The 54,994-nt window shown below is 44.0% G+C and carries 43 protein-coding genes, 1 tRNA gene and 2 pseudogenes; 20 read left to right on the top strand and 26 right to left on the bottom strand.

The annotated features are described in order from the left end of the window. Positions 1 to 226: 226 nt before the first annotated feature. From argH to nudE, 4 genes are all read right to left on the bottom strand, one after another. Positions 227 to 1,603: an argininosuccinate lyase gene (gene argH / locus H524_RS0104445; protein WP_027939354.1), complete on the bottom strand. Its 1,377-nt coding sequence runs from the start codon at positions 1,601 to 1,603 to the stop codon at positions 227 to 229. 280 nt (positions 1,604 to 1,883) lie between these two features. After that, a complete protein-coding gene (locus H524_RS0104440; RefSeq protein WP_027939353.1) occupies positions 1,884 to 3,122 on the bottom strand; it encodes an argininosuccinate synthase in 1,239 nt (412 codons plus the stop codon). A 4-nt stretch (positions 3,123 to 3,126) separates the two neighbouring features. Further along, on the bottom strand, positions 3,127 to 4,044 hold the full coding sequence (locus tag H524_RS0104435; RefSeq protein ID WP_027939352.1) for an ornithine carbamoyltransferase: 918 nt from the start codon (positions 4,042 to 4,044) through the stop codon (positions 3,127 to 3,129). A gap of 699 nt (positions 4,045 to 4,743) precedes the next feature. Further along, a complete protein-coding gene (nudE, locus tag H524_RS0104430) occupies positions 4,744 to 5,316 on the bottom strand; it encodes an ADP compounds hydrolase NudE (RefSeq protein ID WP_027939351.1) in 573 nt (190 codons plus the stop codon). Positions 5,317 to 5,869: 553 nt separating this feature from the next. Here nudE and hslR point away from each other — a divergent pair. From hslR to H524_RS0104400, 6 genes are all read left to right on the top strand, one after another. Further along, entirely contained in the window at positions 5,870 to 6,283 is a 414-nt protein-coding gene (hslR, locus tag H524_RS0104425) for a ribosome-associated heat shock protein Hsp15 (protein ID WP_027939350.1), read from the top strand. Positions 6,284 to 6,450: 167 nt separating this feature from the next. Further along, a complete protein-coding gene (hslO, locus tag H524_RS14265; protein WP_052338911.1) occupies positions 6,451 to 7,410 on the top strand; it encodes an Hsp33 family molecular chaperone HslO in 960 nt (319 codons plus the stop codon). A gap of 287 nt (positions 7,411 to 7,697) precedes the next feature. Beyond that, the gene (gene pdxJ, locus H524_RS0104415) at positions 7,698 to 8,453 is read left to right on the top strand and encodes a pyridoxine 5'-phosphate synthase (RefSeq protein ID WP_027939349.1); all 756 of its coding nucleotides are present in this window, start codon (positions 7,698 to 7,700) and stop codon (positions 8,451 to 8,453) included. 363 nt (positions 8,454 to 8,816) lie between these two features. After that, positions 8,817 to 9,464 (top strand): 3,4-dihydroxy-2-butanone-4-phosphate synthase, encoded by a 648-nt coding sequence (gene ribB / locus H524_RS0104410; protein WP_027939348.1) that lies wholly within the window; start codon positions 8,817 to 8,819, stop codon positions 9,462 to 9,464. A 423-nt stretch (positions 9,465 to 9,887) separates the two neighbouring features. Further along, entirely contained in the window at positions 9,888 to 11,021 is a 1,134-nt protein-coding gene (locus tag H524_RS0104405; protein ID WP_084281659.1) for an alpha/beta fold hydrolase, read from the top strand. Between the two features lie 342 nt (positions 11,022 to 11,363). Beyond that, positions 11,364 to 11,990 (top strand): hypothetical protein, encoded by a 627-nt coding sequence (locus tag H524_RS0104400; protein ID WP_027939346.1) that lies wholly within the window; start codon positions 11,364 to 11,366, stop codon positions 11,988 to 11,990. A gap of 373 nt (positions 11,991 to 12,363) precedes the next feature. Here H524_RS0104400 and greB read toward each other — a convergent pair. After that, positions 12,364 to 12,834, bottom strand: a pseudogene (greB, locus tag H524_RS14260) (transcription elongation factor GreB); the annotation flags it as partial. Positions 12,835 to 12,948: 114 nt separating this feature from the next. Then, positions 12,949 to 14,571, bottom strand: a complete 1,623-nt coding sequence (gene pckA, locus H524_RS0104390; RefSeq protein WP_425387374.1) for a phosphoenolpyruvate carboxykinase (ATP) — start codon at positions 14,569 to 14,571, stop codon at positions 12,949 to 12,951. A 731-nt stretch (positions 14,572 to 15,302) separates the two neighbouring features. On the opposite strand from pckA, the gene H524_RS0104385 reads away from it, so the two are divergent. Continuing rightward, on the top strand, positions 15,303 to 15,890 hold the full coding sequence (locus H524_RS0104385; protein WP_027939344.1) for a NifU family protein: 588 nt from the start codon (positions 15,303 to 15,305) through the stop codon (positions 15,888 to 15,890). A 91-nt stretch (positions 15,891 to 15,981) separates the two neighbouring features. On the opposite strand, the gene H524_RS0104380 is transcribed toward H524_RS0104385, so the two are convergent. The 3 genes from H524_RS0104380 to H524_RS0104370 all read right to left on the bottom strand — a co-directional run bounded on the left by H524_RS0104380 (position 15,982) and on the right by H524_RS0104370 (position 18,583). Continuing rightward, on the bottom strand, positions 15,982 to 16,992 hold the full coding sequence (locus H524_RS0104380; RefSeq protein ID WP_027939343.1) for an NAD(P)H-dependent glycerol-3-phosphate dehydrogenase: 1,011 nt from the start codon (positions 16,990 to 16,992) through the stop codon (positions 15,982 to 15,984). Positions 16,993 to 17,577: 585 nt separating this feature from the next. Then, positions 17,578 to 18,078, bottom strand: coding sequence for a protein-export chaperone SecB (secB, locus tag H524_RS0104375; RefSeq protein ID WP_027939342.1), 501 nt, complete (start codon positions 18,076 to 18,078; stop codon positions 17,578 to 17,580). A 43-nt stretch (positions 18,079 to 18,121) separates the two neighbouring features. After that, a complete protein-coding gene (locus tag H524_RS0104370; RefSeq protein WP_052338910.1) occupies positions 18,122 to 18,583 on the bottom strand; it encodes a rhodanese-like domain-containing protein in 462 nt (153 codons plus the stop codon). Positions 18,584 to 19,437: 854 nt separating this feature from the next. Between H524_RS0104370 and gpmM the strand changes: the two genes are divergently transcribed. Together gpmM and H524_RS0104360 are read left to right on the top strand one after the other, a co-directional pair. Continuing rightward, a complete protein-coding gene (gene gpmM, locus H524_RS0104365) occupies positions 19,438 to 20,973 on the top strand; it encodes a 2,3-bisphosphoglycerate-independent phosphoglycerate mutase (RefSeq protein WP_156907537.1) in 1,536 nt (511 codons plus the stop codon). A 403-nt stretch (positions 20,974 to 21,376) separates the two neighbouring features. Continuing rightward, a complete protein-coding gene (locus H524_RS0104360) occupies positions 21,377 to 23,254 on the top strand; it encodes a hypothetical protein (RefSeq protein ID WP_156907536.1) in 1,878 nt (625 codons plus the stop codon). Here H524_RS0104360 and H524_RS0104355 read toward each other — a convergent pair. Beyond that, positions 23,232 to 23,429 carry a hypothetical protein gene (locus H524_RS0104355; RefSeq protein WP_027939338.1) on the bottom strand — a complete coding sequence of 66 codons (198 nt, stop codon included), beginning with the start codon at positions 23,427 to 23,429 and terminating at the stop codon, positions 23,232 to 23,234. The genes H524_RS0104360 and H524_RS0104355 overlap by 23 nt on opposite strands. Positions 23,430 to 23,887: 458 nt before the next feature. Between H524_RS0104355 and H524_RS17275 the strand changes: the two genes are divergently transcribed. Continuing rightward, the gene (locus tag H524_RS17275; protein WP_156907535.1) at positions 23,888 to 24,052 is read left to right on the top strand and encodes a hypothetical protein; all 165 of its coding nucleotides are present in this window, start codon (positions 23,888 to 23,890) and stop codon (positions 24,050 to 24,052) included. A gap of 315 nt (positions 24,053 to 24,367) precedes the next feature. Here H524_RS17275 and H524_RS0104345 read toward each other — a convergent pair whose 3' ends face one another. From H524_RS0104345 to H524_RS16395, 9 genes are all read right to left on the bottom strand, one after another. Continuing rightward, a complete protein-coding gene (locus H524_RS0104345) occupies positions 24,368 to 25,735 on the bottom strand; it encodes a metallopeptidase TldD-related protein (protein ID WP_027939337.1) in 1,368 nt (455 codons plus the stop codon). A 249-nt stretch (positions 25,736 to 25,984) separates the two neighbouring features. Further along, positions 25,985 to 26,560 carry a ribosome biogenesis factor YjgA gene (gene yjgA / locus H524_RS0104340; RefSeq protein ID WP_027939336.1) on the bottom strand — a complete coding sequence of 192 codons (576 nt, stop codon included), beginning with the start codon at positions 26,558 to 26,560 and terminating at the stop codon, positions 25,985 to 25,987. 240 nt (positions 26,561 to 26,800) lie between these two features. Continuing rightward, positions 26,801 to 28,264, bottom strand: a complete 1,464-nt coding sequence (tldD, locus tag H524_RS0104335; RefSeq protein WP_027939335.1) for a metalloprotease TldD — start codon at positions 28,262 to 28,264, stop codon at positions 26,801 to 26,803. Between the two features lie 147 nt (positions 28,265 to 28,411). Further along, a complete protein-coding gene (locus H524_RS0104330; RefSeq protein WP_027939334.1) occupies positions 28,412 to 29,005 on the bottom strand; it encodes a Maf family protein in 594 nt (197 codons plus the stop codon). 44 nt (positions 29,006 to 29,049) lie between these two features. Then, positions 29,050 to 29,580, bottom strand: coding sequence for a rod shape-determining protein MreD (gene mreD, locus H524_RS0104325; RefSeq protein ID WP_027939333.1), 531 nt, complete (start codon positions 29,578 to 29,580; stop codon positions 29,050 to 29,052). Next, the gene (mreC, locus tag H524_RS14255; RefSeq protein WP_084281657.1) at positions 29,573 to 30,628 is read right to left on the bottom strand and encodes a rod shape-determining protein MreC; all 1,056 of its coding nucleotides are present in this window, start codon (positions 30,626 to 30,628) and stop codon (positions 29,573 to 29,575) included. Before mreC ends, mreD begins: the two co-directional genes overlap by 8 nt. A gap of 313 nt (positions 30,629 to 30,941) precedes the next feature. Continuing rightward, complete coding sequence (locus tag H524_RS0104315; RefSeq protein WP_027939332.1) at positions 30,942 to 31,991, bottom strand: rod shape-determining protein; 1,050 nt, start codon at positions 31,989 to 31,991, stop codon at positions 30,942 to 30,944. Between the two features lie 1,000 nt (positions 31,992 to 32,991). Continuing rightward, complete coding sequence (locus H524_RS16400; protein ID WP_052338908.1) at positions 32,992 to 33,873, bottom strand: single-stranded DNA-binding protein; 882 nt, start codon at positions 33,871 to 33,873, stop codon at positions 32,992 to 32,994. Between the two features lie 293 nt (positions 33,874 to 34,166). After that, positions 34,167 to 34,838, bottom strand: a complete 672-nt coding sequence (locus tag H524_RS16395) for a single-stranded DNA-binding protein (protein WP_052338907.1) — start codon at positions 34,836 to 34,838, stop codon at positions 34,167 to 34,169. Between the two features lie 628 nt (positions 34,839 to 35,466). Here H524_RS16395 and uvrA point away from each other — a divergent pair. Then, complete coding sequence (gene uvrA, locus H524_RS14240; RefSeq protein WP_084281656.1) at positions 35,467 to 38,577, top strand: excinuclease ABC subunit UvrA; 3,111 nt, start codon at positions 35,467 to 35,469, stop codon at positions 38,575 to 38,577. Between the two features lie 228 nt (positions 38,578 to 38,805). Beyond that, positions 38,806 to 39,282, top strand: coding sequence for a DUF2750 domain-containing protein (locus H524_RS0104295; RefSeq protein ID WP_027939331.1), 477 nt, complete (start codon positions 38,806 to 38,808; stop codon positions 39,280 to 39,282). A 99-nt stretch (positions 39,283 to 39,381) separates the two neighbouring features. Here H524_RS0104295 and H524_RS0104290 read toward each other — a convergent pair whose 3' ends face one another. From H524_RS0104290 to H524_RS0104265, 6 genes and pseudogenes are all read right to left on the bottom strand, one after another. After that, complete coding sequence (locus H524_RS0104290) at positions 39,382 to 40,461, bottom strand: bile acid:sodium symporter family protein (RefSeq protein ID WP_052338906.1); 1,080 nt, start codon at positions 40,459 to 40,461, stop codon at positions 39,382 to 39,384. A 437-nt stretch (positions 40,462 to 40,898) separates the two neighbouring features. After that, a complete protein-coding gene (locus H524_RS14235) occupies positions 40,899 to 41,153 on the bottom strand; it encodes an STAS domain-containing protein (RefSeq protein WP_044121479.1) in 255 nt (84 codons plus the stop codon). 21 nt (positions 41,154 to 41,174) lie between these two features. Next, positions 41,175 to 41,816, bottom strand: a complete 642-nt coding sequence (locus H524_RS0104280; protein ID WP_027939329.1) for an ABC transporter substrate-binding protein — start codon at positions 41,814 to 41,816, stop codon at positions 41,175 to 41,177. Positions 41,817 to 42,300: 484 nt separating this feature from the next. Continuing rightward, positions 42,301 to 42,765: pseudogene (gene mlaD / locus H524_RS14230) on the bottom strand (outer membrane lipid asymmetry maintenance protein MlaD); the annotation flags it as partial. Positions 42,766 to 42,858: 93 nt separating this feature from the next. After that, positions 42,859 to 43,632, bottom strand: a complete 774-nt coding sequence (gene mlaE, locus H524_RS0104270; RefSeq protein WP_027939328.1) for a lipid asymmetry maintenance ABC transporter permease subunit MlaE — start codon at positions 43,630 to 43,632, stop codon at positions 42,859 to 42,861. Beyond that, a complete protein-coding gene (locus tag H524_RS0104265; protein ID WP_245580440.1) occupies positions 43,632 to 44,501 on the bottom strand; it encodes an ATP-binding cassette domain-containing protein in 870 nt (289 codons plus the stop codon). The genes mlaE and H524_RS0104265 overlap by 1 nt, the downstream gene beginning before the upstream one ends. 687 nt (positions 44,502 to 45,188) lie before the next feature. Here H524_RS0104265 and H524_RS0104260 point away from each other — a divergent pair. The 8 genes from H524_RS0104260 (at position 45,189) to H524_RS0104220 (ending at position 54,540) form a co-directional block, all read left to right on the top strand. After that, a complete protein-coding gene (locus H524_RS0104260) occupies positions 45,189 to 46,157 on the top strand; it encodes a KpsF/GutQ family sugar-phosphate isomerase (protein ID WP_027939326.1) in 969 nt (322 codons plus the stop codon). Positions 46,158 to 46,182: 25 nt separating this feature from the next. Then, the gene (locus H524_RS14225; protein ID WP_044121476.1) at positions 46,183 to 46,785 is read left to right on the top strand and encodes a KdsC family phosphatase; all 603 of its coding nucleotides are present in this window, start codon (positions 46,183 to 46,185) and stop codon (positions 46,783 to 46,785) included. A 609-nt stretch (positions 46,786 to 47,394) separates the two neighbouring features. After that, positions 47,395 to 47,967, top strand: coding sequence for an LPS export ABC transporter periplasmic protein LptC (gene lptC / locus H524_RS0104250; RefSeq protein ID WP_027939325.1), 573 nt, complete (start codon positions 47,395 to 47,397; stop codon positions 47,965 to 47,967). Then, entirely contained in the window at positions 47,948 to 48,463 is a 516-nt protein-coding gene (lptA, locus tag H524_RS0104245; RefSeq protein ID WP_027939324.1) for a lipopolysaccharide transport periplasmic protein LptA, read from the top strand. The genes lptC and lptA overlap by 20 nt, the downstream gene beginning before the upstream one ends. Before the next feature lie 311 nt (positions 48,464 to 48,774). Next, positions 48,775 to 49,500 carry an LPS export ABC transporter ATP-binding protein gene (gene lptB, locus H524_RS0104235; protein WP_027939323.1) on the top strand — a complete coding sequence of 242 codons (726 nt, stop codon included), beginning with the start codon at positions 48,775 to 48,777 and terminating at the stop codon, positions 49,498 to 49,500. Between the two features lie 10 nt (positions 49,501 to 49,510). Then, complete coding sequence (locus tag H524_RS0104230; RefSeq protein WP_052338905.1) at positions 49,511 to 51,280, top strand: RNA polymerase factor sigma-54; 1,770 nt, start codon at positions 49,511 to 49,513, stop codon at positions 51,278 to 51,280. An 802-nt stretch (positions 51,281 to 52,082) separates the two neighbouring features. Continuing rightward, on the top strand, positions 52,083 to 52,364 hold the full coding sequence (hpf, locus tag H524_RS0104225) for a ribosome hibernation-promoting factor, HPF/YfiA family (RefSeq protein WP_027939321.1): 282 nt from the start codon (positions 52,083 to 52,085) through the stop codon (positions 52,362 to 52,364). Between the two features lie 1,003 nt (positions 52,365 to 53,367). Continuing rightward, positions 53,368 to 54,540, top strand: a complete 1,173-nt coding sequence (locus H524_RS0104220; protein WP_027939320.1) for an MFS transporter — start codon at positions 53,368 to 53,370, stop codon at positions 54,538 to 54,540. Between the two features lie 374 nt (positions 54,541 to 54,914). On the opposite strand, the gene H524_RS0104215 is transcribed toward H524_RS0104220, so the two are convergent. After that, a tRNA-Asn gene (locus H524_RS0104215) sits at positions 54,915 to 54,990 on the bottom strand. Between the last annotated feature and the right edge of the window lie 4 nt (positions 54,991 to 54,994).

Here is a 54,994-nt window from a genome sequence, read left to right as displayed (position 1 = left end):
GCTTTGGTTCTACTGGCCACAAGTAGGCACTGGCTGCTTTGGTTCTACTGGCCACAAGTAAGCACCATCAACATGTGAAAGGCAAACTTTCACTATAAGACCATTAACACAAAAGCCCCGCAACCGCATTTGGTTGTGGGGCTTTTGCTATCAATACTCTTATAGAGCATGCTAATTATGCATGCGCAAGTAGTTTGGCAGCGTGCTTGCTCTAGATACGAGGTGATTAGGCATTCAGATGCTGCTTGAGAGCTGCGATCTCTGCTTTAGTTTGCTCCAGGGCAACACCGCCTAAGACATTACGCTTAGCTAAGATGCTCTGTAAAGAAAGAATTGGGTAAACATCATCTGCAATCACAGCTGAGAACTTCTTGAACTCGTCAACACTTAAGTCCTCTAAAGGCTTGGCTACAGAAATAGCATAGAGCACTACCTGACCTACGATATCGTGAGCCTCACGGAATGGTACACCCTTAGAAACTAAGTAGTCAGCAAGCTCAGTAGCGTTAGAGTAGCCACCCTTAGCAGCTGCCTCAATCTTATCTTTATTAAGCTTAATGCCTTCAAAGACTAAGGACATCATATCTAAGCACTCATGCCAGGTATCTAAGGCGTCAAACAGACCCTCTTTATCCTCCTGCAGATCTTTGTCGTAAGCTAAAGGCAGCGCCTTAACGGTGGTTAAGATACCCATGAGAGCACCAACTACACGACCAGCCTTACCTCTAATGAGCTCACAAGCATCTGGATTCTTCTTTTGTGGCATTAAAGAAGAACCTGAGGTTACCTTATCGGATAACTCAATAAAGTTGGCCTCACCTGAGTTGTAAATAATAAGATCTTCAGAAAGACGTGACAGGTGCACTAAGCTTATTGAAGCTGCAGATAACAGCTCCATAACGTGGTCACGGTCAGATACTGCATCTAAGCTGTTGTGGGTTGCGCCCTTGAAGCCTAAGTTCTTGGCTAACTCTTCACGATCCATTGGGTAGGCAGTACCAGCTAAAGCTGCAGAGCCTAATGGACATACATTTAACAGATCACGGGCATTAGACAGACGTACAAAGTCACGATCAAACATCTGCAGATAAGCTAAACAAAAGTGAGAGAAAGTAACTGGTTGGGCACGCTGCAGGTGGGTATAGCCTGGGAAGATTACGCCCTGGTTCTCATCAGCAACCTTTAACAGCTGACGCTGCAGACCACGGATGGACTTTAAAATCTCATCGCATGCGCGACGGCAGAATAACTTAAGATCAACAGCTACTTGATCGTTACGTGAACGACCAGTATGCAGCTTCTTACCTAAAGCACCAACCTTCTCGATTAAACGGCGCTCTACATAAGAGTGAATGTCCTCATCACCAGCTAAGGCGATCTCGTTTTCACGGCCAGTCATTTCCTGCTCAAGCTCATTTAAAGCCTGGATCAAAGAAGCGCACTCATCTTGAGTTAAGACATTAACAGTAACTAAAGATTTGGCCCAAGCACGTGAGCCCTCAACGTCCTCATGAAATAAACGGTAATCGAATACTAAAGAGTCGTTGAAGTGCTTAAAGCGGACATCGCTGTCCTGGGTGAATCTACCGCCCCATAATGCCATGGTCGTTATTCCTCTAACTGAAGATGTTTAGTCAAAATTAGTTGTGCCACTACAAATAAGCCTAAGTTTAGTTCGGCCTAATGTAAGTAAATTGCCTGATGCACTTACTGCTACACAGTCATCATTGCTCTTACTTACAAAGCACTGATGAGTGTGTACCCATAAATTTAGCTAGGCTATAAGACAAAGCCCGCACACCAGGCGCGGGCCTTTTTAAGACAGGTGCATAAGATAGCCTCACTATGAGGCTACCTAGCTAAAAGCTCTGTCTAGGACAATACTACTTGCCCTGCTGCTTTCTGTGCTCTGCGTTTAATGCGCGGATACGTGCAGGTAAGGAGTAGAGCTGGATGAAGCCCTTACCATCAGCCTGATCGTAAACGTTGTCAGCACCGAAAGTTACGAAGTCGAAGTTGAAGAGGCTGTTAGGGCTCTCCTTACGGATAATGTCGCAGTGACCCTTGTAAAGACGCACAACAACCTTACCGTTAACATCCTTGGCAAGCTCATCAGCACCAGCCTGGATGATCTCACGCAGACGGGTAAACCAACGACCATCGTAAACTAACTGAGCAAACTCAATTGCCATGTGGTCACGGTGGATGCGGGTGGTCTTATCGAGAACTAACTGCTCAATTGCACGCAGAGCATTGTAGATGATGGTGCCGCCTGGGGTCTCATAGCAGCCACGGGACTTCATGCCAACTAAACGGTTCTCAACGATGTCGATACGGCCAACACCATTACGTGCACCACGAGTATTAAGCTCATCTAAGCACTCAAAAGGAGTAACCTTCTTACCATCGATCTCAGTTACAACACCCTGCTCAATGGTGAGCTCAAAAGTCTCTGGAGTGTCTGGAGCCTTCATTGGGTCAACAGTCCAGGTCCAAACTGCCTCAGATGCCTCGTTCCAAGTAGCCTCAAGCTCGCCACCCTCAGTTGAGATGTGCAGAGCGTTAGCGTCACGAGAGTAAATCTTCTTTAAGGTAGCCTTACATGGAATGTTACGCTCAGCTAAGTAAGCTAAGCAGTCTTCACGGGAACGTAAGTCCCACTCACGCCATGGAACGATCACATCAAGGTGTGGAGCTAAAGCAGCAACTGCAGACTCGAAACGAACCTGATCATTGCCCTTACCGGTAGCGCCGTGAGAAATAGCGTCGCAACCTTCAGCTAAAGCAGCCTCTACCATTGCCTTGCCGATTACAGGACGAGCAATAGCGGTACCTAAAAGATAGGACTCTTCGTATAAAGCGCCAGTCTTGAAGGTCTCGAATACATAATCACGAACGAACTCTTCACGTAAGTCCTTGACGATGCACTTGATAGCACCAGAGTTCTTTGCCTTCTCCTCGATGCCCTCTAAGTCATCTCTCTCCTGACCAATGTCAGCGACAAAACATACAACCTCGCAACCATAGTTCTCCTTTAACCAAGGAACGATAGTTGAAGTATCAAGACCGCCTGAATAGGCTAACAGAACCTTCTTGTACTGCTTTTTATCTTGCTTAGACATCAGATTAACCTCTGTTTGGATTTAGCAAAGTAGCTAAAAGAGCCATGTGAATATGTAAACGGTTTTCAGCTTCATCGAAGACTACGGACTTCTCTCCATCCATCACTGCATCAGTGATCTCGTAGCCACGATGGGCAGGTAAACAGTGCATTACCAGACTTGCATTGGAGCTCTTAACGAGTTCTTCATTAATCTGATAAGGCATGAACACCTTCTTTACAGCCTCAAGTGGGGTGTCATCACCCATTGAAACCCAAGTATCAGTGTACAGAACGTCATAGTCCTTAAGTAACGACAGATCGTCTGTTACGTCGAGCTTTGCGCCATACTTAGCAGCTTGCTCTTTGGCCTTATTGAAGACCTGTACATCAGGACCGCAATTGAGCGGGCAGAAACAAGTTACATGTGCGCCTAAAAAGGCACCAGCAACTAATAAAGAGTTAGCAACATTATTGCCATCACCAAGGTAGGCGAGCTTTACGCCCTCAACCTTACCTAAATGCTCCTTTACGGTCATGTAATCAGCCATGGCCTGAGCTGGGTGGTAGATATCAGAAAGAGCATTAATTACTGGTACTGAACCAGTTGCGGCAAGCTCTTCTAAAGTTGTCTGCTTAAATACACGACCAACTAAGCAATCAACCCATCTTGAAAGATTGCGTGCATAATCAGCAACTGACTCACGTACACCTAAGTCACCCTTACCTAAATCTAAGTAAACGCCGTGACCGCCAAGGTTGAACATAGCCAACTCGAAAGTAGTACGGGTACGTAAGGAAGGCTTTTCGAACATTAAAGCAGCGCTCATACCATCAAGTAATCGTCGGTACTCTTTAGGCTGAGCTTTCATGCTTTGAGCTAAAGATATGATCTGATGGTATCCGTCTTGATCAAGTTCAAAACCGGTAAGTAGGTGCTGCATCGAGCCTCCAAAGATTCCATGCTACGCACAACTTCAGGCAGCGATCATTGTCTGTTACCTGAAATGCATACGTTGAGTATTCGTAAAACAAAAAACAGCGCTGAAAGTCTCTTCTACACTCTAGATGTATCGATGATGCCAAGTTAACTTGGTCGGCTACTAGACTTTGCTATGGTCTAGAGTTGACACACAGGTGTGAAAACTTAACAGGACGCTGCATTAAAAGATTCTAAAGAACGGGAGATATTGTTACTTAGGCGGGTAAAAGAACTTAAACCACTACTTCACAAGATCAGTGCCTGACAGAGCTTAATTTAAACTTGTATCTCTTAAAGAAAGCTTAAGGTGCGCTCAGCCTCTCAACCTTATGAATACGTTTGATAACTCAACAAGACGCGCATTAACCATGCTTGTTTTGTTCAAGCTAAGTACTCTTGGCACAATGCTTAGCATTATCTACCAATGTGCTTTTAAGTTAGCCTTAATAAGTCAGATATGAGCATTGCTCGACTTTGGTTTATATGACTTGGCTTTGATTTTTAGTTAGGCAGTTCATCTAAGCATGCCTAGCTAAGCACAGATACATGATAGTGCCGAGATTACTTGTTAGGTTCTTACAGTAGAAGCCTGCAAATATCTGTGCTGTATTATCGCTATTTTTATTCAAAGGATCGCAAACACCCCAATAAAGGGCGCGTTTTAATTTAATGCACCAATTTTGCGCAATGCAAGGGTTAAAGCGGCAATAGTACGGCCTTCAGTAAGGACACTATCAGGATCAAAGATCAGATCCTTGACCTCCTCAGGGGTCAGTTTAACCACATCAATAGGCTCTGGCTCGTCCCCATCTAGTGCACACTCATATAAGTCTTCACACAAATAGCAATACATCTTTAAAGACAACATGCCAGGGGCTACGGTCATTTCATGTTTTAAAAGAGTAGTTTTATTCGCGCCGTAACCTATCTCTTCTTTAAGCTCTCTTACAACGGCTTCTTCGGCGCTCTCGCCTGCATCTATCTTACCTTTTACCAAACCCAACATGTACTCCATAACACCACCTGAGTACTCCACAGTTAGGTAAAAATGCTTGCCGTCATATGGCACTGCCATAACAGCACCATGACCACCTGCTATACGTTCATAAGTAGCTTTAGTTCCATTTGAGAAAGTAAGATCCATAGTCTCAATACGGAAAATACGAGAAGCCTTATGTGACTGCTGATTGCTAACCTTTGGCAGCGGTTTGTTTAGCAGTGCTTTTAAATCCATAGCAGGATGTCTCCAATTACTTAATATGCTTAGATCATACTCTCAAAGCATCAATATCTGATCACTTGATTGTCACTGCTCGATTTTTGATCATGATCACAGACATGCATAAACCCACATGGAATGAGGAAAACACATTCATTGTCGTTGATACAAGCATGTCGAGATTTGTTATCAGACAACTTAATACCCTCAGCATGTATGGAAAACTTTCAAACAGAATGCGCAAAACTACAAGTTCTGTATAACTCGTAATCGAGGCACAATCTTCAGCTTATTTTTACTCAGGCTCACTTTATAAAGTGCAACTATTACTCTTCTTATAATCTAGTCTTTAAAGCTAGATGGGAGATGATAGGCATATAAGATCAAGTACATATCAAGCTTTGTTTAAAGTTTTGCATAATCTTACTTTGCACTTGCTCTTAAGGGCCATCTTAGCGGCCACACACCTAATCTTAAGCAAGATAAGCTATCGAGTCAGGGTGTTTGCTTAGCAGTTGATAAGCTGAAAGATGCTATAATCATGCAGTTTTTTAATGAGCAAAGACACATGGCTGACAAAAACAAAACATCACAAGATGCACCTGCTGCAGTGCGCATTGATAAGTGGCTATGGGCTGCTCGCTTCTACAAGACTCGCTCAATTGCCCGTCAAATGGTTGATGGTGGCAAAGTAGACTACAACGGTAGTAAAGCCAAGCCATCACGAGCCGTGGAAGTTGGTGCGACCATTAAGCTCTTACAAGGCTTCTCTCGTAAAGAGGTCATAGTTAAGGCCATCTCTGATGTTAGAGGCCCTGCATCTGTTGCAGCAACCCTCTATGAAGAGACAGCAGAGAGTATAGCAAGACGAGAAGAAGAGGCCAGACTCAATAAGGCTGCCGCCTTGTTAAACCCTCGTCCTGACACTAAGCCAAATAAAAAAGAGCGCCGTGAACTTGAGTCACTCAAGCACAGCATGTGATTTTAGGTGCACAAGATTAACTAAACTCATCAGCAATGCAAAAGCATTATCTTTAAAGTGCTTTTAACCGTACTGATGAAGTGTCAATAACTACTGCCTAAAAGCAGAGGCTTATACAAGCCTAATTGACTAGCTTCAATGACACGTATATACATCGAGAAACAATAATGAGTAACGACACTAATCAAGCCGCAGGTATTGAAATCAATGAGGACAAGCAGGAAAACAGCATTGTCCGTTTCCTCTTTGAAGAGCACGGCGTACGTGGCGAGATCGTTCATATCAACGAGCCAGTACACAAGTTACTCGAGAACATTACCCACTATCCTTTATGCATTAAGTCTTTAATGCTTGAGTTAGCATCAGCTGCAGTTTTAATTGCTGCTACTTTAAAGGCTAACGGTACTGTAACCGTGCAAATTCAAGGTGGTGAGGGTTCTAAGGCGGTAAACTTTGCTTTTATCAATATCGATAAGAACCTCAATTTCTACGGCAATGTTTCAAGCGATCATCTCGATAAGATTAACGATGCAAGCTTCTTAGATCTCGTTGGTAAAGGCGGTATCTTAGTTATTTCCGCCTTCCCTGAGGGTGGCAATCGCTATCAAGGTATTGTGGCTTTAGACAAGCCAACCCTGTCTCAGTCCATCGAGGCCTACTTCAAAGAATCAGAGCAGCTTGATACCTCTATGACTTTATATAGCGATCCAGTTGCCTGCAAGTCTGGCGGTCTGATGTTACAGATCATTCCTGAGATCGAGAAAAACCATGAGTCGTTAGAGCACTTAAGCACCTTAAGCTCAACCTTAACTGCAGATGAACTCTTTGATCTGAGCCTCAACGAAAGTCTGCGCCGTCTCTATTGGAACGACAAGATTCGCGTCTTTGACCCAACTAAGGTTGCCTTTAAGTGTATCTGCTCTGTAGATCGCATCATGCAAGCTGTCAATGGTCTTCCTGAAGAGGATCTTGAGGAACTCGCCAATGACCCTAATGGCATCGATATGACCTGCAACAGCTGCGGCAAGGTCTATCACATCACTCCTGAAGAGGTGCGCCAGATTTTAGAGCGTACTCTTTCAGAGAAGGCTGAAAAAGCCGCCAAGATGGCAGAAAACGTTAAATAAGGGCTACATGAGCTCTATGAGCTCACAAAAGACGATCTCTAGCTGTTTCTATTGTACTTGCGCACACTCTTAATGGCCATGCTCCTTTTAAGTGATTGCTAGATCATTTAGAGGGCCTCAGACTTTTAGCTTGTACAGGTGCGATAAAGTATCAGGACTTGCTATCTTTGCAGCCACAGTTATGAGATCGTGCTAATCTAGGCTCCGAGCACAGGCTATAAGAAGCTCAGCTTGTTTGCTCTACTCAATTGGCTGCTTAAAACCATTTAAGATCATTGAGATGTCTTATGCGTAACATATATTTAGGTGTCAACATCGACCACGTAGCCACTGTACGAAATGCCCGTGGTGTTTCGTATCCAGATCCTGTAACCGCTTGTGCTTTAGCAGAATTAGGCGGTGCTGACAGTATCACTACTCATTTGCGTGAAGATCGTCGCCATATTACAGATCGCGATGTACGTCTTATTCGTGAAACCGTGCAAACTAAGCTCAACTTAGAAATGGCTGTGTCAGACGACATCCTCGCCATTGCTCAAGCTCTTGCTCCACATGACGCTTGCTTAGTTCCTGAGCGCCGCGAAGAAGTCACCACTGAAGGTGGCCTTAATGTCAGTGGCGATCAAGTACGCATTGGCGCTGCAGTTGAGCGTTTATCGAAGGTCGGTACTAGAGTATCTTTATTCATTGACCCTGAAAAAGAGCAGATTGATGCAGCTGTTGCTGTTGGCGCTCCTGTAATTGAGTTCCACACCGGCGCTTATGCTAATGCAGTTAAGTCTGAAGAACGTCGTGAGTGTTATTTAAAGCTTGCAGAAATGGCTGCATATGCCTCCTCAAAGGGTTTGCATGTCAACTCTGGTCATGGCCTAACTTACGAGAACGTCACACCTATCGCATCCATTAAAGAGATGGAAGAGCTTAATATTGGACACAGTATTATTGCCCGTGCTATCTTTGTTGGATTACCTGCAGCTGTACAGGAAATGAAGAAAATCATGCAAGATGCTCGTCGCTTTGCATGCACAGATTTTCACTTCTAATCTATAGCGCTATTCATTAGCGCGTTAGATTTACTAAAGATAAGTCTTTTAGGCTATCTTCAGATGGACTTAGCATCAAATCCATCAGACCTGAATACAGGCCTTTGTGATGCAAATTAGGATCTAAAGTGCTATCTCAAGGTACAAGAAAGACACTTGCTTTTGAGCATTGAGAAGGTACTTTCTCTTTGCTTTTAAAGACAATAGTTTTTCTTAGGCACTTTAGAACCACGTTGATGCCATTTAGCCCCATTTTTTTTGCTTAAGTGGCACTTGGACTGAAGGAAAAAAGTAACGCTAGGCCCATAAGCTCTTACTTATGCTGCCTTAGCAGTAACCAAGCTCATCGGGAAGTACATTTAAATGTCTACCAACTTACTTGAAATGTTCGGAGATACCTCCGTAGATCGTGTTGAAGCAGCCCTTAGCGCTATGCGTCAAGGCCGTGGCGTATTAGTTGTTGATAATGCTGATCGCGAGAACGAAGGCGACCTTATCTATGCAGCAGAGACCATGACCTCCGAGCAGATGGCCTTCATGATCCGCGAGTGCTCTGGCATCGTTTGCGTTTGCATTAAGAAAAAGCGTGCTGAAGAATTAGGTCTGCCAATGATGGTTCAGGACAATACTTCTACATACGGTACTGCCTTTACTATCTCCGTAGACGCTGCTGAGAATGTAACTACTGGTGTTTCTGCAAAAGATCGTATCGAAGCAATTCGCGTGATCTTAGATGAGAAGTCATCACGTAAGGACTTAGCTGCTCCTGGTCACATGTTCCCATTAGTTGCCCGTGATGGTGGCGTTTTAGAGCGTGATGGCCACACTGAGGCATCTTGCGACTTAGCTCGTTTAGCTGGCTTTAAAGAGTGCGGCGTTTTATGCGAGTTAACCGCTCCTGATGGCGATATGGCTCGTCTGCCACGCGTTTGTGCCTTTGCTCAGCTTCACGATATGACTGTTGTCTCTATCGATGACATCAAGGCCTATCGCAAAGAAAAGAACTGCTAGTAGTAACTACTTATCTGTTCAAGAGCTTGCACTAATTTACAAGCACTAGCACAACAGGGCGCTTAGCGCCCTGTTGTCGTTTTAGAGCCCTAAAACGAGATAGCTCCACCATCATGACTAGCACATAAAGTGGATGCTACGCCTTAGTCCGTGTATAAATATGAGAACTAACACAGCTCTTGAAGCTTAAAAACTCATCTTTCATCACAGCTTTTGCTAACTTTGCATTGTTTAAGAGCGATATGCTACCAATTTGCATATATGACTTAATAAGCCATGTACAATGATATATTCATACCAAGAAACCAAAGTTAAGATCTAAGCTAATCACAGAGGCTCATGAGATACTGCATTACATTATGCAGATGTGGATTTTGTGACTAAATATAACTAGCTTGCACTAGTTATTTTGAGAGGCCATGCATGCAAAGACTGGGCTTTACCAGAGTAGGAAACAAACAAGGATATCCGCTAGCCATCATCCATGGATGGGGCTGCGATAGCTCTTTTTTGCTGCCTATAGCACGCATGTTTCCTGATCGCGATGTCTATCTTATCGATCTGCCAGGCTATGGAAGATCAGAGCACCTAGCCTCGATCGCTGAAGACTTTTCAAAGACCAACTATCTATTGTTAAACACCATTCCATGTGGCGCAGACGTTATTTCTTGGTCTTTTGGAACCTTGTATGCTCTAAGAGCGATTAGTACCGTTAATAATCCATGCCTCAACTTTGATGTGTTTGAGATGAACATGGTCTTTAGCTGCAATCAAATGCAAGAGTTGTTCGACGCTCAAGCTAAAGATCAGATAGATAGTTTTGACCATATGTCAGTAGCTCAGGCAGCTAAGCTTGCTCATGAGGGTATAGACAATGGCGCTGGCATTCCTAAACCAAATGGCCTCACTATCTACAACCACCCTCTGATTCGTAGCTTGGTAACTATCTGTGGATCACCGCGCTTTCCATCAGACCCTAATTGGCAAGGCATGAGCGCAGTTAAGATCCTTAAGTGCAACACCAAACTTACTCCACGCCGCTTAAATATGGTGCTTAATATCTTCTTCCGCCTAGTTGATAGTAAGAAGAAAGGCTCTGCTAAAAGCCAAGATAAAGCAGCTATAAATGTCTCTTCTAAGACAGATGCAAGAATGAGCCTTAAAACCGCCCAAAACCAAACAGACTCTGAAAAAAGCTTAAATAAGCTTGATGAAAAAAGCACTGCAGCACCTGCTGATCCTGCAGTTAAATACAGCAAAGCTATGTGTTCTAGTGGCGATGGTAAAGAGATACCTTATGAGGTGTTGATGGCCGGCATCAGATTAGTGACCTTTATTGATGAACGCCCAGCCATGCATCATATCAATATCCCAACACTACATCTGTTTGGCGCACTAGATCCTTTGGTTCCTGCATCATTAAGCAAGTACTTTGATAATCCACCACTGCACCGCTCTTATATCTTTGCCAACTCCTCACACAACCCAGTGCAAAGTGAGCCTGAAGAGTTCTTCAAAGTGGTCAGCGACTTTTATCAATCAATTGAGCACAACTAACCAATCATTAGCCACGCTCAATGTAATACGCTTAGCCTTACTTGCATGCTTCATGTGTGCCCTGCTAGCTTTGCTTTGCTTTGCTTAGCTTAGCTTAGCTTAGCTTAACGATGTTGCCCTTTAGATTTGCTTGATGGCATGCTAGCTAGCATTAGCGATCAGATCATTAATAGCTGTCGGTTTAGCTAAGATAATTTGAGCGTTTTTTGGGCAAATCTTATGTTTGCATCACAAACCTAGATCACAGATTTGGTCTATTGCCTATTTAACTGTATTATCATCTGAGGTATGTCTGCAAAACTTTTGAGCTGTATTTTTGCAGAGTCCTTGGAGAGATGAGATATGGACGTAGCATCCAATTTTGCGGTAAGTGTTGCACCGCCCCCTTATCAAAAGGAGGTCGATGAGGCACGCCGAGACACACAAGCACGTGTTGCTATTCCGCAGCTCAATCAGTCTCATGGATCACGCTCACAAACTCATATCGGAGATCGTCGCGGCAATACCGACGGAGAAAACTCTCTTCTGAGCGCCCAGCAACAAGGCATTATGGATGCCACGGACGACATTATCGTAGATCCTGATGGCCGCCGCCGTCGCAGACGCCACCGTAACAACAACGGTGAAGAAGGCGATAACTCTGAGTATGAAGAGCAACAGGGTGATAACTACGCTTTTGAGGGCAACGAATACGCCCAGACAGAAGAAGGTCTTAATAAGTTCAATGAACAAGATGGCCCTGTAAAATCAGGCTATGACCCAATCACTGGCTACTACATCATCCCTGCAACTAGAAGAACCAAGAGACGCACTATCCTGCTGCGCTTTAGAGAACAGAATGTGCATTTCTTAGATCGTTTTAGCGATAAGAATACTGCCGTTGGCATTATCAACTTTGCTCTGTGCCGCAAGTATGGAGCTATCATCCCACACAGCCGTCTAGGTCAAGTAGTCGAAAAGAACGCCTAGACAAGCTTAAGATCGCATCTTCTATTCACCATCTACACGCTGCATGTTCCACTTAGGAGCTGCAGCGCTGCATCTAATTGTCTAATCCCCACACTAGCATCTACCCACCTCATACGATAGTTAATGGCAACGCTACTTGCCTACGCACAAAAGTGCAGTCAATACGAGTGATTGCTTGTGCGCATACGCACCTAAACGTGCTTGAGATAAGCATGGATGCTTACTTAACTAGAGTACTCATGTAGCTTTGCTCAAGCTTTTTGAGCTCTTCTGGAGTAAGCTCTGGAGCGTTCTTATCTGCCTCAAGATCTTCATCTTGAATCTCGTGGTTAGCTTGACGAGGCTCTTGCTCTACAAACCACTCAGGGCACTTGTAGTCGATGCGGTTTACATACCATACACGATCGCCTTTTGGTGTATGCACGGTTGCATCATCACCCTCACTTTTGCCCAGCAAAGCACGAGCTAAAGGCGCATCAACACTAATGTAGTTATCGCGACCAAAGATTTCCTCACCGCCTACAATCCTTAGCTGCATAATCGACTCATCGTCATCAGCTTCAATCTCAACATAAGCGCCAAAAAACACACGACCCTTTTGCTGAGGGTTGAACTCAATGATCTGTAGATCATTAAGAATCTTACGTAGATAGCGAATGCGACGGTCAATCTGAGCAAGCAAACGCTTGTTGTACTGATAGTCAGCGTTCTCGGAGCGATCTCCTAAGCTTGCAGCCCATGAAACCTTAGCAGTTACATCTGGACGTTTTTCAAGCCAAAGATAATCTAATTCCTTTTTAAGTAACTCATATCCCTGAGGGGTAATGTAAGGCTTCTTTGCCAAATTGTCCTCCTATAGACTTCCTTGTCTATACAAATACAAAAGGCCCGAGGCGCATATAGCACCTCGGGCCCGTTAGTAATTCATCTATTCTGCCCTTAAAGGGTCAGACAGGAATTATAACTGTGGACCAGCCTTAACTAAGTCACCACCTAAAGACTCGAACTTCTTGAAGTTCTTCTGGAAGCGCTCAGCTAAGTCCTTAGCCTTTACTTCCCACTCTGAAGCGTCAGCGTAGGTGTTACGTGGGTCCAGAATCTTGGTGTCAACGCCCTTTAACTCAGTAGGAACGGTGAAGTTGAAGTAAGGGATGGTTGCGGTGTTTGCAGTATCGATAGAACCGTCTAAGATTGCGTCGATAATGCCACGGGTATCCTTAATGGAGATACGCTTGCCAGTGCCGTTCCAGCCAGTGTTTACTAAGTAAGCCTTAGCGCCGGAAGCTTCCATTCTCTTAACCAGAACTTCAGCGTACTTGGTTGGAGGTAAGGTTAAGAAAGCAGCACCGAAGCATGAAGAGAAGGTTGGGGTAGGCTCGGTAATGCCACGCTCGGTACCAGCTAACTTAGCGGTGAAGCCAGAGAGGAAGTAGTACTTAGTCTGCTCCTTAGAAAGGATAGATACTGGAGGTAATACACCGAAAGCATCAGCAGATAAGAAGATTACGCGCTTAGCAGCTGGAGCCTTAGAAACTGGCTTAACGATGTTTTTAATGTGGAAGATTGGGTAAGAAACACGGGTGTTCTCAGTTACAGACTTGTCTGCAAAGTCAACCTTGCCGTTAGCATCAACAGTTACGTTCTCTAATAAAGCGTTACGCTTGATAGCGCCCCAGATGTCTGGCTCGTTTTCCTTAGAGAGGTTAATAACCTTAGCGTAGCAGCCGCCTTCGAAGTTGAATACGCCATCATCGTCCCAACCGTGCTCGTCGTCACCGATGAGTAAACGCTTAGGATCGGTAGATAAGGTGGTCTTACCAGTGCCTGACAGACCGAAGAAGATAGCAGTGTTCTTGCCCTCGAGGTCGGTGTTAGCAGAGCAGTGCATTGCAGCGATGCCCTGTAATGGTAAGTAGAAGTTCATCATGGAGAACATGCCCTTCTTCATCTCACCACCGTACCAGGTGTTGAGGATGATCTGCATCTTCTCTGCGAGGTTGAATACAACAGCAGTCTCAGAGTTGAGGCCTAACTCCTTGAAGTTCTCAACCTTAGCCTTTGAAGCGTTCAGAACTACGAAGTCTGGCTCGAAGCCCTTTAACTCTTCCTCAGTAGGACGGATGAACATGTTGGTTACGAAGTGAGCCTGCCAAGCTACTTCCATAACGAAACGGATCTTCAGACGGGTGTTCTCGTTAGCACCACAGAAGAGATCAACAACGTATAAAGGCTTGTTAGAGAGCTCCTTGCCTGCTAAAGCCTTTAACTGAGCCCATGCCTCTTCGGTAACTGGCTTGTTGTCGTTCTTGAACTCATCAGAAGTCCACCAGATCTCCTTGGAGGCCTCGTTCTTAACAATGAACTTGTCCTTAGGGGAACGGCCGGTGTAAACGCCAGTCATAACGTTTACTGCACCCATCTCGGTTACAGTGCCCTTCTCGAAGCCTTCTAAAGAAGCCTGAGTCTCAGCAGCAAACAACTCCTCGTGAGAAGGATTGTGGACGATGTTGGTAGCACCAGTAATGCCGTATTTAGCTAAACTTTCAGATAAGCTCATTTTTTTCTCCACGAATGATGCCAGGGTAATCCTGACGCAATTCTTTCTAAACCGGCCATCATTCTAGCTTATTTTTCTCAACTATGGATCGACGATATTCTCTTTAACTTAAAAAATTTGATATGAGTTGCAATGAAAAGATTTGCTTTTATTGCACAAATGGCTATTCGAGGCGCTATACATCGCATGCGGTGTTCAAAATACTGCCTTTTAAAGTTGCGCAAAGCTGCACTATCACTGCACAAATTTGCAGCACTCGTCGTACAAGCGTCACAGCTGGTAGTTTAGTGCCCTAACCGCCCTCAAAGAGGACATAATCTTCGCTACAAATGCCTTAAATATCAATTTAAAAAAAGATATCTACCCTTTTAAGCTTTCACTCCCATGGCTATTTATCTTCCTAGATAGCCAACTATGACTGCAAAATTTTGCAAGAACTACTCTATAAGCACAAAGTTTAGTGCCATGAGATCAAGGCAATCAGAAAAAAAGACATCCAATATGTACATCATGCTAATGACCATGCTTTGGTCGCTAAAGTTTACACAAGGTATCTATCAGTACTTATTAGAATGCGCTTTTAAGCCATATTGTCGCAATTTTTTTTCGCTATACGATCTATGTACTAAACGGCATATCAAGTTAGCTTATAATGACCTCCGAAATTGTGTGAACAAGAACACAATACTTGGTCAAAAGCTATCAACAAGCCCTAGCTTAAAAACAAGTTTTCACTTATCAATCGGACAAGTTAAATGAGCAAGATTACTGTTTCACCAGAGGCACAAGTCTATCTACGCGGCATCATTGAAAAGCAGAAGATGGAAGGCCTTGCTATTCGTCTTACCGTTACTAACCCAGGTACCCCTGGTGTTGAGAGCGGCATCTTATATTGTCCGAAAGAGTACATTACCTCTCAGGATCTCCACTTTAAGATGGACGGCTTTGAGATCGTTATCGACATGGATGTGGTCGACTTCTTAGACGAGACCGTCATCGACCTGTCAAAGGATGATGCTGGTGAGGATCTCTTAACCCTGCACGCTCCTAACTTAAAGCGTAAGTTAGTTAGCGAAGACGCTCCTTTAAAAGATCAAATCGCTTTCTACATTGAGCGTTTTGTAAGCCCTACCTTAGCAGGCCACGGCGGTGCTGTTCGCTTAGTTGACTTTAAGGACGGTATCGTTACTGTTGAGTTCTCAGGTGGCTGCAATGGCTGCTCCTTAGCTGGTGCAACCTTACATGAGGGTATTGAAAAGCAGCTCAAGAATGCTTTCCAAGATCAGATTAAGGGTGTTGAAGATGCTACTGCTCACACCGTAACTGACGAGAGCTACGCTTAATTTACAAGTCGTACGCTCACCATGAAAAAAGCCCAGCAAATGCTGGGCTTTTTTCTATCTATATATAAAAGCTAATCATTAGCGATCGTGACTACTCGCTCTTAGAGTCACGGCGTAAAAGATCACGAGCAGCCTCACGACCAGTCTTGTGGTTCACTAAAACTTCGTAAAGCTCGCTGCAGATTGGCATTTCAACTCCCATTTTAAGAGCAAGACCAACCACGACCTTTACCATCTTATAGCCCTCAACAGCCTGTCCAATCTCTTTAAGTGCCTCATCAGCTCTTTTGCCCTGTCCAAGCATATAACCGAGGCGACGATTACGTGACTGATTGTCAGTACAGGTGAGCATAAGATCGCCTAAACCAGACAAGCCCATAAAGCCACGCTCAGATGCACCTAATGCGGTGCCTAAACGAATCATCTCGGCAAGACCTCTTGAGATCAGCGCCGTTCTTGCATTTGCACCATAGCCAAGACCATCAGACATGCCCGCACCAATTGCAATAACATTCTTGACCGCACCACCAATTTGCATGGCTACGAGATCATGGCTTTTATAAACGCGGAAAGTCTTAGTGTGCATAATTTGGCACATGTCATCTACGAACTTCTCATCGTTACCTGCACAAGCAATTGCTGTTGGCATACCAGCAGCCAGTTCTTTTGCAAAGGTAGGTCCAGAGAGAGCCGCGATTGGCAGTATAGGATACTCATCATCAGTCATCTCACGCATGACAACCTTGGACAAGAGCTCACCTGAACTATCTAAGCCCTTAGTTGCCCACGCAAGACGTTGACGGCGTTTCCAAAATGGCTTGATTTCTTTTAAGGTCTTTTCAAAAGACTCTGAAGGAACCACCACCAAAATATCGCGAGCAAACTTGACTGCCTCTTCTAAATTGGAAGTTACTGTTAATGATGGAGGAAAGATAATGCCAGGTAAGTATTGGGCATTCATCTGCTCTTCCTGCATCTTGGCAGCTTTTTGTGGATCTCTTGCATACAGCATTACTGGCATGCCCTTTGAGGCCACTGCCACAGCCAGTGAAGTGCCGTATGAGCCAGCACCGATTACAGTTAATGATTGCTTCTCTTTCATCGTCAAAGTCCATCAAGCAAACGCTTGTGGGTTATGCAGTGAAATTGGATAGATCAATAGATCTAAGGTGTGATTAAGACTAGTGGCAACAGGCAAACTTAAAGCTTGATGGTGCCTAACAAGATATGGGATGAAATGATACCAACGCGCTTGTAAAAATACAGTGACAGGCCCTAGCAATGTGAGGTTTGAGGCGATTTGAAGAGAAAAGAGACGCATCTGAGTGCTCAGATGCGATTAGATAAGGCATAAAGCCCGGTTTTGGAACACAAATGTGCGTGCTTTAGCTTAGTTGACCAAATAGATCTTATTTACATAGTATGGCCAGGCTAGATCAACAGCCCTGACTTAATGGTGTGGCCTCGTAGATCAACGGCTCTTATTTAATGGTGTGACCTGGCAGATCAACAGCCCTGACTTAAGGGTGTGGACTAGTAGATCAACTGATCTTAGTTAATGGGGAGGTCATGAAAGAGCCACTGCCCTATTTTATGGGCCTAAAAAAACAAAACGACGCTAGTACTAGACTGAGCGTCGTTCTGTATAAAGGCGTAGCAGCTTAGCTACAGCATGTCAGAAAGAAGATTACTTCTGTTCTGCTGCCTCTACCTTATCTTCAGCAGCGCCTTCTTGGTTAGCCTGCTGAGCCTTGCGAGCACGGAACAGAGCCTCAAAGTTGATTGGAGCTAAGTTGAGCTGAGGGAAGGTTGCACGAGCAACTAAGCTGGAGATGAACTCACGAGCATATGGGAAGAGGATATTAGGAGCGGTGCCGCCTAATAAGAACTCACCTGCCTCGCCTGGGAGGTTGCGCAGTAAGAATACGCCAGCCTGGGTTACTTCACAGATGAAAGCAGTCTTGCCCTCATTGTTGCAGGTAACAGTGATACGCAGAGCAACCTCGAACTGATCATCAGCGATCTTGGTGGTCTTGGTATCGAACTTAACCTGAAGCTCAGGCTTCCACTGGCTCTGGAAAACTACAGGGCTGTGTGGAGTCTCTAAAGAAGAGTCCTTAGCGTAAACACGAATAAGATCAAAGAGAGGACGGCTTGCTGCTGCCTGATCGTTTGCATTCTCTGACATGTGTATGTTCCCTTATGTACAGTCTTCTGTAATAGAAATTCTGTTACTTCTTATAAGACAGCGGCATGTTGGAGCTGCTCCAATCGAGCATGCCACCTTCTAAAATATAAACTTTTGTAAAACCTTGCTTCTTTAAGAAGCGACCGCTGTTGAAGCACTCGCTATCGAACTTATCTTTACCGACTAAGATAACAGGCTTGTCACGACGGCTGTCAATGCGACCAATCTTACCGCTCTTAATATCGGCTGCGGTAATGTTGATAGCGTTTGCAATGTGTCCACTAGAAAAGCCATCAGCGCTTCTAATGTCAACAAATACGCCATCCTCGCGGTTCACTAAGTTCACTGCAGTACCAGCATTTGCCTTGGCAATGCGAGCAGTTAACAGTTTGAACTGAACCACAATCAGCATAACTAAGACAACGCCCCATGCACCAACCATGAAATAGTGACGCATGAAAAAGTCAGGAAATTCGTTGATGAACTCGGAAAAATTGAAATCCACGATTGCTACCTCAAAATGTCCGGATTTCTCTCCGGTTTCTAGAACAGCTCGCTATTCTATCATATTAAGCCAAAGATAACAGGCTCTATGGTGATTAACAGAGTGTAGATAGCAACAGAATGCCTATGGCGGATCAAAAGACACTCATGCCCGTACATTTGTATCAGATCTAGATCACAAAACTATGGACAAAATGCCTAAATGCTTCTTGTTTCAATTACAACCATAATGATCTAACTTCACTAGCTAATCTATAGCTAAGCTCACAGATTTACTAAGAAATTTGCTAAATCTCTAGTTATGTTAATGAAGCACACTTGATCAAGCTCATATTACGAAAGTATCCGTAGTGAACGTTGAGAATGCCCAGCACACAAGAGACCATCCATCCTTTATAAGTGCCGTTAATGCAAAATTTGCAGTTGTATTACGAAAGTATCTAGACTAAAGATCGACGCACCTGTGCTGTTTTAAGCGTTTTGTTTGTGTTCTTTGCTGAAAAATCACAGAAAAAAGGGGCTTTCGTGATAACATTAGATATTGATCACACACACCTTTTCATGAGCGGATCTAACGCCTTAATGAACTTAAAAGTGTGTAGTGAGTTTGCTCTTGTAAAGCGGCTAATCAGATGAGCTGTAGTTGAGATTTGCACTGTCTGAAAGCCGTTAGTGAGCTAGCAGCTCAGCCTTTGAGGCAAAGCTATAGAAGATCAAGACTGTCACAGATTAATCATCAAGAGCATGGGCTTTAAAAAATCTTAAGATTTTAGTCCAAGTCTTAATAGTTGAAGACCAGTCTTGTTCACTGCGCTCAAAGCATTCTGTCAGTTTTTTCAGCAAGTTGAGACTACCATCATGGCACAAAAGAAAACTTTAGCCCTTATTATCATGGACGGCTGGGGCGACAACAAAGACAAAGAATTCAACGCTGTTCTTAACGCCAATACCCCAGTTCTTGACGGTCTGTGCGCTAAGTATGCTAATACTGACATCGCTGCTTCAGGCATCGACGTAGGTTTACCTGATGGCCAGATGGGTAACTCAGAAGTTGGTCACACCAACATCGGCGCAGGTCGTATTGTTTACCAAGAGCTTACTCGTATCGGTAAGGCTATCGAAGATGGCGACTTCTTTGAGAATGCAGCACTGTGTGCAGCCGTAGATAAGGCTGTTGCTGCTAACAAGGCTGTTCATATCATGGGTCTGATGTCACCAGGTGGTGTTCACAGCCATGAAGATCACATCTTAGCCATGATCAAGCTTGCAGCTAAGCGTGGTGCTAAAGAGATTTACTTCCACCCATTCTTAGACGGCCGTGATGTACCACCGCGTTCTGCTCTTGAGTTCATTGGCAAGTTTGAAGACCTCTTCAAGGAGCTCGGTGTTGGCCGTTTTGCCTCTGTAGTTGGTCGTTACTTTGCTATGGATCGTGACAATCGTTGGGATCGTGTCGAGAAGGCCTACGATGTCATTACCTCTGGCATTTCCGAGTTACCATCCTACCCAAGCATCAAAGCTGCTATTGAGGCTGCTTACGAGCGTGGTGAGAACGATGAGTTCGTTCAGGCTTCTATCATCGGTGACAAGGTTACCTTAAATGACGGCGACTCCATGATCTTCATGAACTTCCGTGCTGATCGTGCTCGTCAGATTACCCGTTCATTTGTTAACGCTGACTTTGACGGCTTTGCTCGTAAGTCAACTCCAAAGCTTGCTGACTTTGTAATGCTGACTCAGTATGCAGCTGACATTAAGACTGCTTGCGCATACCCACCAGAGAAGTTGACCAACACCTTAGGTGAGTGGTTATCTTCACACAACAAGACTCAGTTACGTATCTCCGAGACCGAGAAGTACGCTCACGTAACCTTCTTCTTCAATGGTGGTGTTGAGACTGTATTCCCAGGTGAGGATCGCATCTTAGTTCAAAGCCCTAAGGTTGCCACCTACGACCTGCAGCCAGAGATGAGCTCTGAGGAACTTACTGATAAGTTATGTCAGGCTATCGAGTCAGGTAAGTATGACGTTGTAATCTGTAACTACCCTAACGGTGACATGGTTGGTCATACTGGCGTTTACGAAGCAGCTATTAAGGCTGTTGAGGCTGTTGATCACTGCATTGGCCGTGTTGTTGAGTCCCTTAAGAAGGTTGGTGGTGAGTGCTTAATCACTGCCGATCATGGTAACTGCGAGCGTATGAAGGACTTAACTACTGGTCAACCTTTCACTGCCCACACCAATCTGCCTGTTCCATTCATCTATGTTGGCCGTGAGGCAACTATGCGTGAGGGCGGACGCTTAAGCGATATCGCACCTACTATGCTCTACCTCATGGGTATGGAAATCCCAGCAGAGATGACCGGCAAGTCAATCATCACTTTAAAGTAAGATTCTAAAAAGCGATCTTACGTACTGTAAAAAGGCCCTTGCCTATCAATTAGGCAAGGGCCTTTTTGCATCTAAGATTACTATTTTCCTAAAAACTAACAGCAAGAGCACTTATGCCCATAATGTGCGCACACCTCTGGCACAGATATGATGCAAGTGCACATAATGCACACACCATGATGTATAGCAACCATAAAGACCTAGAAAACGGCTTTTCGTATGCTGTTTTGTCACAAAAATATAAATGATGATAACTGAATCACATGCACATGATTGTTTGACAAATTATATTTCAAATAACCATATAGAATGCTAAAGTAATTGTTATCCTAGATACATCATTGCTTGTTTTATAACAAGCACTCCTTAACCTAACTCTAATCACATGTGGGTAGCACACAAAATGACAGGTTGCACAGCACAAGAAATATCCATAAACCCACAGGTGGTTGACTCAACTAAGCACTCTTCAGCTCCTGATGGCTATAAGATTGGAGCTATACCTCTAATTGCTGGTTTCTTAAAACAATTCGAATTTGGGGATCTTATTTCTAGCACCATTGCTAATACCCTAAAACAGCATGGTGAGAATAACGCTAGCTTACTTTCATGCCTAATGTGCGATCTATTCATCAAGATAGATCAACCTGTCATCCACTACACAGGCTACGACAAGCAAAGAGCTTTTAACGCTATCATTGATGAAAGTCTGAACGAGGATAGCTGTTCATATAGTGCAATGGCAGAGGCCTTAGAAGAATTAGGTCACTGCAATTTAGAAGAACTCTTTGAGATCCTTGCCAACCGTGTCCTTGACGATATTGGCAATGCCTCTAATTATCTTTTCCCTCTTACTAGTGCTAAGTCAATTTTCAACATCACTTGCATTGGCAACGAGCCTGTAAAAACGATCAAAGACTACAATCCAAATATAGAACTCAATCCTATTGAGTTCATCGTCTTTGAAGCCATTTCAGGAATCCCAGTTTCATACAAGATAGCACAGCCAGACTCAGGCACTGGCAATTGGGAAGTTCAGCAATATCTAACTTCATATCTTGGTAGAGCCAAGATCTATAGCGACAGACCTATCTATCTGTACTCCACTATCATGGATTACGATCCTAAGATATGTTTAAAGCGCCGCAGTGCTGGCATCCATTTAATTACTCGCGCACCAAGTTCCAACAGACTGATCTGTAATCTTGATTTTGATCTTGAAAAGAGCACCAAGATTACTGACGATAGCTATATCTCCAAGAATGAAGATGCTATGGGCGTGTGGATGGATAATATTGCCCCTTTAACGTATATCGACAAGGATATGCGTAAAATCCTAATCCCACAAAAAGGATTTCAAATTTATAATCTTTCCATAGATCAAAAGAAGCAAGTCAGCCTTGAAAACAAGGCACAAAAGGAGCTCTTGGCTACAATCGAAAAACTAAATCAACCTTCATATACCGAGCTTGATGCTCTCACTCATCTTAAAAAGCTAGTTAAGAAGTTTAAGCTTATTGAGCTCACTGAGGCTGATTTAAATGCTGATAAGCACAGTGCCGTCCCTGAAACATCAGATAAGGCCCATGCTGTAACTGAGCCACAAGCCAAGGCAAAGGTAAACATGCTCGATAAAATTGAGTCTGACATTAAAGAGGCTATCAAGCATGCATCCCCAAGCGATCGTCAGTATTTCAAGCCACCACTTTCTGATCTGGTGCTCTTAGTTAATGGCGTAGGCTATTTTCCAAATGTAGGTCTGCAGCTTAATGACGATGCTATTGCCAAGCAGGCTAAATTAGAAAGCCGCTCAGCGATCATTACTACAGACACCAATCGTAACTGGAATATGTCTGAGCTGTATTCTGTCTATGAGTGCTGCAGCCATATTAGAGACTATATGACGACCTATAAGAACACTACAGTGTTTGTAAAAGGCGACTTCATAGCCTCACCAGAGCGCATTCGTGCGATCAACTTTCTACTCAACATTTGCATGCTCTGCTACATGTATTTCAATTACAAGATAGGTATTGCCAATCAAAAGGAAAAAGTTTTTGAGCTTCCTCCTCGTGCAAGAATTAGAAGGCTCTCTGAAAGACAAGGTCGCTTAGTGTGTGGCAATCTTATCGATTTTCTCGAGGATCAAAAGGACTTTGCTCTTAAAGACCTGCCAAATGGGAAAAAACAGCTCAAACCATGCGATGAGAGGATCGCAACTTACCTTAATGCCTTAGGCCCAACTTGGGGTGCTTACGCTAGCGCTGCTTTTTATCAATAATGGCACTAACTTTAGCTGACACATCAGCTAGAGTTAGTCTCTTTGCCTTAGCTGACACATCAGCTAAAGTTAGTCTCTTTGCCTTAGCTAACACATCAGCTAGAGTTAGTCTCTTTGCCTTGGTTTTACCTACATAGGCATTGACCTTACCTCTAGCTGCCGTTAGCTTCTCCATGCTTAAATGCCTTTGAGCAAGCGTCAAACCTCTACTGTTAATTACTCTCTTCTTAGCGCTGACTAACAGTTGGCAAGCATCTGAAAGAGCAGGGCGTCCGTACAAAACGCGATCTACTTTACAATCAACTCAACCTGTGAAAAATATTTTCATGCTCTAACTTGGCGAGTTTTCCAGTGTTTTTGCAAAATTGCAACATTGTTTTTTGCAGAATTTAGATAATTGTTTGCATTGTGTATGGCGTTATTTAAGCTTATATACTAGGATCCTAGACAACAACTTACAGCAAAATTTGCCCAAATTTCTTTCATAATTTCAGGCTTAAAAAGCTGTTGTAATCAAGTTTTGCGGCTACTTATTAGGTTTACAAGCCACTGCGAACGCTGCACAATTCACCTTACAGTCAGCTAGCAGTAATGACCTAGCATACGTAAACACTGCCAATATAGGAGCTAAATATGAGCACACAAGATAAGCGCTCTATTTCAACAAAGCGTGGCTTTGCTCCAATGCGTGACTTCGCTCTGTTAGAAAAAACTAAAGCTTTCACTTTAAATAGCAAAAGAGACGTAAGAGTTAATCTAAGAAACTCAAGCGGCAGAGCATTAAGCCCATCTAAATAAGCACTGATTGGCTTAAATAAGCACTTCTAGGTCTATTTTTTTTACCTAATAGCGCTCAATTATCTGTACCCTTAGCTTCTAAGTTTAGTGGCGCTAACAACTAAAGGGCCGTGAAAATAATTTTCAGAGCCCTACCAAGCCCCATTACTCGCCTCAAGGAGGCACTCATGTCTACTGCCTAGCTCATATAGACATGCAAAAGCCTTTATAAAAGGCAAAAAAGGCCATACATCATATGTATGGCCTTTTTTGATCATGATCGGTATTGAGCCTCTATAGAAGCGAGGCTAATGCATTGTCAAAGGCTGTGGTTTCTTAGCTTCCCGATACAGTAAGCTCTGGGATCCATACTGAGCCTGTCTGTATGCGGCGGCGCTCATCACGATCATTACCAATCATCGCAATAGAGGCGTACATCTCCTTAAGATTACCGGCAACAGTAATCTCATCAACAGCATGGACTCGCTCACCATTTTCAAAATAGTAGCCTGAAACACCACGGCTATAGTTACCGTTAACGATATTCACGCCCTGACCCATGAGCTGATGAACCACGATACCAGAGCCAGCCTTCTTAAGGATATCCTCTAAAGAGCCGCCATGCTCGTCATCAGGATTGAAGAAGATGTTATAGCAAGGATCATTGTGACCATTGCACTTCATGTTGAGCTTTCTGCCAGAGTAAGTATCGATAAAGAACTCTTTTAAGATACCGTTGCTGACCACATCTAATGGTCGTGTTGCTACACCCTCAGCATCGAATAAGGCAGATGCAATACCGCCCTTAATAAGCGGATCTTCTTTAACCGATAAGAACTCAGGGAATACCTGAGAGTTAAGACTATCTTTTAAGAACGAAGAGTTCTGATAGATGAGCATACCGCTAATAGCGTTGATAAATGGCAGCATCAGCTCGCTTGCGGCACCACGGCTAAAGATAATGTTGTATTTACCGGTCTTAACCTTAGATGCACCAAGCTTTCCTAAGGTTCTTTGCACAGCCTCATCAGCCACACGCTCATCAGCCCACTCTAAAGCTGGGTTGATGCCAATATAGCTGCCTCCAGAGCGCTGCATAACACCATTTTGCTCACCGACCAGGCTAATGTATTTTGAGTACTCTGACTCTACAGAGCTCTTACAAAAACCATGGCTAGTAGCTAAGGTGCGTACAGAGTACATGGTGGAATATGACGCACCATCAGACTCTTTAAGACCCTTATCCTTGTTTTTGTCCACCATGGCAACGGCTAGCTTGTCTAGATCCACTGCACGTTTAACTAAGGTGTCAGGATCCTCTTCAAGCTCATAGAGTAACTCAAGATCCTCGTCACCATGGTAAAGCTCTTTTGCATCGCACAGCCCTGCAAACTCATCGCGAGAGGTGTACTTACACAGATTTAATGCAGATTCGGCAGTATCTGTGATGCTCGCAATGGAGAAGTCGCTAGTATTAGCATGGCCGCAGTGCTTGTCCTTATATACAGTAATGGACATGCCCTGCATCTGATTGAACTCAAGATTCTCCACTTCACAGTGACGTGATGAAACATCAAGTCCTTTACCGCCTGAAATACGAACACGAACCTCATCAGCACCTTTTGACTTGGCAATTTCTACAGCCTTCATGGCCAGATCTTCAAACTGCTTTTTAAGTTCTGGTAACTGTGCAAAATATGACATGGCAGATCTCTATATGACTAGCGGCAAAGATACCGCATCACTACTGTTCTTAAGTTAACAACCGTCTAAAAAAAGCTCTAGACTACATCTCAAGCTGCAAGGCTAGTACTCTTACACCGCTATCACCGCGCGGTTGGGTGCTAAAGTTGTCGGTGCTAGAGTTTTGGGTGCTAGGCCTTAGGGGGCTAGCGCTGCCTGAGAGTGCACTAGCTTATGGGCTGTGCGCTTGCTTATAGGCAATGGGCTAGCTTATGAGCCGTTGCTTTTTGGGCGCAGCATGGTGTCAGGAATCTCGACACCGGCGTTGTTGACCTCAGTTTTAATGAACTTATATAAGGCACGTGCTTGTGGGCGATCAGGTAAAGTTGAAGACAACTCATCATGGGCACGCTTAACTAAAGTTCTAAGCTTGTTGCGATCAATTGATGGAATCAGCTCTACTAAGGAGTTAACACCCTTGATACCGCCATGAATTAAGTACTCACGCAGCATTTCAAGACGCATTGCCTTAGGATCTTCTTTAGCAGTGGTGCTTAAGTTGTTAATCTGATTCTCAAGATCTTCATGACCAAAAGAACGTAACAATTTAGCAGCAAACTGCAGCTGACGACGACGCTCATCTGAGATGCGGCGTAAAGAACGAGCCTTTACAAAAGCCTCTTTAACTTCTTCTTCCTCAAACTTCAAACGTGCAAAGGCAGTATCACCTAAATCGGCAATTTTATCAGCAAGCTTACGAATTGCCTGAGCTTCACGCTTGTGAGCAGAGCGACTGAGCTCATCTGGCTCAGTATCAAAACCCTCAAAATGCTCTTGAACAGCCATGATTCTCTCCGTGTCCCTTAAAGGGAAAAATCTATATTGCACCGCTGCATCTTAGTAAAAATTACAGCACTCAAGTTTGTCTTCTGAGTGTGGATAACTTTATCTGCTTTCTAAAAACAGCGGCAATTGCATCCAAATAACTATGTAGGTGCCTTTATAAATTTTTAGGCTGCTGTACAAATTAGTATGGATGCGGTTATGGATATGGTTTAGTTGTGAAATCTCTAGCCTAATAGACTACTAAGCTTGGCAGGAGGCACAGTTTGCATCGGATCCGCCAACAGTGATTTCACTAATCTTAACTGTAGGCTGACCAATACCAACACGCACTGACTGACCTGCCTTTCCACACCAGCCAATGCCACGATCAAACTCTAAATCATCTGCAACCATGGTGACCTTCTGCATGGTTTGATCACCAGTGCCGATTAAGGTAGCACCCTTAATTGGAGCTGTGATCTTGCCATTTTCAACTAAGTAGGCCTCAGAGGCTGAGAATACAAAGCGACCTGAGGTGGTGTCTACTTGTCCACCTGAGAAGTTAACTGCATAAATACCTTTATCTAAGGAGGCGATTAACTCTTCTTTCTTGTACTTTCCAGGCATCATATATGTATTGGTCATACGAGGGATAGTAAGACAAGAATAGTTTTGGCGACGACCGTTACCAGTAGGCTCAGCACCCATCAGCATGGCACTGCGACGATCGTGCATAAAGCCCTTTAAAATACCGTTTTCAATGAGCACATTATGCTTACTTACAGTACCCTCATCATCACATGATTGAGAGCCACGACGGTTAGGAATAGTACCATCATCAACAATGGTACATGCCTCTGATGCTACCTTCTGACCAACCTTATCCCAATATGCTGAGGTCTTATGGAAGTTACCATCACCCTCAAGGCCATGACCAACAGCCTCGTGAATTAACACCGCTGGCCAGCCTGCGCCTAATACCACCGGCATACTACCAGCAGGAGCTGGAATAGCCTCAAGGTTTACAGATGCCATACGTACAGCATCAAGGGCTACTTTCTCAAAAGCATCGTTCTTAGTGAGCTCGTCTAATAAGAAAGCACCACCCATAGCAGATGAGCCTTGCTCATGACGATCGCCATTCTTCATCACGACACTGACATTAAACTGCACAATTGGCTTAACATCCGCACATAAAGTGCCATCGGTGTTAGCCACTAACATCATGCGATGCACCTGTCCTAAGCTCACATCTACCTGATCAACACGGCTATCAGCAGAACGAGCAACCTCATTAGCTCTCATAAGTAACGCTGCTTTCTGCTCGCGACTCATAGATAACAGAGGATTTTCCTGTACATATAAAGGCTTGAGTTCATGTGGGGTGATATTGATGCCCCTTGGAGTCATATTATGTCCAGAGCTAATCGAACGAGCTGCTCTACAGGCATCTAATACTGCATTACGCTCAATCACGTCGGAATAAGCAAAACCAGTTTTCTCACCAATCAGGCCGCGTACACCCACACCGGATGAAATGCGGTATGCACCTTCTTTAATGATGCCCTCTTCAAGGAAGAATGACTCGACCACCTCATGCTCAAAGAAGATATCGCCAAAATCGAGTTTGCGCTCATTAAGGATACCCAGACATTGATAGAGAAAGTCCTCATCGATGCCAGCACCATTGAGAAGTTGCTCTTTAACGTACGCTAAATTATCCATATATGGTTTCTTCCTAACCTTACGCTTGTGAGAACATAATTGACCTTAAGACTTTAGATAAGCCTATTTACAGGCTTAAGCGCTTGTGAAGAGGCCAAAGACAGCTTTCACATGTCAATCAGCGTTGCCAAGCAACGATCACCTATCTTATTTAGTAGCTACTGTACGTGGCTTAAGACCAAAGCTTGCTAATACTTCACGCACCTGACAGACAGGCAGTCCAACAACTGAACTTACGGAGCCTTCCACTTTTTGAATAAACATTGCTCCAATGCCCTGTACTGCGTAGGCACCTGATTTGTCATCGCTCTCGCCTGAGGCTGTATAAATTTCCAGCAACTCTTCATCGAGGGTAGCGAATGTTACTTTTGATGACTCAAAGATTTGACGAATTACGTCGTCCTTAATAATACAAACGCCAGTCATAACCTCATGAGTTTTGCCCGACAAAAGGCGCAAGATGCGCTTGGCATCCTCGCGATCAACAGGCTTACCTAAGATTTGATCTTGGCAAACAACTGCAGTATCGGCAGCTAAAACAATCTGTCCTGGATTGCGTGATGCGACGATAATGGCTTTCTCTTTAGCAATACGCTCAACATAAGCCTTAGCTGACTCACCCTCTAGCACACGCTCATCTGCATCAGGCTTATCAATGACAAACTTAAGGCCCATATTCGCAAGGAAATCACGACGACGTGGTGAGCCTGAAGCTAAAATTAAATCAAAATCTGCAGACATTAGAAAACCTCGAGCTTCTCAAAAAAAGAGAGCATCAAACTTAATTAGAGTTCTTTTTCTTTTTTCGAACTAGCTTCACTAATCTTGAAGAGGCGCCATAAGAAAGCACCTACAAAGAGCATCACAGGCCAAGAGAGCATGGTAACTATAGAGCTCCAGCCAAAGAACTCGTTATAACCAGCTTGTCCGATTAAGTTACAAATCCAGTAAACGCCAACGCTACCAATCATGTTAACGATGCCAATAATCACCATTTGCTGCCAAAGCATAAATGATGGGAAGCGTTTGAATTGAGAGATCACCATGAACACTTCAAAGGCTACTTTTAGACCGTTAACGCCAAATGGAGCTCCAGAGAGGATGTCTAGAAGTAAACCACTAATCCAAGCCATACCAATATTGATACGCTTAGGATCGGTCATCGCAAAGAAAATCAGCATCACACCTAAAATGTCAGGGCGATATTGAGATGCAGCCGCTGGTAGGCGCACAATTTCTAAAATCAAAACGATGAATAGCAGAGGAAAAAAGAGCAAATAGGAGCTACGGTACTGTTCTTTCTTTGGGCTAGCCATGATTTACCTCGGCTTTAGAGTACATAGCTGAAACTATCGTTGCTTTAACATTAGCGTTGGCTGATATGTCTTTTTTATCCTTGCCGTCTTTCTTATCGCCATGAGTAACAGCGGTACGATCGCCGTCGGTTAAGCTTTCAATAAGCTTCTTAACATGCTCTTGACGTAAGATTACCTTACTGTCAGTTTGCTCTTTAGGCTTTACCTGAGCATCGGTGCCTTGATTGTTTGGCTCATACCAGAACATCAGTACGTAGCGAATCTTATCTGTATCCACTAAAGGCTTAGCCTTAACCACTGCAAAAGGCTGGTCTTCAGAAAAACCCACCGAGCTTACAATAGCGACTGGATAGCCCTCAGGGAATATGCCACCTAAACCTGATGTAACTAAAAGATCACCCTCTTTAATATCAGATGAACGCGGCATATTGTCGATCGATAATTCATCTGACATGCCTGTACCTGTAAGGATGGAACGTACCTGATTACGCACGTTCAGCACAGGAATAGCACTTGATGGGTCTGAAAATAACAAGACGCGAGAGCTTGCATAAGCTACGCTCACAACTTGGCCTACTAAGCCTTCGTCGGTAATAACAGGCATGCCCTCATAGACACCTGCAGAGGCACCACGGTTAACTACAATTCGCTGTAAGTATGGATCTGAGTCCACATCAATGACCTCAGCGAACATACGACGAGAACCAACATTAACAGGAGAGTTGAGCAGCTTACGCATAGCTGCGTTTTCCTGCTCTAAGGTTTCCATACGCATGATGTCCACGCGCTGCAGGTAGTTCTCAGTAGACAGGCGCTCGTTTTCATCGATAAGCTCAGAGCGTGATTTAAACTGAGAAGACACTACTTTAGAAATAGAGTTAGGAGACTCAGCAAAAACCAACACAGGGTAAAGCGCTGTTTCGATGTAATAGCGGAACTCACTTAACAGCTTGAGTCTTGCATCAGCAAAGATCAGTACTATCGATAAAATCAGTACTATCACAAAACGTAGCGTTAAGAATAAAGACGGTGTTTCGGGCCTATTCAAAGAAACAACCTCTCCAAGTTAAAGCTGTATACACAAGATAGTGCAAAAGCACCCACCTATCCGTGCTAGTCCACACTAAGAGTATGCTTTTAGCCATGCATGCAAAGCGCTTGTCTAGAACATTTGCCAAAACCAAGGCTCTAGAAAAATAGCCACTTTAAACACTAGCAAGCTCAAGTTTAAAGCACAGTCACAGAGGGTCTTATAAACGCAAAAAGCCCGTCCTACCAGGGCCGGGCTGAGTCAGGATAGCGGGTCTAAATATAGACCCCTAGCCTGAGATTTACGCGTATCACGGCGCAAACACAATTGATTAGTCGAAAATCTCGCTCTCGTGAGCATCGTACATCTCAAGTGCACGACCACCGCCACGAGCTACGCAGGTAAGAGGATCCTCTGCCACGATAACAGGGATACCAGTCTCTTCACGTAAGAGCTTATCGAGGTTGTGAAGCAGCGCACCACCGCCTGAGAGCATCATACCGCGCTCAGCGATATCAGCTGCAAGCTCAGGAGGAGACTTTTCAAGAGCAGCACGTACTGCAGATACGATACCCTTAATTGGGTCAGACAGAGCCTCAAGAATTTCGTTGGTGTTAAGAGTGAATGAACGTGGTACACCCTCAACTACAGAACGACCACGAACTTCCTTCTCGTGCATCTCCTCTTCTGCATAAGCAGAACCGATCTCAATTTTAACTGCTTCAGCAGTAGCCTCACCGATCTCATAACGCTTGGTATTACGTACGTAATCGATAATAGCCTGATCGAAACGGTCACCACCGATACGAACAGAGTTAGAGTAAACCACACCGTTTAAGGAAATGATCGCAACTTCGGTAGTACCACCACCGATATCAACAATCATAGAGCCAGATGCCTCAGATACAGGTAAGCCTGCACCGATTGCAGCAGCCATAGGCTCAGTAATTAAGAACACCTCAGAGGCACCCGCACCTTCAACAGACTCACGAATAGCGCGACGCTCAACCTGGGTTGCACCGCAAGGTACGCACACTAATACACGTGGGGAAGGCTTGAATGGGAAGAATGAAGAACCTGAAAGCACAGTACCGATGAAGTGCTGCAGCATCTTCTCGGTGTACTCGAAGTCAGCAATAACACCATCTTTCATAGGACGGATAACTTCGATATTGTCAGGATTCTTACCTAACATTACCTTAGCGGCCTTACCAACAGCATCCACACTCATCTTTGCACCGTTGGTCTTATCCAGACGAACAGAGACTACAGATGGCTCGTTAAGAACGATGCCTTTGTCCTTGACATAAACTAAAGTGTTGGCGGTTCCCAAGTCGATAGACAGGTCATTGGAGAACATGGCGCGAAGTTTTTTGAACATGTGCGTAAACCTTGGCCGGGTAATGTATAGAGCTTTTGTCGCTACGGTGCTAATTAATTTTTAACTTATATTCTAGACAAGTACTGCCCTGTAAATCTAAGACAAGCCTTTGTCTATACACTATGGCCTCAGAAAAGCTTTTACTCTTTATTGAAAGGCAAATGAGCATACGTAGTGCTACTAGCTCTGATAGCCATAGAAGCAATAAGACATGAGCCTAAGTCGAGCTTCACTCTAAGGGCTCTTTAGTGACTTAACAAGTCGTCACAAGCCTCTTTGAGCTGTCTTATGCTTAAAATTCTTTCACACACCAAAGAGTTAACTTAAGTGCAAATTTTGAGTGCCGCAGATATGGAATGTAATCTAAAAAGTCTTATGAGCTAAGCTACACTGACTCTCAATCAATCGTCACAAATATATAAGGCACGTTGATTACTAGACCGCCACAATCTGCAAAAGTTCGTAAATTTGAACAAAATCTTCAGCATTTACTCATATTTTGCGAGCAAAACGCCTTAATCTCAATCAAATTAACCTTTATTGCACGATTGTAAAGTATAGCACATCGCATTATTTGTGCAGTCGATAATTACCGTAGAACCGCGATTTTTTGCTAATTTGATCCATAAGTTCACGATGCTGATGACAAAGAACTATCACCATCAGATAAAACGTAAGTATTTTTGAGTAAATTAAGCCACATAAATGCACTTGACTCTGTCTTTGCATTAGAAGAAAAATTATCCATATCGCCCTTAATTGAAACTTCATATTGTTAAATGCATCAAGCTAACAAATATGAGCAACTGCTCATTCTAATGCCCTTTACATAACTTAGCTTTTAAACGCAACAGGTCGTAACTTAATGCAATTAACAAAAGAAAAGGCCATACCCATGAAAATAGGTATAGCCTCTTGATTACAAAGTATCTGAGACTAGCTAGGCCTTTTTAAGCAGTATGACTCTAGTTGCAGGCTAACTTAGCTAATCCATCGTTTTTTAGAACGGTACTTCGTCGTCAGTATCATTATCAACTGGTGGTACTGGAGCTGCTGGGGAAGGAGAAGACATTGGAGCAGATGGGGCTGCTGGAGCATCGCCATATGGAGATGCAGATGGAGCTGCGCTTGAACCATATGGTGAGTTATAGCTGCTATCAGCACCTGGAGCGACTGCTTGAGCATTCATGCCCTGGCCAATAGATTGGTATGAAGGAGCTTGAGGTGCTGCCATCTGAGGAGCTGCACCCTGGGCATTGTTACCCCACTCGCCATAACCACCATTAGAGCCACCTGGGAAGCTATTGCCGTTATTGCCAGTATCATTTGGGAAACCGCCGCGACCACCTTGTGGGAAAGAGCCAAAGTTATTGTTCTGTCCACCACGATTGCCACCTTGGTAATCACCACCATTATTGTAGCCACCGCCTTGGTAACCATTGTTGTAATTACCACGACCACCACCTTGATAATCGCCACCGTTATTGTAGCCACCGCTTTGGTAACCGCCGCGATTGCCACCTTGGTAATCACCAGAGTTACCGCCACGGGAATCACCGAAGATAACCTCAGAGGCAATGATTTCAGTAGACTTTCTCTTGATACCAGAGTTATCAGTGTAGGACTGAGTTCTTAAACGACCCTCAACATAGAGCTTAGAACCCTTGTGTACGTAGTTACCGATTACGTCGGCAAGACGACCCCAGGCTACTACACGGTGCCACTCAGGAACTTCTTCCCACTGTCCGGTCTGCTGGTTGCGGGTGCTTTCGTTGGTTACTAAGGTCACATTAGCAACCTTATTGTCGCCACCAACAGTACGGATAACAGGCTCATCAGCGATGTAGCCTAATAAAGTAACGCGATTAACTGTCCTTGCCATTTTTATTTCTCTAATCAGTACGCTAAAGAGATGTTAACAAGCACTACGCTTGCTCATCGCTCTATTGTAAAAAATCCTATTTCTCCCACTTTTCATGCTGCACACAAACATCTTATGTCTGTGTTAGCGCTGTATAAAAACATGGGAATCATGGGTCTACAAGATTAAGCTTGATAGCCCCTCTAAAGTGGCTTAGCCGTGTAAGCCACGCGATAAACTGTTGTTGGCACCTACCCCAACACTTAAGAGCAATTTAGTTGGATATATGCCTTGTAAAACTGTCCTATTGCCCTTTAGAACGGCAGATCATCATCTGACTCGTCTTGTGGTGCTTGAGGTGATCCTTGAACAGGTGCACTACCACTTGATGCAAGCTCATGGCTTGGCTCATTAGATTTTGCATACGGTGCATCAAATGTATCTTGAGTCTGTTGCTTAGAAAACGCTGGCTCTGCTTGAGAATTAAAAGCCTCGTTAAAACCTACAGGCTTGAGATTATTACCATAGCTTTGCTCAGCTTGTGCAAATGTAGAATTGGTGCCATTGTCACCTGAAAAGTAATTGGCATCTGGTGATGGATAAGCTGAGAAGTTTTCTGTTGGTACGTTACCCTCTTGATCACGGCCTTTGCGTGAATCACTTAAGATAACCTCGGAGGCTACAATTTCGGTAGTCTTTCTTTTAACTCCAGCACTGTCGGTATAAGAACGAGTTCTCAGACGACCCTCGACATAGAGCTTGGAGCCTTTGTGAACGTATTTAGCCATTAAATCCGCAAGATGTCCCCAAGCAACTACTCTGTGCCATTCAGGAACATCGTCCCATTGACCTGTCTGGGCATTGCGAGTACTTTCGTGAGTGACTAAAGTTACATTGGCAACCTTAGAGTTATAACTAAACTCACGTACCACAGGCTCATCAGCAATGATGCCCAATAAGGTAACGCTATTTACCGTTCTTGCCATACTTTTCTCTACATACTTACGCTCACAGCCTCTAAGACGCACTCACAAGTACATGCATAAATTACATCTACAGAAAAGGCGCTCTAGCTTATCTTGCGTTTAAACCAATCTTCATCCCATGTCCCTGCCTCAATATTTAGCAGCCTTTTGCTGGGATCATTTGTTAATTACTGCACTTAGCGCCACAAACGGGGAGTGATACTTGCAAAAGCCGTTGCTTCTAAGCAAAGCCAACCAAGTCTTTAAAAAAGAACAAAGTAAGACTTTCACTTGAGAAGTAATTAACGCTCATCATATTAACCGAAAAGCACACAGAAATACTTTCTTGTGCATAAAGAAAATTTAGCCGCGTTCTAATCGCCTTTCTATCACCCCATCCCTCTTATCTTTAGGTCTTATTAGCTCATCGTAATGCACGATCACATCGCTAAATTAAGACATTCAAACAATCAGTAATCAGTGAGTTTTTTCCTCTTAATCAACGCTTTACGATCTTTTAGCGCGATGTTGAGATATATTGATGCACTGTCCTTGCTGCACCATTAACTACAACAGCGCCCGCTCAAAAATATAGCGCTCCTAGTACGGTAGCAGTAGACTTACTTGCAGACGAACGATATAAGTTTCCATGGATAAGATAGTCATTCGCGGTGCTCGCACACATAATCTCAAGAACATCAACTTGACCCTTCCACGCGATAAGATGTGCGTGATTACAGGTCTTTCAGGATCAGGCAAGTCTTCTTTAGCCTTTGATACTTTGTATGCCGAAGGCCAAAGACGCTATGTTGAGTCATTGTCGGCCTATGCCCGTCAGTTCCTGCAGCTTATGGATAAGCCTGATGTGGATAGTATTGAAGGCCTCTCTCCTGCGATCTCCATTGAGCAAAAATCCACCTCACGTAATCCGCGCTCAACTGTAGGCACTGTCACTGAAATCCATGACTATCTGCGTCTTCTATTTGCTCGTATTGGTATCGCAGTATGTCCAGAGCACGGTATTGAACTCAAAGCGCAAACTGTCTCACAAATGGTTGATCAAACCCTCGCTTATGCAGAGGGTACTAAACTTATGATCCTTGCTCCTGTAGTTAGAGGACGTAAGGGTGAGTATAAGCAGCTTTTTGCTGAGCTTGCCTCTCAAGGCTTTATCCGTGCTCGTGTGGACGGTGAGATTTGCGATTTAAGCGATCCACCCGATCTACAACTTCACATCAAACACCACATTGAGGTGGTGGTTGACCGTTTCAAAGTTAAGGCAGATATCAAGCAACGTCTGGCAGAGTCTTTTGAAACCGCTCTTAAAACTGCCGATGGCCTTGCCATGTTAGTGCCTATGGATGAGCACACTAAGGATGAAGAGATCATCTTATCATCGTCATACTCTTGTCCTGAGTGCGGCTATTCCATCCCTGAGCTTGAGCCACGTAACTTCTCGTTTAACAGCCCCCATGGCGCATGCCCTAAATGTGATGGCTTGGGCAAGCAAATGGTCTTTTCAGAAGAACGTGTCGTGCCTGATCCTAATAAGTCTATTGAAGAGGGTGCGATTGCTCTGTGGGATAAACGCTCATGGAGCTTTTATCGTCTGTTAGTCCCTGCTTGCGATGAAGCAGGCATCGACATCTATAAGCCGTTTAAAGATCTCACACGCAAAGAACAAGAGATTGTGCTTTACGGCAATGCTGATACCAAAAAGGACTCTGATCGCAGCTTTATGGGTGTGATTGGATACTTTGAGCGCCAGGCTAAAGAAAGCGACTCTGAGTCTTATCAGGCACAGTTACAAAACCTCATGAGCACCAAAGTATGCCCTGAGTGTCATGGTGCGCGTTTAAAACATGAATACTGCCATGTCTTTGTTGGAGGCAAATCTCTCCCACAAATCAACGACATGTCCATTAGCGACTCTTATGAGTTTTTCTCGAGCTTAAGTTTAGGAGAGCAAGACTCCACAATCGCTGAGCGTATCTTAAAAGAAGTACGCGAACGCCTCATGTTCTTAAAGAACGTAGGCCTTGGTTATTTAAATCTATCTCGATCAGCCGATACCCTCTCAGGTGGAGAGGCTCAACGTATCCGTTTAGCTAGCCAAATCGGTGCCGGTTTAGTAGGCGTGATGTATGTTCTCGATGAGCCAAGTATTGGTTTACATCAAAGAGATAATCAACGCCTCTTAGATGCCTTAGCAAGACTCCGTGATCTTGGTAATAGCGTGATTGTGGTTGAGCATGATGAAGATGCGATACGACAAGCTGACTACATTGTAGATATTGGACCAGGTGCAGGTGTTCACGGCGGTAACATCGTGACCATGGGCTCACCTGAAGAGATCATGAAATGTGAGCAGTCCTTAACTGCAGATTACCTCACGGGTCGTAAGCAAATTGCCCTGCCTACAGTGCGTCATAGCGGTCATGGCTTTTTACGCTTGTCTGGCTGCAAGGGCAACAATCTTAAGAATGTCACAGCCTCTTTCCCAGCTGGCTGCTTTATCGCAGTAACCGGTGTCTCAGGATCAGGCAAGTCCACCTTAGTAAATGACACTTTAGTTCCAGTCGTTTCATCACACATGAAAGGTGGCGAGACCATCCGTGTCGATCAGGCCTTTGACTGCCAGAAAGTTGAGGGTGTTGAGCTCTTTGATAAGCTCATTTGTATTGACCAAAGTCCAATTGGCAGAACCCCACGCTCTAACCCTGCTACTTATATCGACCTCTTTACCGGTATTCGTGAGCTTTTTGCTATGACCCCAGAGTCACGTGCCCGTGGTTATACCCCAGGCCGTTTCTCCTTTAACGTAAAAGGTGGTCGTTGCGAGGCTTGCCAAGGTGATGGCACCATTAGAGTTGAGATGCACTTCTTACCTGATGTGTATGTGCAATGTGAACAATGTAAAGGTAAGCGCTATAACCGTGAAACTTTAGATATTCACTACAAAGGCAAGAACATATCAGAGGTCTTAGATATGACAGTAGAAGAGGCTCTGACCTTCTTCGAGGCTGTACCTAAGATCCGTCGTAAACTCCAAGCGCTTATGGATGTGGGTCTGTCATACATTACCTTAGGTCAATCAGCACTTACCTTCTCTGGTGGTGAAGCACAGCGTATTAAGCTTGCCAAAGAGTTATCAAAGGTATCTACAAAGAACACCCTGTATGTTTTAGATGAGCCTACCACTGGTTTACATTTCCATGATGTAAAACAGCTCTTAGATATGCTCATGCGCCTGAGAGATGATGGCAATACTGTTGTAGTCATTGAGCATAACTTAGATGTGATTAAGTGTGCTGACTACATCATCGATCTTGGTCCAGAAGGTGGCAGTGGCGGCGGCCAAATCATTGCTACTGGCACCCCTGAGCAAATTGCACTTAACGATGCCTCCTTTACCGGCCAATTCTTAAAGCCAATCTTGCTTAAGGCAGGCTCTATCGACGCAAAAGGCAACATCCTTACTCAAGGCACCACAACAGATGAGTCCAATACCAAAGTAGATAGTACCGATAGCACCTCTACTACTAAAAAGACTTGTGCTAAGCCAAAAGCCAAGCCAAAGGCTAAGGCCAAGTCCACTAAAAAAGCAGAGGCCGAAGCTAATGAGGAAGATGATGTAATGATGTCTCCTGAGGAGCTACACAAATCAGCAGCAGACGCGCTCTTTGGCTCTACTGTGGAGGAGGATAAGCCTAGCAAGCCTAAAACCCGTCGCAAGAGCAAGAGCTCCCAAGACGCCTAAGCTTGCCTAAACTATATAGCCCATCAGCATTAATAGAAGTCATTGCATTACAGATGCATATGGCTAGTTTGACAGAGCATCTGATTCGATATATGTCTAAGATCGCGACTGTGGGCTATAATTGTTCAATTGCTAATGTGCAAAGCGCTATAAGCTTGCACATATAACTGTTCATTATCAGCACGCCTTAAGCTCGTTTGGCGGCAGGCATTTAGAAGGATACTTATAATGGAACTTACCGAACAAATGTATAACGCCGTCCTCGAGTTGGACGATGATTACCGTCAGTTCTTCTGTCTTAAGAACTGCCAAGAGCAAAACGTGGTCTACATCCTCAAAGAGAAGGGTGATGAGGGCATGCCTTTAATGTTTGAGGACGAGCCTGTTGAGGGTGATGATGAGTTCACCTACCATACTTTCCTCCCAATCTGGTGCCACCCTCGTTTTGTTGAGCATTTCTTAGATAATGCCGACGATAACACTCGTGAGAACTACGAGATGGTAGAGCTTAAGGTAGATCTGTTCAAAGACAAATGGGGTCCATCCTTAAAGAGCAACTCCATTGCTCTTGCTCTGCTGCCTTTACAGCAGGATAAGAACTTCAACATCTGCCCAGCTGACATTTTCTCCAATGAAAATGCAGCCGATGCAGCCGCTAAACTTGCCATGGCTATCGACAAGGTAACTGCTGCTGATATGGGTTAATAGCCGTATGTGAGCAACGTGGTGCTTAAGTTTTAGAAAAAGAAAAGGAGAACGAATGTTCTCCTTTTCTTTTTTTTTTCTAGATCATAAAGCTTGTAGCTACTGCTTATCGAAATACTTAACTTTTTGTCTTTCGCGATACCACAGCTGCCAGGAATTAACCACGTTCTGCCACAAGATATAACAGCCAGGAGCAATAGATGAAGCAGGGCTTAAGTAGGCAATGGCGATCCAAATACCAAAGACCATGTTCTTTTGACCTAAACCCTGACCAGCACTAATACGCTGCCCCTCTAAGTGACCAATCAGCTTGCCCAAAGCAAATTGTAAAGCAGTAGCAACTAAGCCGACCACTGCGAGCATGGTTAAAGTCATGCCATCTTCAGGAGAGTTCATTAAGTTAGAACATGCAGTAGCTGAAATCGTACTTAAAGTAAAAGCCCATAAGTAGAAGTTAAACTCCTTGAGCTTAGTGGCGATAAAACGATTTACTGGCTTTACACAATAACGCAGGAACTGAGCAAGCACTAATGGCATCACGATGAGCGGAAAAGTGCGCATCATGATCTTAGAAAATTCCTCAATAAAACCGCCTTGGGCTGCTGGAGAGATGAGCGGGAAGATAAGCGGAATGCCGATCGCCGCTCCTAAATTGCTAAGCAGGGTATAAGTAGTTAAGGAGCTCTCATCACCACCAAGCTTGCCAGTAATTACAGCTGCAGCAGCGGCTGTTGGGGTAATCACGCACACCAAGAAACCCTCAAGCTCAAGCTTAATTGAGGTGCTTGGATTAGAGGCTATGTAAAAGGCAGTTAGAGCAGGAATACCAATTTGGATAATGACCAAAATAATGTGCCAGCGACGAGGCTTCATCTTGGATATTTCAACCTTGCTAAAGGCAAGGAACAATAGCATAAAGATAAGGCCAGGCACGATTGAGTCAAAGAAGTTTTTGAGCGGGTATTTGATCGGTGCTAAGAACTCTACATAGTGAAAGAGAAAATAAGTGCTTACACCTGTAGAGATAGCCACAGCCAAAATGTTTAGACGGATGTAATACATAAGACGCTGCAGTCGCACGTAACTGCCACGCTCGTTTAATTGAGCCTCGATCTTTTGCACTACACTTGGATCTGCATGCCCTTGAGTCTTACCCTTTGGGCTATCTTGTCCTGTCATATGATTAAATCCTTATGTCGCAGCATCCTAAGCTAAACCATAGTAAAGCTACTCTTTAGTAAGCTATCTGCTCGTAAGTTCCTATATTTGCGTGCCAATAATAGAACAATATCGATGTTTATGCGATTGAAATGACAAACATTGCCAATAATCAACTACCACTGCACCACACAATAGCTATGTTGCATCAAAGATGGCTCTTTCTTGCATAGCACTTAGCAGGCCCAATGAGTACAGCATTTAACGCGGCAGCGATGCCGTCTCTAGGTATTGCCGCTATGCTGCGTCAATGAGTACAGCATCTAGCGTGGTAGGGATGCTTTGTAGCATGAGTTGGCATCTAAAAGATGGGCGCGGGCGCTGATTAAATGAAAAAGCCCTGACGGTTTAGGTCAGGGCCTTTGATAAAAGATAGGCAATGCCTCTTATATCAGTATTTAATCGTCAGCCATCTCAAAGAGTGGTTCAAGATGGAATGTCTTGACTAAAGCACGCACTGTGCTTGATGGATGACGTAAGGTGAGCTTGTGGTTGTCTTTACTTTTAGCCCACTGAACTAAAAAGGCAATGCCAGATGAGTCGATCGCCTGATTATCCTTAAGTTCAGCTTCACTAAGAACAAAGATCTCATCACGTCTTTGCCAGAGCTTGGCTACCTCAACATGGGTCAGTCTAGTTAAATCAGGATTCATAGATCTCACCTTAACGCAAGATTACTTGATAGCTTCAGTGCTGCCAGAGGCATTGTGCTTGTTAATGAGGTCAGCAACACCCTTCACACCGCGCTCACGGATCAGTGGGTTTAACTCGCTCTCCTTTGCTGAAAGCATGGAAATACCCTCAGATACTAAGTCGTAAGCACGCCACTCAGAAGTCTTGGAGTTCTTACGGAGCTTGAAGATGAGCTCAAGATCTTTCTTGCCAGCTTCACGAATTAAGAACTTAACATTTACCTGAGTAGCATCAGCAGATACCTTCTTGTACTCTGGTGCAACTAAATCCTGGTTCTTGTATAAAGCTAAAGCATCTGCAAATGAAGAAACGATGTACTCAGCAAAAGCATTGCTAAATGCATCACGATCCGCAGCAGATGCCTTCTTTGCGTAGGTGCCCATTACTTTGTAAGCAGCGTAACGAGTATCTACGTAAGGAAGCAGATCGTTACGTACTAAGTCCTTTCTAAAAGCAGCATCGCTAACTTTATCCTTGTTCTGCTGCAGCTTGTTGAAAGCCTGATCTGCAACCTCAGTCATCATCTTGAAAGGATCTTTCATATCAACTTGTGCAGCTGAGGCAAAGGATACTGTGAATAATGATGCGCACATCATTACACAGGCTAATAACATTTTTCTCATTTGATCACCCTTACTTTAGTTTGACCGCAATATGCTTACTGCGGCCGCTTTCATTGATCTTGTGGGCTTTTTAAAGCCTCAGCAACATCAATGTATCGTTATGCATAAAAGAGCCTGAAAGCTGGGCTCTTTCTTGATTCTTACAGCACAGCTAGTAAGAGGCACTTGGCAATTAAAACGCACATGCGTAGCTTTGTGAAATGTGCTTACTTAGCTTGCTGATTGCTTAGACAGTTGCTTGCTAACTTGCTGATTGCTTAGACGGTTGCCTGCTAGCTTGCTGATTGCTTAGACGGCTGCTTGCTAGCCAGCTTGCTTGCTTTCTAGCTTGCTACTGGGCTAACTGCTGAGTAGTCTGCAGTTGCACCATCTTCTGAGCCTCTTCTTTACCAAGATCAATCTCTGAGACATCAACGTCGTGAGTTTCGATGTCATCAGCCTTGCTCTTTGAAGCTTGCTTGTCTTTCTCAGCTGAGTCAGCAACAGAACTGTTGTACAGGAACTTAGAGATAAGATCTTCTAAGATAACGGCTGAACCGGTATCCATGATCTCATCGCCGTTCTTAAGATAAGTTGAACCTAAGTCCTCATCATAAAAGCCTGGAGTCAGTGCAATGTACTGCTCACCAATAATGCCTGAGGTTAAGATGGATACCTTAGAGTCTGAAGAGAGCTTGTCGTAGCGAGACTCAATGGACATTTCAACCACTGGTAGCAGGTCTTCTTGATCTAAGTAGATCTTATCGACACGGCCAATTACTACACCACCAATACGTACAGGGGCGCGTAACTTTAAAGAGCCGATATTGTCAAAACGGGCTGATACAGTGTAGGTATTAGAAGAACTATCTAATACTAAGCCTGCAACCTTTAAGGACATGATTACGGCAGCAACGATGCCGACCACCATAAACAATCCGACGCCAAACTCAATTTTGCTAAACTTCATAAAAATTCACCGCAGCTTGTGGTGCCTATATAAGAGGGAGAAACCATATCTCTAAACTCTTGTAGCTACTGCGGGCCTCAGCGTAAAAATCCGTTAAAACATCAGTGCTGTCAGCACAAAATCTAAGCCTAAGATAGCGAGGGATGACTGAACTACAGTAGCAGTAGTAGCTGCAGAAATACCCTCTGAGGTAGGCTTAGAGTCATAACCGTTAAATAAAGCAATCCATACGCAGGCAATAGAGAAAATCACTGCCTTGATGAACATGCAGCCAATGTCGTCGACAAAATCAACTGAAGCCTGCATGCCTGACCAGTAAATGCCGTCATCTAAACCTAGCCAATCAACACCTACCAACTTACCGCCGTAGATGCCTACTAAGCAGAAGAGGACAGAGAGTAAAGGCATAGAGATCACACCTGCCCAAAAGCGAGGTGAGATGATGCGTCTTAACGGATCTACAGCCATCATCTCCATAGATGAAAGCTGCTCAGATGCTTTAAGCTGACCAATTTCTGCTGTCAGTGCAGAGCCTGCACGTCCAGCAAAAAGCAGTGCAGTAACCACAGGGCCAAGCTCACGAATGATAGCCAGAGCTACTAATGGGCCTAAAGAACCTGTAGCCATAAAGTCTTTAAGGATGTTAAAACCCTGAAGACCAAGCACCATGCCGATGAACAGACCTGAGACCAAAATGATGATGACAGACTGAACACCAACAAAATAGATTTGCTTAATGAGAAGCGGAAAATGCTTACCAAAGTCTGGTCTACCCACGAGCGCATGGTAGAGCATCAAAGTCGAACGGCCAAGTGAAGTAATCTTACCAGTGGTATAACGTCCGATCCTGCCAATAAAATCAAACATTACAGATCCTCCAGATAGTCACGCTCTGCCTTGAGGCGGAATGCATAAGGACCGTCGTAATCGCCATTAATAAACTGCACGACCTTTGGATCTGAACTATTGCGCACTTCATCTGGAGTACCAGAACCAATCACATGACCATCAGCCACGATGTAGACCTGATGGGCAATAGAGAGAACCTCAGCAACATCGTGGGTAACGATGACAGAGGTAACGCCTAAATACTCATTAATGTCGGCAATGAGTTTTACTAAGACCGCCATAGTAATAGGATCCTGACCTACGAAAGGCTCATCGTACATGATGAGTTCAGGATCAAGTGCAATGGAGCGAGCTAGTGCAGCACGACGTGCCATGCCACCAGAGAGTTCATTTGGTGAGAAGTAAGCTGCACCTCTTAGACCTACAGCCTCAAGCTTCATCATCACGAGATCATGAATTAAGACCTCAGGAAGCTTGGTATGCTCACGCAGAGGGAAAGCAACATTCTCAAAGACGTTTAAATCGGTAAACAAAGCACCACTTTGAAAGAGCATGCTCATGCGTTTGCGCAGATCATAAAGCTCTTTACGTGGTAACTTATGGATATTGATACCGTCAAACAAGATCTGGCCTTCATCTGGAGTTAACTGTGCGCCAATTAATCTTAAGAGCGTAGTTTTACCAGTGCCTGATGGGCCTAAAATTGCTGTGATCTTGCCTCGAGGAATATCCAGGGTCATGCCCTTATAAATTTGTCTGCCAGCATAAGAGAACGATACATTCTCCACCTTAACAAGACTATCTGAAGGAGCCTTGCAAGTAGAGGCAGCATCTTGACCACAATTACTGGTCGTCTTAGGCAGATCCGAGTTTTGTATACTCATCATGGACACCCTTAACAGGTAAAATGTGCGCTGATTCTAACACAGCATGATGCGCTTATCTGAATAAAGGCAAGTAGATAGAAACAACGAACAACACCTAAATTTGTTAGCTAAATTCGTTAATCTTTAAGCGTCTTTTCATCTATAGAACAAGGCAACCTTGTTTGATGGGCGCTTAAGGTTATGGCTGTAAATTAGCTAACATGTGCAATCTCACGCTCTTTGTTTAAGAGCATGCGATGGCTTTAATAAGCTTGGTTTAAACTGCCTGTATTTTGTTAAGACAAAACCACAATCAACTGCTGTACATTGACGTTTAATAAAACGGACGAACAGACTTATGTAGCTTGCCATACAGGGAGCGCATATTGTGCTACTAATTATACTTATGCTAAAGGCAAAGCTTAGATTAATGTCTGTATGCATCAAATGCAGCTATAATGTTATGCTCATTGCAAAGCTCACCGTTAACATGAGCTTAACAAATAAAACCCTGATAGAACTTAGCAAAGTCGTTATATTATGTAACTTTTGCTGTGCAAAGGCTAAACCATAGAATATAACCTGAACAAGACTATCAATAAGATGCACTGTGCACCTAAAATGCACAAACTTTTTGCTAATCTGTTCGTTATGAAGCGATAACTATAGGCTATGGATCATCACCATATATATGCCTAGGAGACAATGATGTTACACGAGACATGTATTCAAGCAGGCAAGCGCGTTTTACAAGAAGAAGCTGCAGCAATCCTTGAGTTAGTCCCTTCTATAAATGAAGACTTTGCTCGTGCATGTGACATCTTATTAAAATGCAAAGGTAAGGTAGTCTTAACTGGCGTAGGCAAATCAGGTCATATTGCCACCAAGATCGCCTCCACCATGGCATCAACAGGCACGCAAGCTTTCTTTGTACAAGCCGGCGAGGCAGCACACGGCGACTTAGGCATGATCGGAGATCAGGATGTAGTGATTGCTATCTCCAACTCCGGCGAAGGTACCGAGCTTAAGATCATGATCCCGCTGCTGCGCCGCCGCAAAATCCCTCTGATCTCCATTTCTGGCAATTTAGAGTCTTCTTTAGCTAAGGCCTCTGATGTAGCTCTTAGCGCCCATGTAAGCAAAGAAGCTTGTCCGCTTAATCTAGCCCCAACCTCAAGTTCTACAGCAGAGCTTGCCATTGGTGATGCTCTAGCCATTGCCCTTTTAGAGGCTCGCGGCTTTACCGAGCGTGATTTTGCTATGTCTCACCCTGGCGGTGCTTTAGGCAGAAAGCTCCTCGTTCGTTGCCAAGACATCATGCATACAGGCAATGAAATCCCTTTATGCTCAGATAAGGTCACTATCAAAGATGCTCTTTTAGAGATGACTGCTAAAAACCTCGGCATTGTTGCTGTAGCTGATGCAGACAATCACTTTGTAGGCGTGTACACCGATGGCGATCTGCGCCGCACCTTAGAAAAAGAGTTTTCTGTAAAAGACGATTTAAGCAAGGTCATGACCCACGGCGGTATTAGTGTTAAGGCTGAATGTCTTGCTGCAGATGCTTTAGGCATCATGCAAGATAAGAAGATCAGCGCCATGATTGTTACAGATCAAGACAATAAGATCATCGGTGCTTTTAATATGCACGATATGCTTCGCGCCGGAATCATATAAGCAAGAATAGTTCTAAGGGGACAGTATGAGTTTAACTGAGAGTGTATTCCATACCTTCTATCAGGACTTAAGCGCTGAGGTTGCTCAAAAGCTCAGTAAGATCAAGCTCGTGGTATTTGATGTAGATGGCACCATTACTGATGGTGGTATTTACTTAGATAGACAGGAGAACGAGCTTAAGAAATTCAATGGTAAGGATGGCATGGGCATAGCCTTATTGCACTATGCCGGTATCCATACAGCTCTTATCACAGGACGTGACTCTCCTCTTACTCAGCGTCGCGCCAAAGAGATCAAAATAGAGCACGTTATACAGGGTATTGCCGATAAAAAGGTAGCCTTAGAAGAACTCTTAGAGAAGCTTAATCTTTCTAAGGATGAAGTAGCGGTCATGGGTGATGATGTCAACGATATCCCGCTCTTTGAGAACGCTGCTGTTTCTGCCTGTCCTAACGATGGTTATCACTACATGAAGAAGATCGCTACCATTGTCCTTACATTAGATGGTGGCCGTGGTGCCGCACGTGAGTTTTGCGATCTCATTATGATGGTTCAAGGCAAGATTACCGCTGATGGCCGTCCTTTAGTAGCCAAGGAAGGAATTAGCTTCAAGCCGGGTGCGCAATAAAGACCCAAACCTCAATAACTCCAAAAACTTCAATAACTCCACTACCAACAACTCTCAAAAAAACCACTCATCTATCCTAAACATGAGGCAACCTCATGTTTAGGTTGAATCACGTCTTGAGTGTATTCACACAACTGTTTTGCTATCTAAGCAAAGAGTGCAGCCTTAAATTTTCCTTGTGTGTCTAAAGGCATGCAGTGCCCTTCCTAATTTTCCATGTCTAAACTATTTAACTTTACAAACCTGTCTAGATTTGATGGGTCAAAATAGTGCAGTAATTATGCTCACACACTAAATCATAGGCTAATTAACAATCACATTGCTTACTTTTGTAAGACGAGTTGTACTGATATTTGCGCATGAGCACAAGTTTGATCAAATTTGCGGCCTGCACGGCAAATTTTGGGCCAATTTTTATAATAAATAGGCTAGAATGTTTGACTGTTTTCAAGGCTGCCTCAATTAAACATAGCGCTGTTTTTATCTTGGCTAGCTGTTGTGATTTAGCCTATATAGGCTAATCGTTGCTAGTTAAGAATAATGATATAGGCTAGCCTTGAGTGGTATTAGCTATCAAAGATTTTGGCATTTAATGGGAAGTAATTCTTAATGGGCGTTACTTTAAGATCGATCATCATTGCTGCAATGCTGACTGTTTTAGCAGCTCTGTTGTATCACTTCTCTGGCTTGAAAGGCAGACTGAGCAACGAAGAGATCTCCAATCTCTACCCAACCTTTGTTTCTAAAGGCTTAAAAGCTGAGCTCTACGATCAAGACGGACATATAACCCATTCCATGACAACAGATGAGCTTAAATACCATGAAAACAAAAAGCTCTTAGAAGTCACTGGTATTGATGGTGTTTTCTACGATAAAAACGACGATGGCTCAGCCAAAAGTGGCTGGAGGATCAAGGCTAAAGAGGGCGTGATGGTGCATGACAACTATGCCGATTTACGAGGCAATGTCACCGTTAGTCCTTTAGATGTAGACACCTCAGAGATCAAACAAGTTAGTACTAAGAGCGTGCACTTTGACATTAAAAATAAGATTATCAGCTCTAAACAGCAGCTGAGTATCGAAGGCACTAAGTTTACTAACACAGGATCAAATTACGTTATCGATCTGAACAAGAAAACCATAGTAATCAAGGACAAGCCTCATGTGGTCTACAATCCGTAAGATACTGATTACATCTGCAGCTCTTGTAGCTTTCAATAACGCATATGCGTTATCTACAGATAGTAAGCAGTCAATCAACGTTCAATCAGTTGAGCAAAGCGCTGATCTTCAGGCAAACAAGATCGTGTTCTCTGGTGATGTAGAAGCAACTCAAGGCTCTATTAAGCTCACCGCTGATAAAGTAGAGATCATCAGAAATGAAAATGGTGACTTAGAGTCTATCATCGCCTATGGTTCTCCAGTTAACTTCCAGCAACAGCAAGATAACGGCAAATACATCAAGGCTCGTGCCCGCACTTTAAGCTACTACCCACAAAAGACTAGCATCATACTGCAAGGTCGTGCTGTAGTCTGGCAAGGTGAGTCAAAGATGACCGGCGAGCGTATCGAGTACAACATTAACTCACAAAAGCTGCGTGCTGTGAACAACAACAGCCAAGGCGGTCGAGTATCGAGTACTTTTGTGCCAGCTGACTTCAAGAAAGGTAACAAGTAAAAAGATAGATGCTAGCTTATAACAGCATCTAAATTTGCTAGATCTTGAGATCTGTAAACGCGAAATTTACGTGGCTACAGGATTAAAAAACTAGCAAAGATCCAAGCAAACTCCTAATAGCGAGCTTAGGAGTTTAAAGCAGTTTGCATGACTAAGTTTTCTCTTAGTTTTTTGGATTTAAAGTTTTTTAGCTCTTTTATCTTAGTAGTTGCAATAAAGGTAGACATGTCCATTTTGGTATACCCCTCAACTGCATGAATAGAGCTTTAATTAAGCAGCGGTATTAACCGTGGCAATAAACAGGTAACAAGATGAGTCTTTTACAGGCCAACCACCTTAAGAAAACCTATAAAGGACGCGTGGTTGTAAATGATGTAAGCCTCTCCATCGAGAGCGGTTCTATTGTTGGTCTTTTAGGCCCAAATGGCGCAGGTAAAACCACCTCGTTCTATATCATTGTGGGCATTATCTCCACTGAAAATGGCAATGTCATGATCGATGATCAGGACATTACCCACTTACCAATGCACAAGCGTGCATTAGCTGGACTTGGCTACCTGCCTCAGGAAAACTCCATTTTCAGAAAGCTAACTGTAGAAGAAAACATCATGAGTGTGCTTGAACTGCAAAAACAGCTTAACAAGCACGAGCGCCAAAATAGACTCAACGAGCTTATTGAGGAGTTCCATATTGAGCACATTGCTAAAAGTACTGGTATGGCTCTCTCTGGTGGTGAACGTCGTCGCGTAGAAATCGCCCGCGCACTCGCTGCCAACCCTAAATTTATCTTGTTAGATGAGCCTTTTGCTGGAGTTGACCCGATCTCCATTTCTGACATTAAGGACATCATCACTCACCTTAAAAATAGAGATATCGGTGTATTGATCACCGATCATAATGTGCGTGAAACTCTTGATGTATGCTCCAAAGCCTACATCGTAAATGCAGGCGAGATTATCGCTAAGGGTAGCGCACAAGAGGTGCTTGAAAACAAGAAGGTACAAGAAGTGTACCTCGGTAAGAATTTCTCTTTATAGGAAAACTTTCATGGCTGGCTTGAAAACATCTCTGCAAATGAGAGCAGTCCAGACACAGACCTTAACTATGACTCCTCAGCTGCAGCAAGCAATTCGTCTGCTGCAATTGTCGACTCTCGATCTGCGTCAGGAGATTCAGCTTACTATCGAAAAAAATCCACTTTTAGAGATTGATGAGTCTATCGCTAACTCTAATGTGGACTCGCTTGACGAAATGGCAGAAAACGAGCGTCGTGCCAATGATAGCGAGATCTTTGATCCATTTAGTGATGACGCCTCTTACCAAGGTGCGGACATTGATATGTCTGGCTACAACGAGCACAACGAAGTTGCCTCTGCTGGTGAGCTCATTGGTAAAGATAGTGAGTCACGCGCCGACTACTCTCGCTCACGTAGTGAAGATGACTACTCAGACTATGATCTAACTGGATCCAAGGCTAGCCAAGAATATCTTGATTATGGCTCTGATTATCGCGAGTCCGATGTTGATCTCTCAGCTGCAGATGATGCACTTTCTAATACTGCCCTGCCAGATAGATTAACTGAAGCAGCGATGGATCCTGGTGCCATCTCGACTTTATCTAACCACGATACATTAGCTAGAGATGATAGTGTCTCTGCTAAGTCACGCTCTAAAAACGGCATTACTGGCCTTAACACTGTCTATGAGGGTGAAACCGAAGAGGATTTACGAGATCACCTTACTTGGCAGCTTAACTGCTCTCAGATCCGTGGTCGCGATCGTGAGATTGCCGAGGCTATTATTGATGCTGTAGATGACTCAGGCTATTTAACTGAATCCCTTGAGGACATCGTCTCTGTAGTTATCGGCCGTTATCCAGATACCACAGAAGAAGATGTGGCCATTGTGCTCAAACTCGTACAGCACTTTGATCCATTAGGCGTAGCATCTCGTACTGTACAAGAGTGTCTGCTCATTCAGATTCGTGAAATGATGCAGACCAATGTAAGCCAAGAGGTCTTGTTTGCTGAGTTAGTAGTCTCTCAGTACCTCGACATGCTCTCAAACCATGACTATCGTGGCTTGTGCAATCAGTTAAGCATAAAAGAAGATCTCTTAAAGAAAGTCATTGAGATCATCGTTTCATTAAACCCACGCCCAGGTAATACTGCAGTTAAGCAAAAGTCAGATTTCATCATTCCTGATGTCTTAGTCGTTAAAGATGAAAATGGCAATTACGATGTTGTCCTTAATCCTGACTCACTGCCACGCGTGCGTTTAAATGAACAGTACAAAGCCCTCTCTTGCTATGCACGCAACGAGCGTGAAAAAGAGTTCTTCAAGAGCAACCTGCAAGAGGCCAATTGGTTTATTCAAAGTATCGCTAAGCGTAACGACACCTTGCTCAAGGTTTCAAAATGCATCATTCAGCATCAGAAAGCCTTCTTAGATCATGGTGAGAGTCGTATGGAGCCTTTAGTGCTTAACGACATCGCTCGCGAAGTTGAGATGCATGAGTCAACTATCTCACGTGTGACTACTGAAAAGTATCTGTTTACCTCTCGTGGTACCTTTGAGCTTAAGTACTTCTTCTCTTCTCACGTTAGCACCGAAAGTGGCGGTACAGCCTCTTCAACTGCAATACGTGCAGAGATCAAATCACTCATATCAAAGGAAAATCCACGCAGACCATACTCTGATAATCAGATCGCCGTGCTGCTTAAAGAAAAGGGCTATTGTGTGGCTCGCCGTACCATCGCTAAATACCGCGAGTCTATTGGTATCGGCTCTTCCTCACAGCGTAAGCGTCTTGTATAAACCATCGCCACTCAAAGCGGCACTAACTAGACGAAACGAAACACGAGACGAAACGCCTCTACAACTACCCATCGCCCCATTGTCAGCTAAAAACGAGCACTTTGGGGCCTATGCCCAAAACTACTTTGGACATAGCCCCAAAGCTAATTTGGGCATAGCCACCAAAGAGAATTTGGGCATAATCCCCTGCCTCATGAGTTTTAACTCATGCCACCCATCTAGACTAAAAAGATCACCACAGCATCTTTGGATCATTTGAGTGAAAGTCGCTCCAAAAGATCACAAGATGGTATTAATACCAAGATCACCACAGGATCAATCAAGGATCACATATATTTTTGTCTTTGGCTTATATATGACTTTTGATTGCTGCGTTTTCCTAAGGCTTGTCCATGCCCTAGAAAAAAGGGTAAAGACCATTTCGGGATCTGCATCTAAGATTTGCTAAGTTTAAGACCCCATAAGGCTTTGATTTAGTTAATATGAAATCAAAGGTTGTCATGCAACTCTCTTACGGGCCCTCGACGAGCCCTTCCCCTTAATTTGACACCGTCGCTGACTATATTTTCCTTTTGAACAGTTTTGCGACTACGGGAGTCAAGTTAAGTAACCAGCTATCGAATTGTTCTGACAGAACCTCTTTAGCTTCTTTGCAGTAGGAACCACTGTTATACGTAGTCTTTTACTTGATACTGCTATGGATTGATTATTTTGGGACTGCGTAGTACCAAAAGTACAGTAACGGCGGTGGACGTCGGCCACACTCTCGGTATCCAACTAGGTTGGGTTAAGGATCAGATATATGCAGATTAACATCCAAGGTGTAGGACTTAAAGTCACAGACGCTCTTCATGATTATGTCACAGAGAAGTTCACCAAACTCGAGCGTAAAGGCGATGTTATCACTTCCATTGCTGTTACCCTGACAGTTGAGAAGCTTCAGCAAATCGCTAAAGCAGACCTCAACGTTTCTGGCGGTACACTGCATGCCGAAGCTGAGGATGAGAGCATGTATGCAGCCATCGATGCCTTAATCGACAAAGTTGATCGTCAGTTAGTCAAGTACAAAGAGAAACACGAGTAACCGACGGGCATTTGCAGATTCACTTTCATAACAAAAGCCTTTGAGAGGCATGGCTACAGCGCCCCCTATTCCCAGAACTAGCAAGAGATTGTAGGATAACTCTTGCATCTGACAACTCAAATGGCTTTTGTTCGTTACTAAACAGCAGAAATAACCACCCCAGGCTCAGTTGAGCCAACGATTCTGCTACAAAGGTTTAAGTTAGTAACCAGAGGCCCCGTAAGGCCTTATGCAGTAGAGCATAACCCTGGGCTGTATTAGCTAACAAGCGCTACTGCTACACACTTTTTGCACTCACCCGAGGCACTGCAGTTTTAGATACTGCCAACTAATGTAGCCTCAAAAGGTTGGATATAACCCTAGGCTCAGTTGAGCCATTTGCTCCAACTTTCAAGGACTTAAAGTACTAACCCGAGGTCTTGTAAGGCCTCATAACGAACCCTTTGTTAGTAACCGCCTCAGACAGCAACCCCAACAGTATATTGTCTGATGGCCCCGTATGAGACTCGCCCACAACGCGGCTGAGCATACAAGAACCCATTTCCAACCAAGGGAAGCTCGCGAGAGCTCCCCACCCTAACACGGGAAAAAGGCCACTCATGCAGTGGCTTTTTTCATTTTTGCTGCAAGTAACGTTCATTGTGACTTACCAAACAGTAAGGCCCAGTTTTACTTGCCAAACAGTATCACTCACTTTTACTTGCCCAAAAGTTCAGCCATAATGCTTTAACAAGCAATCAGCAGGTATGTAAAGCACTATTAATCAATCCTAGATCTAAGTTCTTATACATATGCCAAATGGTTTTCCAAGTTAACCTTTTAGGTACTATGCTATTTATCTTGGAGGCGTATAATACGCCTTACTTTGAGGTTCGTAAGTTTAGATATGGGTATTAGTACAGTGCACTCATGCGATCTTAAATCCCATATATAAGCGCCAGATAACCATGGCTTGCTGCCTTAAAGCAGCTTATTTATATAGCTCTTAGTGAGTTGAATTAAGATGAGTCAAACCGCTCGCATCTTGGTTGTGATCAGTCTTTTCTGGTTCACACAGTACATCTACGTCCCATATCAAACCCCATACCTGCTTGCACAGAAGGTCAGTGCTGATTTTGTGGGCATGGTAGTAGGCTTCTACGGCGCTGTACCTTTCTTTACCCGCCTGTTTGTCGGCATTTTCTCCGACAGAATCGGCATGTATAAACCGCTGATTGTCTTTAGCTGTTTTACTGCAGCTCTTGCTTCAGTTATACGTTTATATAGGCCTGATGGCGTTGGTTTCTTGATTGCCAACATTATTTCCGGCTTTGCCTGCTCAGGCTGGATGTGCTTTATTCTCTTCCACACTAAGAACCTGACTAAAGATAATTTAGCCAGAGGCATGGGCTATGTGCTGGCCGCATGCAACATTGGCATCTTACTCGGATTCTTTGCCTCTGCTACCTTATATGAACACTTTGGTATGTTCATGATGTGCCTGCTCTCAGTAATTGGCGGTAGTACTGCAACCTTAGTAGCCATTACCCTTAAAGAAAAAGATGAGCCTAATAAGGTAAAACCTAAAGTACGTAATCTTCTTGAGGTTGTTAAGAACAAGCGCCTATGGTTCTTCTCTGTCATCGCGGTGATACAGCAAGGCATTTTAATGGGCACAGCCATGTCTTTTTCAAATGAGGTGGCTAACTCCTTAGGTGCAGCTCCTTGGCAGATCGGCATCATGACTATGACCATGACCGGATCATACGCAGCCTCATGCTTCCTCTCCTCAACTAGAATTGCACTACGTATAGGCCCAGGTATCTTAATGACCTTATCGCAGATTTGCATGGCCATGTACTGCATCTTGATGGTTAGCCTTGAAAATGTATACATGCTCATTCCAATTCAAGTTCTACTTGGCTCTACTGGCGGTATGGTGTTCTCCTGGTGCTCTGCTGAGGCCATTAGTCAGATTGAGGCGTATCGTCGCTCTACTGCGCTTAGTATCTTCCAGTCGATGTTTGCCATTGGTATGACTGCAGTTCCTATCATGGCAGGCTACTTATTCAATCAAACTGGCACCTTAGACACAGCTTTCTTCTTCCAGGCTGCACTTGCCTTCTTAGGTGCTATTGCTACTGCTATCTACTATGCTCGCCGCAGAATGCTGCGCCGCGCCGGCAAAGAGTACTAGCAAGGCAATTAAGCATGCCATTCACAAGCAAATAAGCATGCTTTACACGAGCAAAACGGGTCGCCTAGGCGGCCTGTTTTGTTTTAGGCATACACATAAAATACCTACCCTCAAAGCAAACATGAGCCGCTAATCCTATCTATACGTCTCAGGCAAATAAGGGCTTGGAATTTGGGAGAGGCAAGAACAGCTGTTAAGTAATGGCTTTGGACGAAAGATTAGTTGCTTGCTTAGGGCGGATACAAAACGGCTTAAGGGCTTTGTATACAAGGCTTTTAAAGGATGGTTATGTAAGGATTAATGAGTAGAAAAGAATTTTGCATGGCGCAAAAACGAAAAAATCAGCTCGAGGCTGATTCTTGGTGGGGTTGTTTTGGCTCCTCCTACTGGACTTGAACCAGCGACATACGGATTAACAGTCCGCCGTTCTACCGACTGAACTAAGGAGGAACTC

This window comes from Anaerobiospirillum succiniciproducens DSM 6400, assembly GCF_000482845.1.
Lineage (GTDB): Bacteria > Pseudomonadota > Gammaproteobacteria > Enterobacterales > Succinivibrionaceae > Anaerobiospirillum > Anaerobiospirillum succiniciproducens.
The sequence above is the reverse complement of the archived record's forward strand: the minus strand, read 5'-3'. Positions and strand labels throughout refer to the sequence as shown.

Coding starts and splice junctions, on each gene's coding strand:
- argH (WP_027939354.1), bottom strand. CDS start 1,603: ATGGCATTATGGGGCGGTAGATTCACCCAGGACAGCGATGTCCGCTTT.
- H524_RS0104440 (WP_027939353.1), bottom strand. CDS start 3,122: ATGTCTAAGCAAGATAAAAAGCAGTACAAGAAGGTTCTGTTAGCCTAT.
- H524_RS0104435 (WP_027939352.1), bottom strand. CDS start 4,044: ATGCAGCACCTACTTACCGGTTTTGAACTTGATCAAGACGGATACCAT.
- nudE (WP_027939351.1), bottom strand. CDS start 5,316: ATGGATTTAAAAGCACTGCTAAACAAACCGCTGCCAAAGGTTAGCAAT.
- hslR (WP_027939350.1), top strand. CDS start 5,870: ATGGCTGACAAAAACAAAACATCACAAGATGCACCTGCTGCAGTGCGC.
- hslO (WP_052338911.1), top strand. CDS start 6,451: ATGAGTAACGACACTAATCAAGCCGCAGGTATTGAAATCAATGAGGAC.
- pdxJ (WP_027939349.1), top strand. CDS start 7,698: ATGCGTAACATATATTTAGGTGTCAACATCGACCACGTAGCCACTGTA.
- ribB (WP_027939348.1), top strand. CDS start 8,817: ATGTCTACCAACTTACTTGAAATGTTCGGAGATACCTCCGTAGATCGT.
- H524_RS0104405 (WP_084281659.1), top strand. CDS start 9,888: ATGCAAAGACTGGGCTTTACCAGAGTAGGAAACAAACAAGGATATCCG.
- H524_RS0104400 (WP_027939346.1), top strand. CDS start 11,364: ATGGACGTAGCATCCAATTTTGCGGTAAGTGTTGCACCGCCCCCTTAT.
- H524_RS0104385 (WP_027939344.1), top strand. CDS start 15,303: ATGAGCAAGATTACTGTTTCACCAGAGGCACAAGTCTATCTACGCGGC.
- H524_RS0104380 (WP_027939343.1), bottom strand. CDS start 16,992: ATGAAAGAGAAGCAATCATTAACTGTAATCGGTGCTGGCTCATACGGC.
- secB (WP_027939342.1), bottom strand. CDS start 18,078: ATGTCAGAGAATGCAAACGATCAGGCAGCAGCAAGCCGTCCTCTCTTT.
- H524_RS0104360 (WP_156907536.1), top strand. CDS start 21,377: ATGACAGGTTGCACAGCACAAGAAATATCCATAAACCCACAGGTGGTT.
- H524_RS0104355 (WP_027939338.1), bottom strand. CDS start 23,429: ATGGAGAAGCTAACGGCAGCTAGAGGTAAGGTCAATGCCTATGTAGGT.
- H524_RS17275 (WP_156907535.1), top strand. CDS start 23,888: ATGAGCACACAAGATAAGCGCTCTATTTCAACAAAGCGTGGCTTTGCT.
- H524_RS0104345 (WP_027939337.1), bottom strand. CDS start 25,735: ATGTCATATTTTGCACAGTTACCAGAACTTAAAAAGCAGTTTGAAGAT.
- yjgA (WP_027939336.1), bottom strand. CDS start 26,560: ATGGCTGTTCAAGAGCATTTTGAGGGTTTTGATACTGAGCCAGATGAG.
- tldD (WP_027939335.1), bottom strand. CDS start 28,264: ATGGATAATTTAGCGTACGTTAAAGAGCAACTTCTCAATGGTGCTGGC.
- H524_RS0104330 (WP_027939334.1), bottom strand. CDS start 29,005: ATGTCTGCAGATTTTGATTTAATTTTAGCTTCAGGCTCACCACGTCGT.
- mreD (WP_027939333.1), bottom strand. CDS start 29,580: ATGGCTAGCCCAAAGAAAGAACAGTACCGTAGCTCCTATTTGCTCTTT.
- H524_RS0104315 (WP_027939332.1), bottom strand. CDS start 31,991: ATGTTCAAAAAACTTCGCGCCATGTTCTCCAATGACCTGTCTATCGAC.
- H524_RS16400 (WP_052338908.1), bottom strand. CDS start 33,873: ATGGCAAGGACAGTTAATCGCGTTACTTTATTAGGCTACATCGCTGAT.
- H524_RS16395 (WP_052338907.1), bottom strand. CDS start 34,838: ATGGCAAGAACGGTAAATAGCGTTACCTTATTGGGCATCATTGCTGAT.
- uvrA (WP_084281656.1), top strand. CDS start 35,467: ATGGATAAGATAGTCATTCGCGGTGCTCGCACACATAATCTCAAGAAC.
- H524_RS0104295 (WP_027939331.1), top strand. CDS start 38,806: ATGGAACTTACCGAACAAATGTATAACGCCGTCCTCGAGTTGGACGAT.
- H524_RS0104290 (WP_052338906.1), bottom strand. CDS start 40,461: ATGACAGGACAAGATAGCCCAAAGGGTAAGACTCAAGGGCATGCAGAT.
- H524_RS14235 (WP_044121479.1), bottom strand. CDS start 41,153: ATGAATCCTGATTTAACTAGACTGACCCATGTTGAGGTAGCCAAGCTC.
- H524_RS0104280 (WP_027939329.1), bottom strand. CDS start 41,816: ATGAGAAAAATGTTATTAGCCTGTGTAATGATGTGCGCATCATTATTC.
- mlaE (WP_027939328.1), bottom strand. CDS start 43,632: ATGTTTGATTTTATTGGCAGGATCGGACGTTATACCACTGGTAAGATT.
- H524_RS0104265 (WP_245580440.1), bottom strand. CDS start 44,501: ATGATGAGTATACAAAACTCGGATCTGCCTAAGACGACCAGTAATTGT.
- H524_RS0104260 (WP_027939326.1), top strand. CDS start 45,189: ATGTTACACGAGACATGTATTCAAGCAGGCAAGCGCGTTTTACAAGAA.
- H524_RS14225 (WP_044121476.1), top strand. CDS start 46,183: ATGAGTTTAACTGAGAGTGTATTCCATACCTTCTATCAGGACTTAAGC.
- lptC (WP_027939325.1), top strand. CDS start 47,395: ATGGGCGTTACTTTAAGATCGATCATCATTGCTGCAATGCTGACTGTT.
- lptA (WP_027939324.1), top strand. CDS start 47,948: ATGTGGTCTACAATCCGTAAGATACTGATTACATCTGCAGCTCTTGTA.
- lptB (WP_027939323.1), top strand. CDS start 48,775: ATGAGTCTTTTACAGGCCAACCACCTTAAGAAAACCTATAAAGGACGC.
- H524_RS0104230 (WP_052338905.1), top strand. CDS start 49,511: ATGGCTGGCTTGAAAACATCTCTGCAAATGAGAGCAGTCCAGACACAG.
- hpf (WP_027939321.1), top strand. CDS start 52,083: ATGCAGATTAACATCCAAGGTGTAGGACTTAAAGTCACAGACGCTCTT.
- H524_RS0104220 (WP_027939320.1), top strand. CDS start 53,368: ATGAGTCAAACCGCTCGCATCTTGGTTGTGATCAGTCTTTTCTGGTTC.